General features: G+C 66.8%; 60 protein-coding genes and 1 tRNA gene (1 of these 61 cut by a window edge). 21 read left to right on the top strand and 40 right to left on the bottom strand.

What is annotated here, in order from left to right; all coding sequences use genetic code 11:
• Positions 1-101 carry the 5' portion of an FHA domain-containing protein gene (locus AC1REM_RS10195; RefSeq protein WP_492514547.1) on the bottom strand. It extends 379 nt beyond the left edge of the window, so the window shows 101 of its 480 coding nt (coding positions 1-101); its start codon is at positions 99-101; the stop codon falls past the left edge of the window.
• A 109-nt stretch (positions 102-210) separates the two neighbouring features.
• Between AC1REM_RS10195 and AC1REM_RS10190 the strand changes: the two genes are divergently transcribed.
• Together AC1REM_RS10190 and lpdA are read left to right on the top strand one after the other, a co-directional pair.
• Positions 211-885, top strand: a complete 675-nt coding sequence (locus tag AC1REM_RS10190; protein ID WP_492514546.1) for a copper resistance CopC family protein — start codon at positions 211-213, stop codon at positions 883-885.
• Positions 886-894: 9 nt separating this feature from the next.
• On the top strand, positions 895-2,292 hold the full coding sequence (lpdA, locus tag AC1REM_RS10185; RefSeq protein WP_492514545.1) for a dihydrolipoyl dehydrogenase: 1,398 nt from the start codon (positions 895-897) through the stop codon (positions 2,290-2,292).
• 61 nt (positions 2,293-2,353) lie between these two features.
• Here the strand turns inward: lpdA and AC1REM_RS10180 are convergent, their stop codons facing one another.
• The 6 genes from AC1REM_RS10180 to AC1REM_RS10155 all read right to left on the bottom strand — a co-directional run bounded on the left by AC1REM_RS10180 (position 2,354) and on the right by AC1REM_RS10155 (position 6,580).
• Positions 2,354-3,478: an FAD-dependent oxidoreductase gene (locus tag AC1REM_RS10180; protein ID WP_492514544.1), complete on the bottom strand. Its 1,125-nt coding sequence runs from the start codon at positions 3,476-3,478 to the stop codon at positions 2,354-2,356.
• Positions 3,465-4,187, bottom strand: coding sequence for a methyltransferase domain-containing protein (locus AC1REM_RS10175; RefSeq protein ID WP_492514543.1), 723 nt, complete (start codon positions 4,185-4,187; stop codon positions 3,465-3,467). Before AC1REM_RS10175 ends, AC1REM_RS10180 begins: the two co-directional genes overlap by 14 nt.
• Complete coding sequence (locus AC1REM_RS10170; protein ID WP_492514542.1) at positions 4,177-5,343, bottom strand: type III polyketide synthase; 1,167 nt, start codon at positions 5,341-5,343, stop codon at positions 4,177-4,179. The genes AC1REM_RS10175 and AC1REM_RS10170 overlap by 11 nt, the downstream gene beginning before the upstream one ends.
• Before the next feature lie 72 nt (positions 5,344-5,415).
• A complete protein-coding gene (locus AC1REM_RS10165) occupies positions 5,416-6,033 on the bottom strand; it encodes a CYTH domain-containing protein (protein ID WP_492514541.1) in 618 nt (205 codons plus the stop codon).
• Complete coding sequence (locus tag AC1REM_RS10160; RefSeq protein ID WP_204939701.1) at positions 6,023-6,238, bottom strand: response regulator; 216 nt, start codon at positions 6,236-6,238, stop codon at positions 6,023-6,025. Before AC1REM_RS10160 ends, AC1REM_RS10165 begins: the two co-directional genes overlap by 11 nt.
• A 51-nt stretch (positions 6,239-6,289) precedes the next feature.
• On the bottom strand, positions 6,290-6,580 hold the full coding sequence (locus AC1REM_RS10155) for a DUF1905 domain-containing protein (RefSeq protein ID WP_492514540.1): 291 nt from the start codon (positions 6,578-6,580) through the stop codon (positions 6,290-6,292).
• 124 nt (positions 6,581-6,704) lie between these two features.
• Here AC1REM_RS10155 and imuA' point away from each other — a divergent pair, with 124 nt between their 5' ends.
• From imuA' to AC1REM_RS10140, 3 genes are read left to right on the top strand one after another with little or no spacing between them, the layout of a single operon-like run.
• On the top strand, positions 6,705-7,445 hold the full coding sequence (gene imuA' / locus AC1REM_RS10150) for a DnaE2-dependent mutagenesis accessory factor ImuA' (protein ID WP_204939699.1): 741 nt from the start codon (positions 6,705-6,707) through the stop codon (positions 7,443-7,445).
• Entirely contained in the window at positions 7,442-8,977 is a 1,536-nt protein-coding gene (locus AC1REM_RS10145; RefSeq protein WP_492514539.1) for a DNA polymerase Y family protein, read from the top strand. Before imuA' ends, AC1REM_RS10145 begins: the two co-directional genes overlap by 4 nt.
• A complete protein-coding gene (locus AC1REM_RS10140; RefSeq protein WP_492514538.1) occupies positions 8,977-12,378 on the top strand; it encodes an error-prone DNA polymerase in 3,402 nt (1,133 codons plus the stop codon). Before AC1REM_RS10145 ends, AC1REM_RS10140 begins: the two co-directional genes overlap by 1 nt.
• Before the next feature lie 16 nt (positions 12,379-12,394).
• On the opposite strand, the gene AC1REM_RS10135 is transcribed toward AC1REM_RS10140, so the two are convergent.
• Positions 12,395-12,781: a hypothetical protein gene (locus AC1REM_RS10135; protein ID WP_492514537.1), complete on the bottom strand. Its 387-nt coding sequence runs from the start codon at positions 12,779-12,781 to the stop codon at positions 12,395-12,397.
• A gap of 92 nt (positions 12,782-12,873) precedes the next feature.
• A complete protein-coding gene (locus tag AC1REM_RS10130) occupies positions 12,874-13,059 on the bottom strand; it encodes a DUF8730 family Cys-rich protein (RefSeq protein WP_492514536.1) in 186 nt (61 codons plus the stop codon).
• Positions 13,060-13,157: 98 nt separating this feature from the next.
• Between AC1REM_RS10130 and AC1REM_RS10125 the strand changes: the two genes are divergently transcribed.
• Positions 13,158-13,439, top strand: a complete 282-nt coding sequence (locus tag AC1REM_RS10125; protein ID WP_492514535.1) for a metal-sensitive transcriptional regulator — start codon at positions 13,158-13,160, stop codon at positions 13,437-13,439.
• Here AC1REM_RS10125 and AC1REM_RS10120 read toward each other — a convergent pair.
• Positions 13,372-14,712: an MFS transporter gene (locus tag AC1REM_RS10120; RefSeq protein WP_492514534.1), complete on the bottom strand. Its 1,341-nt coding sequence runs from the start codon at positions 14,710-14,712 to the stop codon at positions 13,372-13,374. The genes AC1REM_RS10125 and AC1REM_RS10120 overlap by 68 nt on opposite strands.
• Positions 14,713-14,797: 85 nt before the next feature.
• Here AC1REM_RS10120 and AC1REM_RS10115 point away from each other — a divergent pair, with 85 nt between their 5' ends.
• A complete protein-coding gene (locus tag AC1REM_RS10115) occupies positions 14,798-15,640 on the top strand; it encodes a LysR substrate-binding domain-containing protein (protein ID WP_204939693.1) in 843 nt (280 codons plus the stop codon).
• Here the strand turns inward: AC1REM_RS10115 and AC1REM_RS10110 are convergent, their stop codons facing one another.
• The 4 genes from AC1REM_RS10110 to AC1REM_RS10095 all read right to left on the bottom strand — a co-directional run bounded on the left by AC1REM_RS10110 (position 15,641) and on the right by AC1REM_RS10095 (position 18,783).
• A complete protein-coding gene (locus AC1REM_RS10110; protein WP_492514533.1) occupies positions 15,641-16,090 on the bottom strand; it encodes an SgcJ/EcaC family oxidoreductase in 450 nt (149 codons plus the stop codon). It lies immediately after the preceding gene.
• 42 nt (positions 16,091-16,132) lie between these two features.
• Positions 16,133-16,792, bottom strand: a complete 660-nt coding sequence (locus AC1REM_RS10105) for an NADPH-dependent F420 reductase (protein ID WP_492514532.1) — start codon at positions 16,790-16,792, stop codon at positions 16,133-16,135.
• Positions 16,789-17,844 carry an LLM class flavin-dependent oxidoreductase gene (locus AC1REM_RS10100; RefSeq protein ID WP_492514531.1) on the bottom strand — a complete coding sequence of 352 codons (1,056 nt, stop codon included), beginning with the start codon at positions 17,842-17,844 and terminating at the stop codon, positions 16,789-16,791. Before AC1REM_RS10100 ends, AC1REM_RS10105 begins: the two co-directional genes overlap by 4 nt.
• A 96-nt stretch (positions 17,845-17,940) precedes the next feature.
• Entirely contained in the window at positions 17,941-18,783 is an 843-nt protein-coding gene (locus AC1REM_RS10095) for a hypothetical protein (protein ID WP_492514530.1), read from the bottom strand.
• A 184-nt stretch (positions 18,784-18,967) separates the two neighbouring features.
• Here AC1REM_RS10095 and AC1REM_RS10090 point away from each other — a divergent pair, with 184 nt between their 5' ends.
• Entirely contained in the window at positions 18,968-19,255 is a 288-nt protein-coding gene (locus AC1REM_RS10090) for a helix-turn-helix domain-containing protein (RefSeq protein ID WP_492514529.1), read from the top strand.
• 27 nt (positions 19,256-19,282) lie between these two features.
• Here the strand turns inward: AC1REM_RS10090 and AC1REM_RS10085 are convergent, their stop codons facing one another.
• Positions 19,283-19,831, bottom strand: a complete 549-nt coding sequence (locus AC1REM_RS10085; protein ID WP_492514528.1) for a hypothetical protein — start codon at positions 19,829-19,831, stop codon at positions 19,283-19,285.
• A 65-nt stretch (positions 19,832-19,896) separates the two neighbouring features.
• Here AC1REM_RS10085 and AC1REM_RS10080 point away from each other — a divergent pair, with 65 nt between their 5' ends.
• Positions 19,897-21,360, top strand: a complete 1,464-nt coding sequence (locus tag AC1REM_RS10080) for a SulP family inorganic anion transporter (protein WP_492514527.1) — start codon at positions 19,897-19,899, stop codon at positions 21,358-21,360.
• A gap of 12 nt (positions 21,361-21,372) precedes the next feature.
• Here the strand turns inward: AC1REM_RS10080 and AC1REM_RS10075 are convergent, their stop codons facing one another.
• The gene (locus tag AC1REM_RS10075; protein ID WP_492514526.1) at positions 21,373-22,848 is read right to left on the bottom strand and encodes a LuxR C-terminal-related transcriptional regulator; all 1,476 of its coding nucleotides are present in this window, start codon (positions 22,846-22,848) and stop codon (positions 21,373-21,375) included.
• A gap of 127 nt (positions 22,849-22,975) precedes the next feature.
• Here AC1REM_RS10075 and AC1REM_RS10070 point away from each other — a divergent pair, with 127 nt between their 5' ends.
• The 7 genes from AC1REM_RS10070 to AC1REM_RS10040 all read left to right on the top strand — a co-directional run bounded on the left by AC1REM_RS10070 (position 22,976) and on the right by AC1REM_RS10040 (position 28,386).
• Entirely contained in the window at positions 22,976-24,652 is a 1,677-nt protein-coding gene (locus AC1REM_RS10070) for a SulP family inorganic anion transporter (protein ID WP_492514525.1), read from the top strand.
• 1 nt (position 24,653) lies between these two features.
• On the top strand, positions 24,654-25,331 hold the full coding sequence (locus AC1REM_RS10065) for a GAP family protein (RefSeq protein WP_492514524.1): 678 nt from the start codon (positions 24,654-24,656) through the stop codon (positions 25,329-25,331).
• 55 nt (positions 25,332-25,386) lie between these two features.
• Positions 25,387-25,761, top strand: a complete 375-nt coding sequence (locus tag AC1REM_RS10060; RefSeq protein ID WP_492514523.1) for a PLDc N-terminal domain-containing protein — start codon at positions 25,387-25,389, stop codon at positions 25,759-25,761.
• Positions 25,758-26,198, top strand: coding sequence for a DUF6325 family protein (locus AC1REM_RS10055; RefSeq protein WP_492514522.1), 441 nt, complete (start codon positions 25,758-25,760; stop codon positions 26,196-26,198). The genes AC1REM_RS10060 and AC1REM_RS10055 overlap by 4 nt, the downstream gene beginning before the upstream one ends.
• Positions 26,199-26,217: 19 nt before the next feature.
• Positions 26,218-26,520, top strand: a complete 303-nt coding sequence (locus AC1REM_RS10050) for an SHOCT domain-containing protein (RefSeq protein ID WP_492514521.1) — start codon at positions 26,218-26,220, stop codon at positions 26,518-26,520.
• A 50-nt stretch (positions 26,521-26,570) separates the two neighbouring features.
• Positions 26,571-27,512 (top strand): DUF1214 domain-containing protein, encoded by a 942-nt coding sequence (locus AC1REM_RS10045; protein ID WP_492514520.1) that lies wholly within the window; start codon positions 26,571-26,573, stop codon positions 27,510-27,512.
• Positions 27,513-27,591: 79 nt separating this feature from the next.
• On the top strand, positions 27,592-28,386 hold the full coding sequence (locus AC1REM_RS10040) for a tyrosine-protein phosphatase (RefSeq protein WP_492514519.1): 795 nt from the start codon (positions 27,592-27,594) through the stop codon (positions 28,384-28,386).
• A gap of 51 nt (positions 28,387-28,437) precedes the next feature.
• Here the strand turns inward: AC1REM_RS10040 and AC1REM_RS10035 are convergent, their stop codons facing one another.
• Positions 28,438-29,265, bottom strand: a complete 828-nt coding sequence (locus tag AC1REM_RS10035; protein ID WP_492514518.1) for a GIY-YIG nuclease family protein — start codon at positions 29,263-29,265, stop codon at positions 28,438-28,440.
• A 153-nt stretch (positions 29,266-29,418) separates the two neighbouring features.
• Positions 29,419-29,495: transfer RNA gene (locus tag AC1REM_RS10030), tRNA-Pro, on the bottom strand.
• 120 nt (positions 29,496-29,615) lie between these two features.
• Here AC1REM_RS10030 and AC1REM_RS10025 point away from each other — a divergent pair.
• Genes AC1REM_RS10025 through AC1REM_RS10010 form a run of 4 tightly spaced genes read left to right on the top strand, consistent with a single transcriptional unit; the run spans position 29,616 to position 31,726 of the window.
• Complete coding sequence (locus AC1REM_RS10025; RefSeq protein ID WP_492514517.1) at positions 29,616-30,221, top strand: GNAT family N-acetyltransferase; 606 nt, start codon at positions 29,616-29,618, stop codon at positions 30,219-30,221.
• Entirely contained in the window at positions 30,218-30,673 is a 456-nt protein-coding gene (locus AC1REM_RS10020; RefSeq protein WP_492514516.1) for a hypothetical protein, read from the top strand. Before AC1REM_RS10025 ends, AC1REM_RS10020 begins: the two co-directional genes overlap by 4 nt.
• Positions 30,674-30,677: 4 nt before the next feature.
• The gene (locus AC1REM_RS10015) at positions 30,678-31,334 is read left to right on the top strand and encodes a lysoplasmalogenase family protein (RefSeq protein ID WP_492514515.1); all 657 of its coding nucleotides are present in this window, start codon (positions 30,678-30,680) and stop codon (positions 31,332-31,334) included.
• Positions 31,331-31,726 (top strand): RNA-binding S4 domain-containing protein, encoded by a 396-nt coding sequence (locus AC1REM_RS10010; RefSeq protein WP_492514514.1) that lies wholly within the window; start codon positions 31,331-31,333, stop codon positions 31,724-31,726. The genes AC1REM_RS10015 and AC1REM_RS10010 overlap by 4 nt, the downstream gene beginning before the upstream one ends.
• Positions 31,727-31,762: 36 nt before the next feature.
• On the opposite strand, the gene AC1REM_RS10005 is transcribed toward AC1REM_RS10010, so the two are convergent.
• The 22 genes from AC1REM_RS10005 to AC1REM_RS09900 all read right to left on the bottom strand — a co-directional run bounded on the left by AC1REM_RS10005 (position 31,763) and on the right by AC1REM_RS09900 (position 54,405).
• Positions 31,763-32,686 (bottom strand): NUDIX domain-containing protein, encoded by a 924-nt coding sequence (locus AC1REM_RS10005; protein WP_492514513.1) that lies wholly within the window; start codon positions 32,684-32,686, stop codon positions 31,763-31,765.
• 99 nt (positions 32,687-32,785) lie between these two features.
• Positions 32,786-34,306 (bottom strand): ribosome biogenesis GTPase Der, encoded by a 1,521-nt coding sequence (der, locus tag AC1REM_RS10000; RefSeq protein WP_492514512.1) that lies wholly within the window; start codon positions 34,304-34,306, stop codon positions 32,786-32,788.
• Positions 34,299-34,982, bottom strand: coding sequence for a (d)CMP kinase (cmk, locus tag AC1REM_RS09995; RefSeq protein ID WP_492514511.1), 684 nt, complete (start codon positions 34,980-34,982; stop codon positions 34,299-34,301). The genes der and cmk overlap by 8 nt, the downstream gene beginning before the upstream one ends.
• Positions 34,975-36,087 carry a prephenate dehydrogenase gene (locus AC1REM_RS09990; RefSeq protein ID WP_492514510.1) on the bottom strand — a complete coding sequence of 371 codons (1,113 nt, stop codon included), beginning with the start codon at positions 36,085-36,087 and terminating at the stop codon, positions 34,975-34,977. Before AC1REM_RS09990 ends, cmk begins: the two co-directional genes overlap by 8 nt.
• Entirely contained in the window at positions 36,084-36,890 is an 807-nt protein-coding gene (locus AC1REM_RS09985; protein ID WP_492514509.1) for a pseudouridine synthase, read from the bottom strand. Before AC1REM_RS09985 ends, AC1REM_RS09990 begins: the two co-directional genes overlap by 4 nt.
• Positions 36,887-37,516, bottom strand: a complete 630-nt coding sequence (gene scpB, locus AC1REM_RS09980) for an SMC-Scp complex subunit ScpB (RefSeq protein WP_492514508.1) — start codon at positions 37,514-37,516, stop codon at positions 36,887-36,889. The genes AC1REM_RS09985 and scpB overlap by 4 nt, the downstream gene beginning before the upstream one ends.
• A complete protein-coding gene (locus tag AC1REM_RS09975) occupies positions 37,506-38,357 on the bottom strand; it encodes a segregation and condensation protein A (protein WP_492514507.1) in 852 nt (283 codons plus the stop codon). Before AC1REM_RS09975 ends, scpB begins: the two co-directional genes overlap by 11 nt.
• Positions 38,341-39,210: a ParA family protein gene (locus AC1REM_RS09970; protein WP_204940212.1), complete on the bottom strand. Its 870-nt coding sequence runs from the start codon at positions 39,208-39,210 to the stop codon at positions 38,341-38,343. The genes AC1REM_RS09975 and AC1REM_RS09970 overlap by 17 nt, the downstream gene beginning before the upstream one ends.
• Positions 39,211-39,286: 76 nt before the next feature.
• Positions 39,287-40,615 (bottom strand): ABC transporter permease, encoded by a 1,329-nt coding sequence (locus tag AC1REM_RS09965; protein WP_492514506.1) that lies wholly within the window; start codon positions 40,613-40,615, stop codon positions 39,287-39,289.
• Between the two features lie 32 nt (positions 40,616-40,647).
• The gene (locus AC1REM_RS09960) at positions 40,648-41,397 is read right to left on the bottom strand and encodes an ABC transporter ATP-binding protein (RefSeq protein WP_492514505.1); all 750 of its coding nucleotides are present in this window, start codon (positions 41,395-41,397) and stop codon (positions 40,648-40,650) included.
• The gene (locus tag AC1REM_RS09955; protein ID WP_492514504.1) at positions 41,394-42,971 is read right to left on the bottom strand and encodes an efflux RND transporter periplasmic adaptor subunit; all 1,578 of its coding nucleotides are present in this window, start codon (positions 42,969-42,971) and stop codon (positions 41,394-41,396) included. The genes AC1REM_RS09960 and AC1REM_RS09955 overlap by 4 nt, the downstream gene beginning before the upstream one ends.
• Before the next feature lie 89 nt (positions 42,972-43,060).
• A complete protein-coding gene (locus AC1REM_RS09950; protein ID WP_492514503.1) occupies positions 43,061-44,056 on the bottom strand; it encodes a hypothetical protein in 996 nt (331 codons plus the stop codon).
• Between the two features lie 203 nt (positions 44,057-44,259).
• Positions 44,260-45,270 (bottom strand): hypothetical protein, encoded by a 1,011-nt coding sequence (locus AC1REM_RS09945; protein WP_492514502.1) that lies wholly within the window; start codon positions 45,268-45,270, stop codon positions 44,260-44,262.
• A 250-nt stretch (positions 45,271-45,520) separates the two neighbouring features.
• Complete coding sequence (gene xerD, locus AC1REM_RS09940; protein ID WP_492514501.1) at positions 45,521-46,423, bottom strand: site-specific tyrosine recombinase XerD; 903 nt, start codon at positions 46,421-46,423, stop codon at positions 45,521-45,523.
• 1 nt (position 46,424) lies between these two features.
• Entirely contained in the window at positions 46,425-47,003 is a 579-nt protein-coding gene (locus AC1REM_RS09935; RefSeq protein ID WP_492514500.1) for an NUDIX domain-containing protein, read from the bottom strand.
• A gap of 1 nt (position 47,004) precedes the next feature.
• A complete protein-coding gene (gene pyrG / locus AC1REM_RS09930) occupies positions 47,005-48,699 on the bottom strand; it encodes a CTP synthase (RefSeq protein ID WP_492514499.1) in 1,695 nt (564 codons plus the stop codon).
• Between the two features lie 127 nt (positions 48,700-48,826).
• The gene (recN, locus tag AC1REM_RS09925) at positions 48,827-50,512 is read right to left on the bottom strand and encodes a DNA repair protein RecN (protein WP_492515466.1); all 1,686 of its coding nucleotides are present in this window, start codon (positions 50,510-50,512) and stop codon (positions 48,827-48,829) included.
• Complete coding sequence (locus AC1REM_RS09920) at positions 50,509-51,414, bottom strand: NAD kinase (protein WP_492514498.1); 906 nt, start codon at positions 51,412-51,414, stop codon at positions 50,509-50,511. Before AC1REM_RS09920 ends, recN begins: the two co-directional genes overlap by 4 nt.
• On the bottom strand, positions 51,411-52,211 hold the full coding sequence (locus tag AC1REM_RS09915) for a TlyA family RNA methyltransferase (protein WP_492514497.1): 801 nt from the start codon (positions 52,209-52,211) through the stop codon (positions 51,411-51,413). Before AC1REM_RS09915 ends, AC1REM_RS09920 begins: the two co-directional genes overlap by 4 nt.
• Positions 52,208-52,429, bottom strand: coding sequence for a hypothetical protein (locus AC1REM_RS09910; protein ID WP_492514496.1), 222 nt, complete (start codon positions 52,427-52,429; stop codon positions 52,208-52,210). The genes AC1REM_RS09915 and AC1REM_RS09910 overlap by 4 nt, the downstream gene beginning before the upstream one ends.
• A gap of 120 nt (positions 52,430-52,549) precedes the next feature.
• Complete coding sequence (locus AC1REM_RS09905; protein WP_492514495.1) at positions 52,550-53,581, bottom strand: HAD-IIA family hydrolase; 1,032 nt, start codon at positions 53,579-53,581, stop codon at positions 52,550-52,552.
• A complete protein-coding gene (locus tag AC1REM_RS09900; RefSeq protein WP_492514494.1) occupies positions 53,581-54,405 on the bottom strand; it encodes a hypothetical protein in 825 nt (274 codons plus the stop codon). Before AC1REM_RS09900 ends, AC1REM_RS09905 begins: the two co-directional genes overlap by 1 nt.
• Positions 54,406-54,438: 33 nt before the next feature.
• Between AC1REM_RS09900 and AC1REM_RS09895 the strand changes: the two genes are divergently transcribed.
• Positions 54,439-55,353: a hypothetical protein gene (locus AC1REM_RS09895; RefSeq protein ID WP_492514493.1), complete on the top strand. Its 915-nt coding sequence runs from the start codon at positions 54,439-54,441 to the stop codon at positions 55,351-55,353.
• Positions 55,354-55,501 lie beyond the last annotated feature (148 nt).

Below are 55,501 nucleotides of genomic sequence, written 5' to 3'. Positions count from 1 at the left end.
GACAGATCCGAGTCGTGCCCGAAGGTCTGTGTGGTGTCGTGCTTCGCCTCGCTATCACGGTGGATAGCGGATGGCTGGTCGCGGTTCTCGCTGTGTGTCACGGTGGCCCTCCTCTTCCGTCCAGACTAACGGATGCAACGCACCCGAGGGGAGCCGAATCCTCAGGCATGACGACGTCATTCGCAGAGGTCCGCGATCTAAGGTCGAGGGATGCAGCTTGCCTCGGTGCCGGATCGCGCCTCCCGCCTTCTTCGTCCGCTCGTTCTCCTTCTCGGGGCGTTCGGCGTGGCCGCAGTGCTCGCGACCGCAGTCGCGGCACCGGCCTTCGCCCATGCCGATCTGATCGACTCCTCGCCCGCGGCGGATTCAACAGTCAGCGCCCTTCCGGACGAGATCGTGCTGACATTCAGCGCAGACCTGATCGCCGAGCCCGGCGCGACCGAAGTGGTGGTCGTCGACGGCTCCGGCGTATCGGTCATTGACGGCGAACCCACCGTGGTCGGGCCGATCATGACACAGAGACTCTCGCCTTCCGCATCCGCCGGCGTGTACACCGTGACCTGGAAGGTGGTCTACGCCGACGGCCACCCGGGCTCGTCGAGCTACTCCTTCACCGTCGCAGCAGGATCCGAAGAGGAACAGGAGGCGCCCTCCCCTGCGCCCACGAGCGCACCGTCGACCGCGCAGCCCGACGCATCCGCATCGGCACGTCCCACCGCAGAGCCGTCGACCGCAGGGACCGCCGGCATGTCCCCCGCGCCCGCCTGGGTCTGGGTCCTCTCCATCGCCGGGATCCTGGCCTCGACGACTGCAGCGATCTGGCTCGCCGTCCGCTACCGCCACAATGGCGCCTCCCCCACCTCTGACTCCGACTCCGCGCGATAGGCTTAGAACATGCCTCATTACGATGTCGTCATTCTTGGTGCGGGCCCTGGCGGCTACGTCGCCGCCGTCCGCAGCGCACAGCTCGGTCTCTCCACCGCCATCATTGAAGAGAAGTACTGGGGCGGTGTGTGCCTCAACGTAGGCTGCATCCCTTCCAAGGCTCTCCTGAAGAACGCCGAGCTCGCCCACACGCTGAAGCACAAGGCCGACTTCTTCGGCATCTCCGGCGAGATCTCGATGGACTTCGGCAAGGCCTGGGACCGCTCGCGCGAGGTGGCCGACGGCCGCGTCAAGGGCATCCACTTCCTGATGAAGAAGAACAAGGTCACCGAGTACCAGGGCCGCGGCGCCTTCACGGGCCCCAAGGCGATCACGGTCACCAAGGCCGACGGCTCGACCGAAGAGGTCACCTTCACCAACGTCATCATCGCCACCGGCTCGAAGGTGCGCCTGCTTCCCGGTGTCTCACTGAGCGAGAACGTCGTCACCTACGAAGAGCAGATCCTCAGCCGCGAACTGCCCGAGTCGATCGTCATCGTGGGCGCCGGCGCAATCGGCATGGAGTTCGCGTACGTTCTGACGAACTACGGCGTCAAGGTCACGATCATCGAGTTCCTCGACCGTGCCCTTCCGAACGAAGATGCGGATGTCTCCAAGGAGATCACGAAGCAGTACAAGAACTACGGCGTCGACATCCTCACCTCCACCAAGGTCGAGACGATTGTCGACAACGGCTCCTCGGTCACCGTCACCTACACGGGCAAGGACGGCAACCAGGGATCGATCGAAGCCGGCAAGGTTCTCATGTCGGTCGGCTTCGCCCCGAACATCGAGGGCTTCGGTCTCGAGAACACGGGCGTGAAGCTCACCGAGCGCGGCGCGATCGACATCGACGACCACATGCGCACGAACGTCGAGGGCATCTACGCGATCGGCGACGTCACCGCGAAGCTGCAGCTCGCACACGTTGCAGAAGCACAGGGCGTTGTCGCCGCCGAGACCATCGGTGGCGCCGAGACGCAGACCCTGGGCGACTACCGGATGATGCCCCGCGCCACCTTCTGCTCGCCGCAGGTCGCCTCGTTCGGCCTCACCGAGCAGCAGGCCCGTGACGAGGGTCGCGAGATCAAGGTCGTCTCGTTCCCGTTCATGGCGAACGGCAAGGCGCACGGTCTCGGCGAGCCGGTCGGCTTCGTCAAGATGATCGCCGATGCGGAGCACCTCGAGCTTCTCGGCGCGCACATGATCGGCCCGGACGTCTCGGAGCTTCTGCCCGAGCTGACGCTGGCGCAGAAGTGGGACCTCACGGCTCTGGAACTGGCCCGCAACGTGCACACGCACCCGACGCTGTCGGAGGCCCTGCAGGAAGGCTTCCACGGCCTCGCAGGTCACATGATCAACTTCTGATCGAATTCCGTTCGGGCCCGGCGCGCATCGCGTGCCGGGCCCGAACTGTTTCTCGCCCCTGCTACACGCGGCGCATGGTGATCGCGGCCGCGGTGTGCTCGCGCAGCACCCTGCTGCCGAGGGCGCGAACGAGCAGATCTCGGAAAGGCAGCGCCAGCGCGTTCGCCGGATGCCCCATCGCCATGTAGAACGCGGATCGACGCTGCGCGCGACGTGCCGCGCGCAGCGCCCTGCTCTCCCACAGATCGAGAAGCGGCGAGAGCTGCGTCCCCCCGAGCGCACCGCCCTGCCGGATCGCCGCGGCCAGTCGCTGTGCGTGAACCCAGCCGAGGTTCATCCCCTGTCCGCCGATCGGACTGGTCTCGTGGGCGGCGTCCCCCAGCAGAATCATCCGGCCACGTATGAAGCGCGCGGCGCAGTGCTGCTGGGCGCGGAACTCCGACAGCTCCGCGTCATCGGGAATCACCGGCGCCTCCCCCGTGCGCACCGCAATCACGCGCCGCAGATCCGGCACCGACCGTATGGGCTCTTCGGGGGCCTGGAAGAGCACCCAGCGCCGACGACCATCCGGCAGGGGAAAGGACTCGACGAGACCCGAAGGTTCCAGAAACAGGCGCGCCTGTGCGTCCGTCCCCGGATCGTCGACGTCGAGCATGACGTAGTCGGCGCGTCCCGGGCGCCGCCGCCATGCGACCCCCGCGTCGCCCCGCCGCTCGCTGCGCACCCCGTCAGCGGCGATGACGAGAGAGGCCGTGACCTCCTGCGCATCGACGGCAAGGCGCATCTGCGCGCCGTCCGGTCTCACGGCGCGCACCCGACGTCCGCGCTGCACACCCTCCGTGAACTCCTCGAAACGCGCGCTCAGAAGCCCATCCACGCGCTGCTGCGGGAGGGTGTGCACAGGATGCTCCGGCGGGAAATCGATCCGTGCCAGTATCCTTCCCGCGCTGAGAACCTCGCCGCCGTCCAGGCACAGTGCCTGCTTCCGCATGCGTTCGGCGATGCCCGCCGCCGCGAGCGCCGCGAGCCCCGGCGGATGCACGCCGATGGCCCGCCCGCGTTCGGAACGGTGCGGACGCTGCTCGAAGACGACGACGTCCCTGCCGTCCTGCGCGAGCAGACAGGCGAGCAGCATGCCCACGGGACCCGCTCCGATGATCGCCACCTCGTGGTCAGGCCCGCGCACCGGGTGCCTCCGCGCGTGCTTCGACGCGTGCGGGCATCCGCGCGCGCACCTCCCAGCCCGCGGGGGCACGGGCGTTCAGCTCGGCCACCGTGTACGAGCGGCGGATGCTGGTGAGCCCGTCGTCGCGGATGTAGGAGCCCGCGAGCACCGTCGTGCGAAAGGGCCAGGTGGCCGCGGCGAACAACGTGTACGCGCCCCGACCTCGGGCGATGTCATGATGCACGACGACACCCCCCGGGGCGAGCAGTCGGCGACTCTCCTCCAGGAATGGCAGCAGCGCCGCATCCGCGACGTGATGCAGCACGTGGTTCGAGTACACGATGTCGAAGCGCTCGCCGGCCTCCGCCAGCTCCTCCAGACTGCCTGTCCGGTAGTGCACCTCGCCGGATGCGTCCTTGGCCTGCGCCCAGCGCACCGCCCGCTCATCGGCGTCGAGCGCCCAGACCTGCGCGGCGAACCCGTCGCGGCGCAGTCGCCGAGCCAGAGCCCGCGCCTGGTCGCCACCTCCCGCCCCGATGTCGAGCAGCCGCACCGGTCCGCGGCGAGCGCGAGGGCGGATGTCACGGCGGTAGAGACCTCGCCAGGGTGAGACGACGGCGTTCACGAGCGCGAACCGCTCATAGGTGCGATCGAGCATGGGCGCGGAGGCATCCGGTGCATCCATCAGTTCGCGCGCCTCACTCGCGCGGACCGAGAGGTCAGGCAGCATCCGCACCGTCGGCTCGCACGGTGAACAGGGCGCTCTCGGCGGTCAGCCCGGGACCGAAGGCCATGGCGGCGACGCGGTCTCCGCTGCGCGCGTCGGAACCTCGAAGAATGCGCTGCAGCACGAACAGGACCGTGGCGCTGGACATGTTTCCGCACTCGCGAAGTGTCGTCCTGGCGGGCTCCAACTGCGCGTCGCTGAGGTGCAGTCCGCTCTGCACATGATCGAGGATGCTCCGCCCTCCCGGGTGGATCGCCCAGTGGGTGACCGCACTGCCGATCTCCGACCGATCGAAGGCACCGGCGGTCTCTGCGTCGCCTTCGAAGAGCGGGCGCAGTGCCGCGTCGAGATTCGCCCCGATCAGCTGCGGCACTCGGGTGGAAAGGATCATCTCGAACCCCTCGTCGCCGATCGTCCAGGCCATGTCCTGCTCCCCTTCGGTCACCAGAGCGGTATGGAAGCGATCGAGCACGAAGCCCGGGACATCCGCGATGTCGGTACGTGCCGTGACGATCCCGGCGGCCGCGCCGTCGGCGAACAGCGAGGAGGCGACGATCAGGTCGGGGTTCTCCGAGGAACGCAGATGCAGTGTGCACAGTTCCACGCTGACCACCAGGACGACCGCCTGCGGGTCACCCGCGCAGAACTGGGCGGCCGCACGCAGCGCCGGCATCGAGGCATAGCAGCCCATGAATCCCAGGTGGTAGCGCTGCACGCTCTCCGAAAGGCCCAGTGCACGCACGATGGCATACTCCGGGCCCGGCGCGTGGAATCCCGTGCAGGAGACCGTGATGACGTGCGTCACATCGGCCGGACCGATCGCGGGGTCTGCGTCGAGTGCGCGACGCGCGACCTCGACGAACATCGTCTCGGCCTCACGCACATAGAGCTCGTTGCGCACCTGTGTCCCCGGCGAGAGCAGCAGCCCGCTGTCCCGGTCGTAGAAGACCGGATCATCCACGCCGTGTGCGGAATCGAGTTCACGGAGCACCGTGTACCGCGTATCGATGCCCGAGGCGTCAAACGACGCGGTGATGATCCGCTGCGCCAACCGGCCCATCCCCGGTTGTGCGGCGAAGACGTCGCGCACCTCCGGCTGATGAAGAGTCGTGTCGGGCAGCAGCGTCTGCAGGGAACGGAGCACGGCAGGTCGCGTCATGGGCCCACTCAAGCACTCCGCGGGCACGCCGGAAAGGGGCTTGCGCGCAGAGCCCTCAGATGCGAAGCATGCTCAGAAGCCGAGAGCGCGCGCCAGCTTGGATCCGGATGACGCGTCGCGTCCACCCGCAGAGCGCACGGCGTCCTCGACGGCGGCGAAGAAAGCCGCGCGTGCGGCCTCATCGGCGGGGGCCGCCGGCCCCAGCTCCATCTCCCACTCCCGCCAGGTGCGCTGGATGCCGGAGCGCGCATCGGTCGCGCGTACGCGGTCGTCGACGAACTCTGCGATCACGCCGTCTTCACCCATCAGGAAGTAGGCCATGCGGTCGTTCTCGATACGAGCGAGCGGAGTGAGGGGCTCGGTCGTCCACTGCGCCAGCACCGTGGCGATGGTCTCAGGAAGCTCCTCGTCGTCGCCCAGAGGCCAGCCGAGCTCCAGGCGGCTGTCACCCTGTCGCGGCCCCTTGATGTGCCAGCCGGCATCCGGACCACCCGTACGGCGGCGCACGGCAACGCCGACACGGGCGAGCGCGGCATCTGCCGTGTCGAGGTACTGCGCGTCGAGCTGGCGGAGTTCACCGTCCGTCACCTGTACAACACCGGGGATGCCGCTCCACTCGGGTAGCGGCGTCTGCACGTCGACGTCGTACTTGCGCTCGACCTCGACCGTTCGCTGCGGTTCAGTCGTCATTGGGGGTGATGTCGTCACTGGACTCAGCGAACCAGAATCCCACTTCGGTGGGGCCATCGCCCTGACCGGTGTTGGTCGCCTCTGTGCCGCGACGATAGATGACCTGCGTGGCGCCATAGGGAACGATCATGCTGTCCCGATCGGTGTTGTCCAGCGGCAGGATCTGCCCGTCCAGCGGGCCGCCATGAAGTCTCGCAAGTGCCATGTGCTCACCATAGCGCCGCCTGCGCGTTTCGAGGAGAGGTCGGGGCGCAAGTCAGAGATCGAGGATGTCGAGATCGATCGTGATCTGATCGCCTTCGGTGATGCCGCGCTCGTCTCGGATCTGCTTCTTCAACGGCAGCACGAAGACGCCGTCGCTGAAGAAGATCGAGGTGTTCCAGATGGTGGCGCCGATACGGGCGCGTACGCGCAGGGAGTTGAAGCCGCGCGGCGGCGCGGGAAGCTCGCGCAACGGCACGGAAAGCTCTTCGGGCATGGTCGCGAAGTACCAGGAATCCAGACGCTTGTTCCAGCGGATGACGGTGCTGTCGAACTCGATCTGCATGGGCACAGCGTATCCAGAGGCTCCGACATCGACGGCTTTCCGGGCCCGGCATCCAATGTCCGATCTGCGAATTAGCATCACGACACGACTTGATTTATTCGAACATATTTTCGAGGATGGTGTGATGAGACTCGGCAGCCTTTCTGCGCAAGACAGCGCGGCACCTGGCGACGTGGCACGCGAAGAAGCACGTGCCGCCGATGTCCTTCGGCTGCGTCGCGAGATCGGCCGCATGCAACGACGACGCAGCGACAGCCCGGTCGTGCCGATCCCCTCCGCACTGCGCGGACTGCTCCCCGGTGAAGGGCTGCAGACCGGGAGCGCATACTCCCTCTCCCCCTCACCGAGTCTGGTCTGCGCCCTGCTGAGCACGGCGTCCCAGCGAGGCTCCTGGTGCGCCGTCATCGGCATGCCGACGCTCGGTCTCGAAGCCGCCGCCGGGTTCGGCATCGACCTGGAGCGGCTGATCCTCGTCCCCGACCCCGGCGAGCGCTGGTTGGCCGTCACCTCGGCCCTCGCAGAGGTCGTACCCCTGATCGCCGTGCACCCCGGTTCTCGTATTCTCGGCGCTGAGGCCGCCCGGTTGCAGGCGCGGTTGCGTGAACGCGGCAGCACGCTCCTGGTCACCGGACCCTGGCCGCAGAGCGAAGGACGGCTGCGCATCCACGACCCGCAGTGGCAGGGGATCGGCGAAGGATGGGGCCTCCTCTCCGAACGGGTCGTGACCGTGACGGCGCAAAGCAGACAAGACCCGCATCCGCACAGTGTCCGCGTCCGCCTTCCCGGCCCCCTCGGCACGATCGAAGCTCTGCCGCAGACAGATGCCGTCGTCACTCCGATCTCCCGGTGGGCGGCCATCGCATGAACGCCCCGCTGCGCGTGCTCGTGCTGTGGTTCCCCGACTGGCCATTGCGCGCGGTTCTCGGCTCCCCCGCGCCACATCCGCCGACCGCGCTTCTGCGCGCAGGCATCGTCACCGCGTGCACCGCCTCTGCGCGTGAACACGGGGTGCGGACAGGACAGCGTCGTCGCGCCGCGCAAGGCGCCTTCCCCGCGCTGACCCTGCTCCCGCACGACCCGGTGCACGATGAGCGCGCGTTCCTTCCCGTCCTGAAGACGCTCGAGCGCCTCTCCCCCGGAGTCTCTCTGCTGCGACCAGGGCTCGCTGCGCTGCGTGCGCGTGGGATCGCCCGCTATCACGGCGGCGAACTCGAAGCAGGCATCGCGCTCAGGGAGCAGCTGGCCGAGAACGGCTATCCGGAGGTGCGCATCGGCATCGCCGACGGTCCCTTCACCGCAGAGCTGGCTGCTCGCAGCTCCGGCCCCGTCACGGTCATCCCTCCGGGGAAGGCACCGGAGTTCCTGGCGCCGATGCCCCTGCAGGTACTGCGCGATGAAGATCTCACGAGTCTGCTCATCCGGCTGGGCGTGCACACACTCGGCGAGTTCGCTGCACTGCCGGGCCACGAGGTGCGTGCACGGCTGGGCGATCGCGGCGCACGGCTGCATGCGCTGTCGGGCGGATCCGACTCCCGCGCGCTCACCCCGGTCGAGATCGATCCCGAGCTCGCCCGAGAGATCGAGTTCGACGAACCTCTCGGGCGCGCAGATCAGATCGCCTTCGCGGTGCGGCAGACGGCCGATGCTGTGACGGTCGCGCTCGGACTCGCGTCTCTCGTCTGCACCGAGGTGCGCATCGATCTGACCGACGCCGACGACCGGGTGCACTCCCGCACCTGGCTGCATCCCACCTGCTTCGATCCTGGTGATCTCGTCGACCGGGTGCGTTGGCAGCTCGAGGCGCTGGCGGCGGAGTCCACGACGGAGACCCCTGACGACGCCCACGCGTTCGGGGGCATCCTTGTCGTGCGCATCACCCCCACCGCCGTCGACGATGCGGCGCATCACCAGCCCGGGCTCTTCGGCTCCGGTACCGACGAACGCCTTCACCATGCCGTCTCCCGCGTGCAGACGATGCTGGGCCATCACGGGGTGCTGACCGCTGAGGTCTCCGGTGGGCGCTGGCTGGCCGACCGTCAGCAGCTGACGCCCTGGGGTGAGCGCGCTGTTCTCGAACGCGACCCTACCCGCCCCTGGCCGGGGAGCCTTCCCGATCCCCTTCCCGCAGAGGTCTTTCGTCCGCCACGCGCGGTGACCGTGCTCACCGCGCAGGGCACGACTGTGCAGGTCACTGAGCGAAACGATCTCACCGAACCTCCGGCGCAGATCGAGGGGGCGATCGTGCAGGGATGGGCCGGCCCCTGGCCGCTGCACGAGCGTGGATGGGAAGGCTCGGGGCGCGCCGGCCATCGCCTGCAGATCGTGGATGCCGAAGGGCGTGCGTGGCTGGTTTTCTGCTCCGGCGAGCGCTGGTGGGCAGAGGGGAGGTACAGCTGATGGGATGGCATAACCCGCCGCAGAGCTGGTCCGAACTGGAACGCATACTGAGCGCCACGCCAGACTCCCCGGGTGACACGAGCGCGGAGCCGCGCAGCCCACGGGAACCCCCTGCCCCCATCAGCCGCGCTCGACCGAAGCCGGTACCCGAGAGTGTGCAGCGACCAGACGACGCCGTGCCCTATGCCGAGTTGCACGCGCATTCCTCGTACTCGTTCCTGGATGGTGCGTCCTCACCGGAGGAGCTGCTGAGCGAGGCAGAGCGTCTCGGCCTCACCGCCCTCGCCCTCACCGATCATGACGGCTTCTATGGGGCCGCGCGTTTCGCGGAGGCGGCAGAGCTCAGCGGCGTCCAGGTGCAGACCGTGTTCGGTGCCGAGCTGTCTCTGGGATTGCATGCTCCCCAGCAGGGCATCCCCGATCCTGAGGGAACGCACCTGCTGGTGCTGGCCCGAGGATCAGAGGGGTATCACCGTCTCGCCGGAGCGATCACTCGCGCCCAGCTGCGAGGAGCAGAGAAGGGCCGCCCGGTCTACGATCTCGACGACTTGGCCGCGGCAGCCGACGGACAGTGGACCATCCTCACCGGATGCCGCAAGGGCAGCGTGCGACAGGGATTGCAGCAGGGCGATGCCGCGACCCCGCTGCGACGCCTGGTCGACGTCTTCGGCGCCGACCAGATCGCCGTCGAGCTGATGGATCACGGCGATCCGCTCGACACCCGACACAACGACACCCTGGCGGGCCTCGCCCGGGAGCTGCGTCTGCCTGTCGTCGCGACGAACAACGTGCACTACGCCTCTCCGGCGCAGACCCGTCTCGCCGAGGCGGTCGCCGCGGTGCGGGCACGGCGCAGCATGGATGACCTCGACGGCTGGCTTCCGGTGCACGGCACCGCGCATCTGCGTTCCGGGCAGGAGATGACGTCCCGTTTCGCCCGGTACCCGGGGGCGGTTGCACAGACTCTGCGCATCGCAGCCGATTGCGCGTTCTCTCTGCGCAAGGTTCGCCCGGCTCTCCCGCAGGTCGAGCTGCCGGAGGGGCAGACACCCATGGGGCATCTGCGCGCGCTGGTATGGCAGGCGGTGCCCACGGTGTATCCCCGGCTCGACGATGAGGGTCGGGCACGCATCGAGAAGGAGCTGAGCGTCATCGAGGAGAAGGACTTTCCCGGGTACTTCCTGATCGTGCACGACATCGTCGCCGAGGCGCGGCGGCGGGGCATCCTGTGCCAGGGACGAGGTTCTGCGGCGGCGAGCGCGGTCTGCTATCTGCTCGGGATCACCGCGATCGATCCGATCCGCTACCGGCTTCCGTTCGAGCGTTTCCTTGCGACGACCCGTGAGGAGGAGCCCGATATCGATGTGGACTTCGACTCCCGCCGCCGCGAGGAGATCATCCAGTGGGTCTATGGGCGCTATGGGCGGGAGCGTGCAGCACAGGTGGCGAATGTGATCCAGTACCGACCGAAGAACGCGGTACGCGACATGGCCCGCGCGCTCGGGTATGCGCCCGGGCAGCAGGATGCGTGGTCTCGACAGGTCGACGGTTGGAGCGCAGGACTGGAGGCCGCCGACGACAATGACATCCCTGCCGATGTCCTCCGCTATGCGAGCGATCTCCTGAAGGCGCCGCGCCACCTCGGCATCCACTCCGGGGGGATGGTGCTGACCGCTCGACCGGTCGGTGAGGTGGTGCCGGTGGAGCATGCGCGAATGGAGAATCGCACCGTCATCCAGTGGGACAAAGACGACGCTGCCTGGATGGGGCTGGTCAAGTTCGACCTGCTCGGACTCGGGATGCTCGCGGCCTTGCAGCACTGCTTCGACCTGATCGCCGAGAGCACGGGTGAGCGGTGGACGCTGGAGTCCATCCCCAAAGAAGAACCCGCCGTCTTCGACATGCTCTGCCGCGCCGATTCCATCGGAGTCTTCCAGGTCGAGTCCCGCGCGCAGATGGGACTTCTCCCCCGCCTTCAGCCGCGGTCGTTCTACGACCTGGTGATCCAGATCGCCCTCATCCGCCCCGGCCCCATCCAGGGCGGCGCCGTGCATCCTTTCGTCCGCCGCAAGCTGGGAGCCGAGAAGGTGGTCTACGCGCATCCGAAACTGGAGCCGATTCTGGAGCGCACCCTGGGCATCCCGATCTTCCAGGAGCAGCTGATCCAGATGGCGACCACCCTGGGCGACTGCACCGCCGATGAGGCCGATCTTCTGCGTCGTGCGATGGGGTCAAAGCGCGGTCAGGAGAAGATCGAGCGCATCCGCACGAAGCTGTACGAGGGGATGCGCCGACACGGGCTGGACGAGGCGACCTCCGATCGCATCTACGCGCAGATCCAGGCGTTCTCGAACTTCGGCTTCGCCGAGTCGCACTCCCTCTCGTTCGCTCTGCTGGTCTATGCGAGCTCCTGGCTCAAGCTGCACTACCCGGCGGCATTCCTCGCAGCTCTTCTGAGAGCGCAGCCGATGGGCTTCTACTCCCCCGCCTCGCTGACGGCGGATGCCCGGCGACATGGGGTGCGCGTGCTGCGACCCGATCTGCATGCATCCGGAGCGACGGAGACGCTGGAGGCGACTGCGGACGCTTCGGGCCCGACCGGTCTTACCTTCTGCACCGAACCGGACCAGCCGTCCGTCCCTCTGTTCGACCGCGACCTGCCCGACGACTCGCCGGAGCATCGCCGCGATGGCGGGCATGCGGTGCGGATGGGCCTCAGCGGAGTACGCGGGATCGGCACGAAGCTCGCGGAACGCATCGTCGCCGAACGAGAAGCGCACGGCGTCTTCCGCGACCTGCACGACCTTGTGCGACGCACGGATGCCACCGCCGCGCAGGTGGAAGCGTTGGCAACCGCAGGGGCCTTCGACTCACTGGGGCTGCAACGACGCGAGGCGCTCTGGCTGGCTGGCGCTGCCGCGCAGGATCGCGCCCAGTATCTGCCGGACACCACGATCTCGGTGCAGCCGCCGCTGTTTCCGGATCAGTCGGGCTATGAACGACTCGCTTCCGACCTCTGGGCGACGGGGCTCTCCACCGACGACCATCCGCTGTCGCATTTCCGGGCAGCGTTGCAGGAACGCGGGGTGGTGAGCGCCGACCTGCTCCGAACGCACGAAGTGGGGCGACGCGTCGAGGTCGCGGGCCTCGTGACACACAGGCAGCGCCCGGCGACGGCCGCGGGGATCACCTTCCTCAATCTGGAAGACGAGCACGGCCTGGTGAACGTGGTCTGCTCCGCGGGGGTGTGGAATCGCTATCGCAGAGTCGCGCGGGATTCTCCGGCGCTCATCGTGCGCGGAATCCTCGAGCGTTCTCCCGAGGGGGTGATCAATGTCCTCGCCGATGCTTTTGAAGATCTCCGCACCGGACTCAGCCACCAGTCCCGTGATTTCCGCTGACCACGGCAACGTAGACCTACCAGAAGCGCTCTTCGGGCTCTGGTGGCGGACGATCCGCGCCGCCCCAGCGGTCGGCTTCGGCCTTGGCGGCATCCGCGGCTGCATCCGCGCCGCGCAGCGCCGCCTTGGCTCCCAGCGCGCCGGGCGTGAAGGGATCGATCAGAAGCTGGGTCTCCCCCGCGCTCCCCGAGAATCGGATACTGCACTGCAGCACGCGTCCCGTCCAGATGATCGCGTCGGCGGGGCGATGCTCGTCCCAGCGGTGCTCCACTCCCGTGTCGAGATCGACGATCGTGTGGATGCGCACACCCGCAGCGCCATCCGCGGCGCCGCTCTCGCTCACTTCGACGCGGTGCCCGAGGGGAATGCTGACGGTGCCGTTCAGCAGGATGCTCCTGTCCATGCTCCCACCATACGAGTCCGGCACCCGACGGCACAGGTGCGCAGTCACCGAGTGCGGAAACTCTGTGGCGCGCCGATGGCGGATTCGAGTGCTCAGCAGCCGAAGAGGCGCGCGAAGAAGCCCGGCTTGGCGTTCTTCGCCGCGGCGATCTGCGCGGCGGAATGAGTGCCGTTGCACCATTCACTCGCGGGCACCGAGGCCTTCACGGACTGCACATGCTGACCACAGCCTGCCCAGGTGGTCTTCTTGCAGGTGCGGCATGTGGTGGGACGGCACATTGTGTCGCTCTCTTTCCTCAGATACTCCAGGGGGTATGCGCAACTATACCCCAAGGGGTATCCTGGTCAGGACTCCACCCCATCGACAGGAGACGACGATGACCACCCCCACCACGTCCTTCGCGCACGACGCCGAAGCCAAGCGCAAGGTGCTCAACCGTCTGCGCCGCGCTCACGGTCAGCTCAACGCCGTGATCGAGGCCGTCGACAACGACCAGAGCTGCCGCGACATCGTCCAACAGCTCTCTGCCGTCTCCAAGGCGCTCGACCGGGCCGGCTTCCTCGTGATCTCCAGCGCCCTCAAGGAATGCCTCACCGATCCCGACACCGACGAGCTCGCGACCGACGAACTCGAGAAGCTCTTCCTCTCGCTGGCCTGAGGCGCCGTCCGTTCCTGAGACACCGGAACCACACTCCGAAAGAGACGACGACGAGCACGAGTCCCGTGATCAAGAACGTGACCTCACCACCGAGAGCCACGACCGCCCATCCCGTGAGCATCGCTCCCACGAGCTGCCCGCTCGTCGCGGCCATCAGGTACAGCGAGACGACCCGACCGCGAATCGCCCCATTCGTCGACAGCTGGGCAAGCGATTCGTTGCCGATCATGAACATGATGCGTGTGACGAAGGCCGCCACGAGAGCAATGGCGAAGACGCCGGGCGCGGGCGCGAACCCTGTCACCGCCCAGATCATCCCCGACACACCCAGGAGAAGCGCGTTGTCTTGCAACCGCAGTCGACGACGCCGCGCCGACACGAGACTGCCCACGAACGCCCCGATCGCCGCGATCGCCTGAAAACCGCTGTACCCGGCAGCCCCCAGATCGAACCGCTCGCGTGCAGCCCATGCCATCAGCACCGAGCCGGTGAGCCCGAACAGCGCAAGGGTGAAGATCAACAGGATGCACGCCGTGATCTCCGGCTTGCTGCGCACGTAGCGAAACGCTTCCGCGACCTGCCCTCGCCGCGCGGGGACCTTCGCCACCCCGAACAGGGAGTCACGGCGAACCGTCAGCAGAACAGCGATCCCCGCCAGCAGGAAAAGCGTCGCAACGATCAGCGTGCCGCCGACATCGATCCACAGGATCAGGATGCCCGTGAGCGCAGCCCCCGCGATCCCTGCGAGCTGACCGACCGCAGCATTCAAGCTCAGAGCATTCGAGAGACGCCACGTGCCTACGACCTCGACGACGAGAACCGCGCGGCTGGGTCCCTCGAATGCGGCGCTCAACCCGATGAGCAGGGAGCTGAGCAGAATGAGGCCGACCGTCTGCTGACCGAACAGCGTCGCAAGCGCCAGCACGGCGACGGCGACCACCATGAGGGACTGTGTCGCGAGCACGGTCATGCGGGCATTCAGTCGATCTCCCAGAAGCCCGCCCCATGCACTGAGTGTCACGACCGGCACGAGCTGTGCGGCGACGACCAGGCTGACCAGGGCAACGTTGCCCGTGAGCTCGATCATGAGCCAGTCGCTCGTCAGTCGAGCCAGCCACGCACCGCTTGAGGCTCCGATGAAGCTGAGGATGTACCTGCGGTAGTTGCTCCCACCGAGCGCGATGAAAGTATCGCGGAGCGCGGGACGATGAGCGAGGTTCGGAAGAGGTTCGGTCACGGGATGCGGCACGGCGTCTATGCCTGGATGAGACATGAACGCAAATCTACGGTGACCACAGTAATTTGGCGACGAGATAGAAGTGATATCAGTCATTGGAAAGACCAATAGGCTGTCTCCTATGTACGAGACCGAGTTGCTGCGCTGCTTCGTCGCTGTGGCCGAAACGAAGAGCTTCTCTGCCGCGGGTCGCCAGCTCGATGTCAGCCAGCCCACGGTGAGTCAGCGCATACGGCGACTCGAAGCGCAGATCGGTCGGGTGCTGTTCTCTCGGGACACGAGACATGTCTCGCTCACCGACAGCGGCGAGGCACTGCTTGGCTTCGCACGACGCGCGCTGGCCGCGATCGACGATGCGCACGCGCACTTCGCGGGACCGGCGGAGCGCACCCGCGTGCGCTTCGGAACAGCGGATGATCTCGCACTGACGCACCTCCCCGAGATTCTTCGGGACTTTCGGCGCAAGAACCCGCACGTCGATGTCGAGATCACCGTGGGTCAATCCGCGGCGATCTTTCGACGCCTCAAGGCCGGAAACCTCGACCTGGTCTATGTACGGCGAGAGCCGGGCATTGCGGAAGGAAGGGTCGTCCGTCGCGAGCAGCTGGTGTGGGCGGCCCATCCCGCGCTCGTCTTTCATGCAGATGAACCCGTGCCGCTGGTCACCTACCCTCGTCCCAGTCCGTCACGAGCAGCCGCCATCGAAGCGCTCGAAGCACCGAAACGGCAGTGGAAGCCGACCTGTACCGCACGTGACATCACGGGGATCCTCGCCGGTGTCCGAGCGGGACTCGGCGTCGCCGTGTTCCCGGAGACGCTCATGCCCGCCGATCTCGTGCGGGTCGACAGCCAGTTCAACCTGCCGCCCCTCGGCGCGCTCGATTTCGCGCTCCTCGACAATCCCGCTGCCCCGCGCCGCCCGATCGAGGCGTTGAGCGCCGCAATCGTCAGCAGCATCTCGTAGCTAGTCCAGCGACCGGTAGTAGATGCTCGAGCGCCCCTCTGGTGCATTGATATGCGTCTGTGTGTTCGGCACGACGTCCGTGTTCTGCGCGGCGACGGTGATCCACGATTCCGCGCGTCGTTCGAGCACGAAGGTGAAGATTCCCTCGCGCTCCCCCGCCGGCGTTCCATCGGGGGCGACCTGTCCCACGAGGAGCCAGCGCGCCTGCACGACAGCGCCGGCATCTCCGAGCATCCGCAGTCGGGGCTTGCCCATCGTGATGGTGGACCCCGGGAAGATCGTGGTGAAGCCGAATTCGTGCGACACTCGAATGCTCTCGCGGTCGTGCCACCAGAGGCCGACGACGTTCACGAACTCCGCGTCCTCTGCGAAGAGCAGCGAGAGCGCATCCGCATCCGCACTGTTCCACGCATCCTGCCAACGGGCGACGACTTCTTCGGGTGCCTTCATGACCGCCTCCTCATGGGTTGACCGGTGTGCTCAGCCTAGATCTCAGACGGAGGCGACGCCGAGCACCTCGGCGAGCTCTTTTCCGGCGAGATTCGCCCCGAATCCCGGATGCCCCGGCTGTAGACCGCGACTCGCCGCCAGCGGGCCGATCACGAGCGCATCGAAACCGAAGGCATCCACGAGCGAGACGACCGCGGCGACGGCATCCGCGTCGTCTCCGGAGACGGCGATCGCCTTGCGGCTCGGATCTCCGGAGGGACGCGGCCCGTCGTGCAGGTCGTGGTACCCCATGTGATTGAACGCCTTCACCACACGCGCGTTCGCGAGGAATGACTGCACGATCTCGCTCGTCGTCGTTCGCGGGTCGTCAAGGTCATGGCGAATGCCGTCCGTCTCCCACCAGTATTTCATGGCATCGAGCACCAGCTTCCCGTCGAAAAGCTCGGCGGGAAGTCGGGTGAGCTTGCCGAGCGGAAGGGCGAGGATCACGACATCCGCGTCTCGTACGACATCCGCAGCCGCCATCGCCACCGCACCCGGCGTCAGCACCTCGACGGTGAGCGCGATCTTCGCGGGGCTTCCGGAGCCGGCGATCAGCACCCGAAATCCTGCGGCGAGCGCGAGCTTCGCGAGCACCGTGCCTACCTGTCCTGCGCCGAGAATCCCGATGGTCGGGGCAGACGCGGCGCTCTCGCCGCTCACGACGCGCCGCCGCCTTCCGCGAGAAGCTCTCGCACCATTGGGATCACCTTCGTGCCGTAGAGCTCGACCGAGCGCAGTCGAGCGCTCGCTGGGATCGCGCCACCGCTGTAGATCATGTCGAAGCGTCCGACGTCGAGGGCGCGGATCGCGCTGGCGATCTTTCGTGCGACCGTCTCTGGCGATCCGATGTAGAGCGAGCCGTGCTCCGCTTCCGACTCGAACTCGCGTCGACTCATGGGCGGCCAGCCGCGCTCGGCGCCGATGCGGTCGCGCATCGCCTTGTAGTCGTCGTAGACGGTCTCTTTGGCGAGCTCATCGGTGTCGGCGATGAAGCCGGGCGAGTGAAGTCCCACCGGGTACGCCGTCGTCTCGAGCTGCGCAGTCGCACGGCGGTAGAGGTCGACGTAGGGCGCGAAACGATCGGGGGATCCTCCGATGACGGCCAGCATGAGACGGAACCCGTACTGTGCCGTGCGGATGACCGACTGCGGCGAACCACCGACTCCCACCCAGGTCTTCAGGCGCCCGGACTCGGTCTTCGGGAACACATCGGCGTCGTGAAGAGGGGCACGTGTCGTGCCCTGCCAGGTGACGGGCCTCTCATCGAGGAGCTTGTGGAAGAGGTCGATCTTCTCTTCGAAGAGCACCTCATAGTCGGCCAGGTCGTAACCGAAGAGAGGGAAGGACTCCGTGAAGGAGCCGCGACCGAGGATGACCTCCGCGCGTCCGTTCGAGAGCGCATCGACGGTCGCGAAGCGCTGGAACACGCGGACGGGATCATCGGACGAGAGCACGGTGACACCCGAGGCGAGCCTGATGTTCTTCGTCACGGTCGCGATACCGGCGAGCACCGTCTCGGGCGTCGAGATCGCGAACTCGGGACGATGGTGCTCCCCCACCGCGATGGCGTCGATGCCGACCTCATCGGCGAGAACAGCTTCTTCGACCGTTGCCCGGATCGCCTGCGCGTAGGACACGAGTTCGCCGTTCGCGTCACGCGGCAGATCGCCGAAGGTGTCGATGCCGAATTCGATGCTCTGGATGTCGCTCATCTGCGCCTGTCCTCCCGAACCACGCTCACTTAGTTGATACATCAATTATGCATCAGGATCGGTGTCAGAGCGCCGCCATCAGCACAGCGGGGCGCTCTACCGCGTCGCCCCCACGGTCCGCTGCGCGAGTCTGTCGAGCGTGTGCTGGATCTTGTCGACGCCGATGTTCCCACAGCCGACCAGTGTGAGACGGCTCAGCGACTCGAGGTCATTGATCACCTCGATGTTGCTGATCTTCGTGCAGTACTGCAGGTCGAGGCGTTCGAGACGAGGCAGCATCCGCAACCCGGAGATGTCACTGAGATTCCTGAGGTTCTTCACCTGCAGCGTGGTGAGGTCGGAGAGCGCCCCGATGCCGTCGAGGGTCGTCAGCTTCGTTCCGCCGTGCAGACCGAGGCTGCGCAGCGGACGCGCCGCGAGCACCCCGAAGATCTCCTCGTTGGTCGGCACGAGTTGCAGGTGGAGGTCGACAAGCGGAAGGGTGAGGGCCTGCCGCAGGGTGCGAAGGGACCGGTCCGGTCGAAAGGACAGGCTCTCGAGCAGCGGAAACTGCTCCTCGTCGAACCGCAGCTCGCCGACGACGGTCAGTGCGCGCAGGTTCGGGAGTGCGATGCGCGGCCAGTGCAGCGTCTTGCCATCGTCGATCAACACTCGGATCTCGCTCAGACGAGAGGGAAGATCCCCCTCCTTGAGCTGCGTGATGGCCGTACTCACAGCACTCGATCCACTGATCGTGAGCGACTGGAGTGCCGGCATCGCGCTCAGGATTTCGGGCAGCTCCAGAAACGGGTCCGCGTGCGGTGCCCAGAGCTGCGCGGTGGTGATCGTGGCCAGGTGCGCGAGATCTCTCGGCTGGTCGACGACGACAACCTCACGTGCCCGGCTGATACCGCGAAACTCCGACTCGTTTCGCTGGCGCAGCAGCACGGTTCCTGTCATGGCCCCATACAAGCGCAGGCGGCCGCGGCGGTCAAACGCCCGGCACGAGAGGGCACACAGCGGCGGCCGGGCCGGATGCGGCCGCCCCCCGTCTCTCCGCTTCGCGCATGCGCGCCGGGGTTCGACCGGTTTTGTCCGGTCGATCGCGCGGCCGACGGAGCGTGGGCCTGCCTACACTCGGGGCATGCTGCGCCGCACACAGGATTTCCGAGGTCTCACGCAGCGCCGCCGCCTGCGGCTGCTGCAGTCGATTCAGCGCGTGCCGGGGCGTCGCGCGGGTGAGATCGCATCAGAATGCGGCATCCCGCTGAACACGGCGCGCGATCATCTGCGTGTGCTGGAGAACGACTGGCTGATCCGCAGCGAGACGGCGCACGTGAGCACACGGGGCCGGCCGCCGATCATCTTCTTCCCGGTGCGCGAGGTGACCACGAGTGAGGCCGCGCTACACGAGGCATCCGCGGTCGAGTGACTCCCCCCGCCGTCTGCCGGTGTCGGCTCAGAGACGCGCCGTGGTGAGTGGTTCGATGTCGACACGGTCGGCGGGCGCGCTGTGCGCGTTCGCGCGCTCTCGGAGGAGGGGCAGTGCCTCCGTCAGGCTCCCGCCGAGCAGGTGCAGTGCGTTGAGCCCCCGGGATTCCCACACCGGGAACTCACCGTCCGCACCTCGCCCCGACGTATCCCAGAGCAGCGCGTCGCCATTCTCACTCCACCCGAAGACGCGCAACGAGCTCGGGGTGTCCCAGGTACCGTCGGGTTCGACCATCCAGTCGAACTCCTCGATCTGCCCGTCCCGGTAGCTTTCGAGGAAGCGTGCTGTCAGGTTGTCGGCCCGCTGGCGCCCATCCGCGTATCCGGGAAGCACGGGTGGATAGATGAGCCAGAGCCCGAACGTCCGCGCCCATCCACACTCGCGGACGAACACCTGATACGAGGGCGGAAAGCCGAGGCCATCAGGAAAGCGGAACGACTCCAGCGCCGCGAAATCGATGTGGGCGGTTGAGGGGCCGTCGTCGCCGATCGTCAGACGGAGGTGCGCGTCGGTCATGGCTTCAGAGTAGCCGCCGTGAGCGTGACTGATTCCTGCGCGCCGGGCTCCCGTAGGGTGGATCGGTGCGTGCATCCCCGACGACCCTGCAAGCTCTACGGAGTCCCCGGCTTCTCCTGACAGAAGTGCTTGCCGGCATCGTCACGACCCTCGCCCTCATCCCCGAGGTGATCTCGTTCTCGGTCATCGCGGGCGTCGATCCGAAGGTGAGTCTGATCGCCTCGGTTGTGCTGGCGATCTCGATGTCGATCCTCGGCGGTCGCCCGGCGATGATCACCGCCGCGGCCGGTGCCGTCGCTCTCGTCGTCGCACCGCTCGTGCGCGAGCATGGTGTGGAGTACCTGCTGCCGACCGTGATTCTCGCGGGGATCGTGCAGATCCTCTTCGGGGTGACCGGGTTGGCGCGCCTGCTGCGGTTCATTCCGCGCTCGGTCATGCTCGGCTTCGTCAATGCTCTGGGCATCCTGATCTTCGCCGCACAGATCCCGCATCTGCTTGACGTGCCGTGGCTCGTCTATCCGCTCTTCGCGCTGACGATCCTGATCGTGCTGGGCCTTCCGCGTCTGACGACCGCGGTTCCGGCGCCCCTCGTGGCGATCGTCGCGGTGACGGCGATCACGCTCATCGCGCATCTGAGCGTACCGTCGGTGGGAGACCAGGGTGCGGTCGCCGGCGGTCTTCCCGGGATCACTCCCCTGCTCGTGCCGCTGAATCTCGAGACGCTCGGGATCATCGGACCGACCGCCCTCAGCGTCGCCTTCGTCGGGCTGCTGGAGACCCTCCTGACGGCAAAGCTCGTCGACGACATCACCGACACGAAGTCACACAAAGGACGCGAGTCGTGGGCGCTGGGCGTATCGAACATCTTCGCGGGCCTTTGGGGCGGCATCGCCGGCTGCGCCATGATCGGCCAGACCGTCGTCAACGTGAAGCTCGGACGTGCGCGCACCCGCATCTCGACGTTCGTCGCGGGCGCCTTCCTGCTTCTTCTCGTGACCGTGCTGAGCGATGTGATGGAGCAGATCCCGATGATCGCGCTCGCCGCGGTGATGATGGTGGTCGCGATCAAGACAATCAACCTGCACAGCGTGCGTCCATCGACCCTGAAGCGGATGCCCCTGTCGGAGACGGCCGTGATGGTCGTGACGATCGTCGTGGTCGTGACGACGAGCAACCTCGCGATCGGCGTCGGAGTCGGCGTGGTCCTCGCGATGGTGCTGTTCGCGCGGCGCGTCGCGCATGTCGTCACGGTGTCACGTGCGGTGGATGAGGATGCGGCCTCGTACACCGTGCGCGGGCCGCTGTTCTTCGGCAGCAGCAACGATCTCGTCGAGCAGTTCTCCTATGCCGACGACCCCGCCTCGGTGACGATCGACCTCTCTGCCGCGCAGATCTGGGACGCCTCCACCGTTGCCGCTCTCGACTCCGTGCAGGCGAAGTATGCGGAGCACGGGATCGAGGTACAGGTCACCGGATTGGATGAGCGGTCGACGCAGTTTCACGGGCGCTTGACCGGAAAGCTGGAGTAGAGCGCGCAGATCTCACCGTGCGTCAGCGTGGCGTACAGCGGCGCGCCGTGTCGTCACGCCCAGCTTGCGATAGATCGAGCGGATGTGCGTCTTCACCGTCGGGTAGGCGATGTGCAGCTCCGTCGCGATCTCCTCGGCCGTTCGGTCTGTGCGCAGCTGCGCAAGAACCTCTCGCTCCCGCGAGGTCAGGACACCGGAGACACTCTGCGCAACCTGGTCTCGGCGAGCGAAGATCACGCGCAGCAACTGGTCGTGTCGCGAGCCGCCGGTTGCGTGCGCCGTGAGAAGGTCGCCGACCAGGGCTCCGGGGATCAGGAAGGGAGCGAGGATCTGATCTTCCGCGGCCTCCTCGAGCGCGCGATCCAGTTGCTCATGCGCGTGGGGGCCATTTCCGGACGCGGCGCTCAGCGCGGCAGAGGTCACCAGCGCACTGATCCGCGCATATCGAGGAAGCTCCGTCGCCGTCGCCAGACGAAGCGCCTGTCCCGCGAGGTCGAACTCTTCCAGACGTTCGTAGAGCGCGGCGAGAAGGGCGTGGGCAACTGGTGCGCCGGGGCGCGCCAAGGCACCGGCACCGACCTTTCGAGCCACGTCGTCGTGCCCCTCCACGTGCGCGAGCCAGGCTGCCACGACCGCGCGAAGAGTCCCCCAGTGAACCCCGTGCTTGTCTTCCGTGCTGACTCCCCGCAGCAGCTGCGCGGCATCGCGATACTGCTCATCACGCTGCAGCGCGATCAGACTCATGACGAGATAGAGCCGCGCCTGCGCTTCGAAGTTGGTCCCCGGACTCCCGACGGCGACGGCCGGTCGCAGATGAGCGATCGCCCCTTCGAAGTCGCCTCGCCAGAACGCGATCGCCCCCCTGTTGGACTGCGGCAGCCCTCCTTCGAACTGGTCCCAGTCCGTCGCCGGCGCGGCCACGGGGAGCGTCCGCAGAATCCGCTCGGCCTCCGCAAAGGCACCGGCATGAGTCAGGGCGAACGCGAGATTCGACTGCGCAAGGCGGAGCACCTCGTCGCGTGACTGCAGGCGCGCCTCTTCGCTGGCCGAGCGGAGGAGCGAGATCGCACGGGAGAGATTCCGCCGCAGCCGCACCTCAGCCCAGCCCAGCAGGAAGAGCGCAGATGGGTAGTCCTCTTCCGGGCCGCATCGAGTCAGGGCCTCGTGCGCTTCATCGGCGATGGCGGACTTCGTCGACGAATCGGGAGCCAGGAGCAGGTTGGTGAAGCAGACGACGAAGTCATCGGCTGCTAGACGCAGGCCCTGCCCTCGAAGGAAGGCGGCTCCGTGCGGGTCGCCCGCGAGATCTCGGCAGCAGGCGCGGATCAGAAGCAGATGCGGATCGTGCTGGTCGGGGAAGGCGACGCACAGCTGTTCGAGTTCACTGGTTCTGGACTCCAGAATGAGTCGCAACCAGTTCTGACGGAGAAGCCGCGCCGCGCTCTCTGTCTCACCCGATGCGAGCTCCCGACGGGCGGCCTCGATCATGGTTCACAGAATAGCCCTCTCGCGGGATCGTCCAGCGAGCTGAACGCGGAAAGCCGGGCTCATCGTTCTCATCCGAGAAGGATGAGGGCGACGCTGCCGCCGCTCCCCGCGCGCGAGCATGGCTTCGATGAGAACGATGCTCCCCGGCGTGACCCGCCGCAACGTCGGCCGCGAGCTGCTCGCAGGCGTGACGCTGATCGCGATCGCGATCCCCCTGAACATCGGCTATGCGCAGATCGCGGGACTTCCCGCGACCGCGGGACTGTATGCGCTGGTTGTGCCGACGCTGGTGTGGGCGCTGCTGGCGTCGTCCCGCCAGCTCGTCGTGACGGCGGATGCGGCGGCGGCATCGCTCGTGGCGTCATCGATCGGCGGGCTCGCCATCGCAGGTTCTCAGAACTACGCCACGATGGCGCTGGCGCAGGCCATCATCTGCGGCGTCGTCTTCCTGCTCATGTCGGTGTTCCGGCTCGGATTCCTCGCGAACTTCCTGTCGAAGCCGATCCTGGTCGGATTCGTCGGCGGGCTCTCCGTGGACATCGCCGTCTCACAGGTCGCCAAGATGCTCGGCATCCACATCGACTCGGGTGCCGAGTTCGGCGAGAAGCTCACCGAGCTTCTGAGTGGCCTCCACGCAGCGAACCCCTGGTCGCTGCTGATCTCGGCGGCGGCGGTCACGATCCTCATGTTCGGACGCAGGCTGGCGCCTGTCGTCCCGTGGGCGCTCGTCGTCATGGTCGCCGCGACCGTGGCGGTATCGCTCACGCACGCGAACGACGCGGGAGTGCAGGTCCTGGGTGAGATTCCCGCAGGCCCTCCGGCCCTGGCATGGCCGGTCCTGGCCTGGGAGCAGTGGTTCGCGCTCGTTCCGTCGGCGCTGGCGTTGGCGATGGTGGCATCCGCAGAAGGGCTCCTGGTCGCGCGTTCCTATGCCGAAAGGCACCGCTACCCGACGCGACCTGATCGTGACCTGCTCGCGCTGGGCGCCGCGAGCATCGCAGCTGGTGCGAGTGGATCCTTCGCACTGGGGGCATCCACGAGCCGCACCGCAGCGATGGATCAGGCGGGCTCCCGCACGCAACTGCCCTCGATCGTGCTCGCGATCGGCACGCTGGTCCTCCTGCTCTTCGGAACCCAGCTGCTGACCGGAATCCCCTCGCCCGCGATCGGCGCGATCATCGCCGTCGCGATCGTGCCATTGTTCGGATTCTCGGAGTTCCGAGCACTGTGGCGGGTGTCCCGATTCGAATTCTGCGTCGGTGCGGCCTGCTTCGCCGTCACGCTGCTGATCGGCGCGATCGCCGGCATTCTCGTGGCATTCGTTCTCGCTCTGATCAACCTCGCTCGTCATGCCGCGAACCCCGCAATCGACGTGCTCGCCGAAGACGGCGACCCGTCCGATTCCCTCCTGGACGAGGCGCCGATGGGGCATCTCACGGCTCCGGGTCTGATCGTCGTGCGGATGGCCGCACCGCTGTTCTTCGCGAACGGTTCGGTCTTCACGCAGGCCGTGAAGACAGCGATCACGTCGGCGGGAGGCGCAGGGACCGTGCGCAACCTCGTGATCGACATGGAAGCCGTCACAGATGTCGATGTCACCGGCGCGGAGGCCTTCGAGCAGCTGCGGGCGTGGTTGAGCGCCGTGAACATCGCACTCGCCTTCTGCCGGGTTCGCGCGGAAGCTCGACCTCGGCTTGAACGATTCGCTGTCGTACACCCCGATGACAGCGTCTACTCCACGAATCGTGCTGCCGTGTCCGCGTTGTCACCAGCGGAAGACCTCCACAAACCAGGGAAAGCGTGAAATGCTCCTTACTGTCATCGGCGAGATTCTGCCGCTCACCCTCGCACTGGCCATCAGCCCCCTGGCGATCATCTCGGTGATCCTGATGCTCTTGTCGCCGAATCCCGGTCGCACTGGCCTCGGCTTTCTCATCGGGTGGACACTGGGCATCGCGATTCCTCTCGCCCTCTTCGTGTTCGTCGCAGGGGCGCTCCCGCCGCGCGATACGTCCGGCGGCCCCGATCCGGTGCGGGCTGTTGTGCAGTTCACGCTCGCAGCACTGCTTCTGTTGCTGGCGTTTGCCCAGTGGCGCAAGAGGCCGAAAGCTGGCGAGACTCCGACACTGCCCAAATGGATGTCGGCAATCGACTCGTTCACGCTCCCCCGCGCGCTCGGTCTCGGTCTCGTGCTCTCTGGCCCCCGCCCTAAGAACCTTCTCGTCGCCGCGAGCGCAGGCGTGACCATCGGCGGTGCTGGCATGTCTCTCTCAGCGGAGAGCCTCGCCGCAGCCGTGTTCGTCGCGTGCGCGGTATCAACCGTGCTGATACCGATCATCGCGTTCTTCATCGCCAGCGAACGGCTCCGCGAGCCGCTCGAAACTCTGCGCCGCTGGCTTGTTCGCGAGAACACGGTCATCACGGTCGTGCTGCTCGTCGCTATCGGCGTGCTCATGTTCGGAAAGGGTCTCGGCTCCCTCTGAGCTGGGGTCTGTCGCGGCGAACTCATCATCTCCCACTGAAAGTAAGGAAACACACATGCAGTTCTGGGATGTTCTCATCTGGATGCTCTGGGCGGTCGTCTTCATCGGCTATCTCTTCGCCCTTTTCGCGATCATCAGCGATCTGTTCCGCGATCACACACTCAACGGCTGGTGGAAGGCGCTCTGGATTGTCTTTCTGCTCTTCCTACCGCTTGTCACCGCTCTCGTCTATCTCATCGCCCGTGGAACGGGGATGGCCGCTCGAAGCGCCCAGGCCGCTCACGACGCAGAGGAGGCGACGTCCTCCTACATCCGGCAGGTTGCGGGCAGGAGCCCCAGCGACGAGATCGCTGCGGCCGCGGCACTCCTGGAGGCCGGATCGATCGACGAAGCCGAGTTCTCACGTCTGAAGGCGAAGGCGCTCGCATGACAGAGGCAGTCCGCGACGAGGGTTTTGGGCCTGTCGACCTCTACCTGGTCGGCCTTCCCGGAGAACTGCCGGACCCCGCGTCCATGTCAGAGCTGGTGGCCCTCGTCGACGAGGGGACATTCCGTCTGCTCGATCTCGTGCTGGTTTCCCGTGAGGAGGACGGAAGAACGACCTTCTTGGAGGCCGCCGAGCTCACCGGATTCGATCTCGATCAGCTCGGTGCGACCGGCATCGTCGGACATGACGACATCGTCGACCTCGCCGCCGTCATGCCGCATGGTACGTCAGCCCTTGTCATCGCCGTCGAGCTCCTGCATCACCGCGAACTCGCCCGACGAGCCGCGCTGTCAGGCGCCACGCTGCTCGACTTTGAACGGATCCCTGCCCCGGTCGTGAACGCGCTCGCCGCTTCCCTGTCCCCCGATTCGGAGTACTGACATGCCATACTTCCCGAGAATGGGCCGCCCCGGCCTGATCGGCCTCGCCGCACGCACCGCCGTCGTGGCCGGAACCGCGACCGCCGTGAGCGGTGGCATCATGGCTCATCGCCAGCGCAAGGCGCTCGCCGAATCCGAAGCCGCGCAGTATGAGGCGGCGCAACGACAGATGGCCGCGCCGACAGAGATCGCGCGCTCCGCGTCGGCTTCCGAGGCTCCCGCCGACCTCGCGTCCGCGCTGCAGAGCCTCGGCGACCTCCACACACAGGGGCTCCTGGACGACACCGAGTTCGCCGCCGCGAAAAGGCGACTTCTCGGCTGACGCTCCGGTGCGACCGTCGACGCCACACCACCTTCGAAAGGAACCTCGAAATGACTGCTATCCCCGTCAATGTTCAGAACTTCACCCGCGCAGAGTCGGATCTCATGTTCTCTCGTCTCTGCGCAGGTGTCGGTGTCGGCGCGTGGAACCACACGTACGAGCTCAAGCCGCTCGATGACCAGCCGATCATCCGACAGAATCGCGACACGCTCTACAGCAGCGCGATCGTCGATGTCCGCGACGGTGTGACGATCACGCTGCCGGATGTCGGCGACCGGTACATCTCGGTCTGGGTGATCAACCAAGACCACTACGGTCCGGTGATCCTGCGGACCCCCGGTGCCCACACGCTCAGCCGCGACACGGTGGGGACCGACTACGCCGCGCTGATCGTGCGCATCCTCGTTGACCCGCAGGATCCCGCGGATGTCGCCCAGGTGAACCGTCTGCAGGACTCCCTCGTTCTTGAAGGGGGCGGCACCGGTGCGTATCCGCTGCCCGAGTACGACGAGCGCTCCCAGAACGAGACCCGCGACGCGATCCTGACGCTTGCTCGTGGCGTGGCGAAGTACGACCATTCCTTCGGCACGGTGTCCGAGGTCGATCCGATCATGCACCTGATGGGAACCGCGTCCGGGTGGGGCGGGCTCCCGGAGTACGAGGCGACCTACATCAGTCTCGATGAGAATCTGCCCGCGGCCGAGTACGCGCTCCGCCTCGCAGACGTGCCTGTCGATGCGTTCTGGTCGGTGTCGCTGTACAACGCCGCTGGCTACTTCGAGGAGAACGCCCTGGGGGTGAACAGCATCAACAGCCTGACGGCGAGCACGGAGCCCGACGGAGCAGTGACCATCCGATTCGGGGTGCACCTCGACGGCGTCGCGAACGCGCTGCCCATCATGCCGGGGTGGAACTACGTGCTGCGCCTTTACCGACCGCGTGCTGAAGTGCTCGACGGCACGTGGACGCCGCCGCGTCCAGAGGCGCTCTGACGTGCCGTCAGGCCATACTCGAATCAGTTCTCCCCCTCCGGCCGCGGCAATTCAGGCCTCAAGACGAAACGGACACAGCATGGATCGCACCGAGACCCGACGAAAGCCGATCGCCAGTGCCCCCAACCTGCGCGATCTCGGAGGACTGCCGACGGCTGAGGGTCTCACCAACCCCGGTGTCGTCTTTCGCTCAGCGACGCTCTCCTCCCTGGCGGATGCCGATGTGCCGCAGTTCTCCGCACTCGGCATCCGCACGGTCTATGACCTGCGCACGTCCGCGGAGGCGCAGGCCGCGCCGGACAGGCTTCCTGAAGGGACACGGCTGGTCGCCCTTGATGTGCTCTCGGACAGCTCACTGAGCGTTGCCGCGAGCCTGGGCGAACTCTCCACCAACCCGCGGGCGTTCGCGGCAGCGCTCGGCGGAGGGAAAGCAGAGCAGCTTTTCGAAGACACCTACCGCGACCTGGTACGCCTGCCCTCGGCACTTCACAGCTACCGGAGCTTCTACCTGGATCTGACGGACGAGACACGAGAAGGCGCGGCGCTCTTCCACTGCACGACGGGCAAGGACCGCACGGGATGGGCAGCCGCATCCCTGCTCCTGCTCCTGGGTGTGGACGAGAGCGATGTGTACGCGGACTACCTGCAGACGAACACCGATCTGCTGCCCGCGCTGGAACCGCTGCTGCGCCAGATCGAGGAGCAGGGCGTCGACCGCGAACTCCTGATGCCGGTCGTCGGAGTCCGCGAGAGCTACCTCGCCGCGGCGCTCGATCAGATGCGCTCGCAATTCGGCACGATCGAGGACTACGCGACGAAGGGGCTCGGGCTGACTTCCACGGATCTGGGACGCCTGCGCGCACTGTTCTTCTGAGCGTTCCCGTATTTCTCGGGTCATGCCGGATCGTGCAGCGAGGTCGCGGACCTAGTTCTTGTTGTGGCCGAGGGATCTGGAGAGCAACACGCTCTTCCAGTACGTCTCGCGGTCGATCACATGCTGGTCGTCGGTTCGCATCGACCAGAACTCCAACAGGGCGAACCGCATGTGATTGCGGAAGTACTCCTCTCCCGTGGCAGCCAGGTGCGCTTGGAGCCCGACGTTGCCGCCGTGGAGAGTGAGAGCGTAGTTCGACCAGCGTTGCCAGATCCCGGTGTCGCCATACGCAGATCCCACGTAAGGTTCGCCGGTTTCGGCGTCATGGATGACATAGACGCCCTTCATGTGCTCCAGGGCGATCCGCCAGTCTGGTCGGCCTTGCCTCACGATCGCCTGGATCTCAGCGAGCGAGTGATTGATGCGGTCGTGCCCAGGGAACGGATCCCCACCGAAGGGCTCCTCCGCGATCATCGCCACAGTCATGTCATTGAGGCACGCCTCCATGTTTCGGCGGCGGTTGCGGCCGGTGAGGGCAACCCGCACATAGAGCCTCTTCATGTACGGGCCCATGAGGTCCTCGCGAAGAGCTACGTCGTAGGAATGCTGCCGCGGCTCGGGACGACGGCCCACTACTTCCCAGATGCCACCGAACAGCCACAATGTCGGGTCATGTTTGTCCTGTGCAAGCGCGAAGATGAATCGCCGGTTGAAGTCGTCATTGACATTGCGCCACGTGTTCCAGCGCTGCCACAGCTCAGGATCGTTGCCGAGAGCGTCGACCGGATGGGACTCACCATTGAACACCGCGAAATGAAGCTTGCACGTGAGCGGGTCGAAGTCCGGCGGCAGCAGCGTTGCAAGCGAGATCGGGCGCATGGTCAAACGCTACTCGTGGAGGCGAGGAGGTGTGGTTTCTGCCGCGATTCAGCCGGCAACGTCACGACGGAACTTGTGCGTCAACGCGACACCGCGGTGGAACTGAAAGAGGCTCGGAACCTCGCGACTTCCGCGTGATTCCGAGCCTCCCGATGGTCGGGCTGACAGGATTTGAACCTGCGACCCCTTGACCCCCAGTCAAGTGCGCTACCAAGCTGCGCCACAGCCCGCCACCTGAGCGTTTCCGTTCAGGCAACTCCCCCATCCTAGCCGCACTCTGAGCCGCGCGCGAACTGAGCACCCCGGGCGCGTCTGTTGCCGATGTCGGATGCTGCGCGTAGCGTTCCGGCATGGTCACGATCACGACAAGACCTGCGACGACCGAGCGCTGGGCTGACGTGCAGCATGCCCTCACGGGTGGCGGCGACGGTGCCTCCTGCCAGTGCGCGTGGCTGACGCTGCGCGCCAAGGACTGGAACAACACCACCAAGGAGGAGCGCACGGCGCTGCTGCGCGACGAGATCGCCGCAGGCCCGCCTCCGGGTCTCATCGCCTACGTCGACGGCGAGGCGGCAGGGTGGGTGCGTGTCGGGCCGCGCACGAGCCAGGCGCGCCTCGCGCACACCCGTGCGATCGCGACGGCCACCATCGAGCCTCTCGACGATGACGCCGTCTGGGCCATCACCTGCTTCGTCGTGCGCCGCGAACACCGCGGTCAGGGCATCACCGCAAAGCTCATGCACGATGCCGTCGCCTTTGCGCGAGACGCGGGTGCTCGGCTGATCGAGGGCTACCCCGTCGACACCACCACCGGCAAGCACGCGTCGAACAACCTGTTCCACGGCACCCTGAGCACCTTCCGCGCGGCTGGTTTCGAGCAGCGCGCCGCGCTCAAGCCGGGCCGCCCGCTCGTCGCTCTCGAACTCACCCCGACTGCCGCTAACGTGGCGGTATGAGCGACGCTTCTCCTGTCATCGACGACCCCCAGCTCGGCACGTTCACACGCGCGACATCCGAGCTCACCGACGGCACCGTCCTCACTCACGACTGGTACGCGCAGACCTACGCGACAGACACCGGCGAGATCGAGCTCATGCTCGAAGGAACCGAACCGGATGCCGCGCGAGGGCTCATCCCCCAGCTCGGCGCGACAATCGACAGGCTCGACGAACTGGTCCGTGCGGCAACGGATGCCATCGTCACCAGATTCAGCACGAGCGAGCCCCCGGCACACGAACTCGACGAAGCCGCCGACGACCTCACTCTAGAAGCGATCGAAGCCACCACAGAAGGCATCATCGTGCTGCACTTCGTCGACACCTGCGGCGAGCACTTCCCCGAGGGATACTGGCCCGCCGCGCACCTCGACGACACGGGTGCGGTCATCAACGTCACCGTGGAGTCCTGAACGGATGCCACAACGCACCCCGCTCGCCTGGTCGTTCCTCCCCTTTATCGTCGCGTCCGTCTTCCACGTGGTCGCGCTCGGCCTGGAGAGCCCGCTTGCCGGGCCCAGCAAGCTCGTGCTCATGCCCCTCCTCGCCGTCCCGGTGATCCTCAGCCTGCGGCGATTGCGCACGCTCGCCGCCACGCTCCTGCTGCTCGCGCTGCTCTTCTCGTGGCTTGGAGACGGTGCGGGCGCCTTCTTCCCCGGCGGTCCTACGCTGCCCCTGATGCTGCTGTTCTTCGGCCTCGCTCACATCGCCTACATAGTGCTCTTCGCTCGCCACCTCACCCGCCGAAAGGTGCCGTGGTGGGCGCTGGTCTACGCCGTGTGGTGGATCGGCATGATCGCCTTCCTCGGCCCGCACACCGGTTCGCTCTTCTTCGGCGTCGCCGGCTATGGCATCGTACTCGCGGGCACCGCCGTCTTCGCCGCGCGCTGCACTCCGGTCATCGCGACAGGCGGCGCCTTCTTCCTCGCCAGCGACACGATCCTCGCCTTCCGACTCTTCCTTCCCGGTATGCCCGACTGGACAAGCCCCGCCGTCATGCTCACCTACACGCTCGGTCAGGGCTTGATCATCGCCGGCGCACTGCTCGTTCTTCGTCGGACGGAGCAGCGATGACGGATGCCACTGCGCGCACGTCTGCGCGCATCGACAGCTGGCTCTGGGCCGTCCGCATCTACAAGACGCGCTCCGCGGCGACGACCGCCTGCCGCGCGGGTCACGTCCGTCTCAACGGAGAGAAGGTCAAAGCAGCGCAGTCGGTGAAGATCGGGGACGAGCTGCGGATCCGCATCGCAGGGTTCGACCGACACCTGGTCGTCCGACAGATCCTGGTGAAGCGCGTCGGCGCGCCGCTGGCCGCCACAGCCTACGACGACCGCACGCCGCCGCGCGAACCGCAGGCGGCCCTGGGCGTCCGCGACCGCGGCGCCGGCCGCCCCACCAAGCGCGAGCGTCGCGACATCGACAAGCTCCGTGGCCGCGACAGCGATCCCGGCCCCTTCGACTGAGCCGGTACACGCCGGCAAAGCGCGCGAGCGCTGCGCTCAGTCGTCCAGCTGCGCGAGCAACCACCCAGCAGAAACGACCTGTGCTCCCGCGTCCGCAGCGCGCGCAGCAAGACCCCGGTCACTCGTCACAACGACGACCTCGCGGCCGGTGCCGACCAGCGCACGCGCCTCGTCGACGATCGCGTCATCGCCTTCACCCGCAGCGGCCACAACACGCAGCGATGCGTCACCCGACGGCTGGTCCGACGCGATCGCACGCGCTTGACCTTCGACGACGAGAAGCGTCTCCGGGTACCACCGCACGTCCTCGCCGCTTCCGCCCCAGGTCGCCCCGAAGCCGCGATCGTCCAGCGCGTCGCTGATCTTGTCACGCAGACGTTCTGCCGCTCCCGCGCGGTCTTTCCACCATCCGTCCGGCACGGATCCCACGACGTTGGCCGCATCGATCACAAGCGCGGGGCGCACATCCAGCAGCGCGCGAAGCGAAGGCCAGCTCGCCGCGAACCCCGGGTGCAACGGCAGCGCATCCACTGCCTCCACCGGCACCCACTCCAGCGCCACACTCTCCGGATCGCTGATCACCGGATCGAAGGGCGTGCGCACATCAGCGACGACCGTCGCGTACGACCAGTACCCGAGATCGAGAACACTCTCCAACCGAGGAACGACCGCACCGTCCGGCACCCCGGCTTCCTCCTGCGATTCGCGAAGCGCGCCGTCCAGCGCGCTCTCGCCCTCATGGCGCGCGCCGCCGGGCAGCGCCCAGGTGCCGCCGAAGTGGCTCCAGCTCACGCGGTGCTGCAGCAGCACTCCCCGCGCCGGATCGACCGCCAGAAGCCCGGCTGCGCCGTACCGCCCCCAGTACCGCTCGCCCGTCGGCGCGATCACCCACGCGTCACCGCTGTCGCGCGGACCATCCGGGCGCCGCGGTTCACCAGGAGCAGGGGGAAGAATCGTCACCCCTTCAGCTTTTCACACCCCACGCCGACGCAGGACGCAGGGAGAAACGAGAAGAGAGCCGCGGCAGACGCCACGGCTCTCTTCTTCACGCATCGGATGCTAGCGCTGACGCTTCTCACGCACACGCATGTTGATGACGATGGGCGTTCCTTCGAACTCGTAGATCTCGCGCAGGCGACGCTGAATGAAGCGACGGTAGCCCGGGTCGAGGAATCCGGTCGTGAACAGCACGAATGTCGGCGGGCGGGTCGAGGCCTGCGTGCCGAACAGGATGCGCGGCTGCTTGCCACCACGCAGCGGGTGCGGGTGCGCGGCGACGAGCTCGGTGAGGAACGCGTTGAACTTGCCCGTCGGGATACGACGGTCCCAGTTCTCCAGCGCCGTCTCGAGCGCCGGAACCAGCTTGTCGAGGTGGCGGCCGGTCTTCGCCGAGATGTTCACGCGCGGAGCCCACGCGACGTGCGCGAGGTCCTGCTCGATCTCACGCTCCAGGTACTTGCGGCGATCGATGTTCTCGTACTCCGGGGTGTTCAGCATGTCCCACTTGTTGTACGCGATCACGAGCGCACGGCCAGACTCCAGCACGAGGTCGATGATGTTGAGGTCCTGCACGCTGATCGGCTGGGTCACGTCGATCACGACGACCGCGACTTCCGACTTCTCCAGCGCGGCCGACGTACGTAGCGAGGCGTAGAAGTCGGCACCCTGCTGCAGGTGCACGCGGCGACGGATGCCGGCGGTGTCGACGAAGCGCCACATCTTGCCGCCGAGCTCGACGATCTCGTCGACCGGGTCGCGGGTCGTGCCGGCGAGGTCGTTGACGACCACGCGCTCTTCGCCTGCGGCCTTATTCAGCAGCGAGGACTTGCCGACGTTCGGGCGTCCGAGGATCGCCACGCGACGCGGGCCGCCGATCTCCTGCTTCGCGACGGCCGAGACCTCGGGCAGCTTCTTCAGGATCTCGTCCAGCAGGTCCGCGACGCCGCGGCCGTGGATGGCCGAGATGGGGTGGGGCTCGCCGAGCCCGAGGTTCCAGAGCGCTGCGGCTTCCGGCTCGTGGCGCGGGTCATCGACCTTGTTGGCGACGAGGAAGACGGGCTTGCCACTCTTGCGCAGCAGGCGAACGACGTGCTCGTCGGTCGAAGTGGCACCGACCATCGCGTCGACCACGAACAGCACGACATCCGAGAGATCGATCGCGACCTCGGCCTGCGCCGCAACGGATCGGTCGATGCCCTTGGCGTCGGGCTCCCATCCACCGGTGTCGACGAGCGAGAAACGGCGGTCGTTCCACTCCGCCTTGTACGTGACGCGGTCGCGCGTGACACCGGGGGTGTCTTCCACGACGGCCTCACGGCGACCGAGGATGCGGTTCACGAGCGCGGACTTGCCGACGTTCGGGCGTCCCACGATCGCGACCACCGGCAGCGCCGGGTAGTACTGAATGCCGTCTTCGCCCTCGACGAGGCCGGCGAGCAGCTCGGCGTCCTCGTCGTCCAGGTCGTAGTCGGACAGGCCGGCGCGCAGGGTCTCTGCGCGGGCGTCGATGAGTTCGGGGTCGAGCTCATCCAGCTTCTCTGCGAGGTTGTCGTCCCCGCCGTGGTACTCGTCGTCAGCCATGATTCGCTCCTTGGCGTTGTGCGATCACCGTGAGGACGGCGTCGATGGTCTGGGCGAAGTCGAGGTCGGTCGAATCGACCACCTCGACTCCGGGGGCCGCGGTGAGGAAGTCCACCACGGTGCTGTCGGAGGCATCGCGCTTGTGCAGCGCGGCGGCCACGGCGGCCGCGTTCTCTCCGACGAGTTCATTGGCGCGGCGCGCGGCGCGCACCTCGGGCGCAGCCGTCAGCAGAATGCGCACGGGCGCATCCGGTGCGACGACGGTGGTGATGTCGCGACCTTCGACCACGACGGCGGGCTGAGAGGCCCTGGCGACCATGTCGCGGAACAGCTCGTTGACCGCGGCACGCACCTCGGGCACGCGCGCGACGCCGCTGACGGCGGACGAGACACGAGGGTCGCGGATCTCTTCGGTGACGTCATGCTCTCCGACGCGCACGGTGCGGTCGTCGGGGTCGAGACCGAGGCGGAGGTCGAAATCGGATGCTGCGGCGCGCACAGCATCCGCATCCGCGGTGTCCGCGCCGGTGTTGAGCACGTGCCAGGCGAGCGCGCGATACGCCGCACCCGTGTCGAGGTAGCCGTAGCCGAGCTGGCGCGCCACCGCCTTGGACACGCTGGACTTGCCGCTGCCCGCGGGGCCGTCGATCGCGACGATGAAGGGGGTGTCAGTCATTGGTCATGCTCGCAATCCGCCATCCGCGTTCTTCGAGTCCGTCGATCGCACCGCGCAGGGCTGCGGGCTCGACGCTGATCTCGGCCAGGCCGAACTGCGCACCCGGTGAGTGCTCCAGGCGCAGGTCTTCGACGTTGACGCCGAGTTCGCCGAGCTCTCCGAAGAGACGCCCCAGTTGACCGGCGGTGTCGTCCACCATCACGACGAGCTGCTCGAAGCGGCGGTTCTGGCCGTGCTTGCCCGGCAGACGCTCCACGCCCTCGTTGCCGAGACGGATCGCGTCCGCGATTGTGCGACGTGCGCCCGGTGCATCCGGAGCCCGCAGGGCGTCAGAGACGCGGGTGAGATCTGCGGCCAGCGCATCGAGGACGGCAACGACGGGAGCGGCGTTGGCGCCGAGGATCTGCACCCACAGTGCGGGATCGGATGCGGCGATGCGCGTCGTGTCGCGCACGCCCTGCCCGGCAAGGCCCAGCGACCCCTCCTTGGCGTCGACGAAGCGCGCAGCCAGAAGGCTCGCGACGACCTGCGGCACGTGCGAGGTCAGCGCGACCGAACGGTCGTGTTCTTCGGGCGTCATCTCGAGCGGCATCGCGCCCACATCGAGAGCGAGATCCTCTACGAGCGCGAGGTCTGCGGCTCGGGTCTCGCCGTCCCGGCAGACCACCCAGGGTCGCCCGATGAAGATGTCGGCACGCGCCGAGATGGCTCCGCCGCGCTCACGTCCGGCGAGCGGGTGCGAGCCGATGTAGCGGGTGAGGTCGACCCCACGGGCGCGAAGCGCGTTCAGCGGCTCGAGCTTGACGCTCGCGACATCCGTCACGACGGCGTCCGGGAAACGACGAAGCTCCGCCTCGATGACGTCTGCCGTGACATCCGGCGGCACGGCTACGACGACGAGTGCGGGGCGGTCGTCCTCGCGCGCGGCACGGCCGGCACCGTAGTCGATGGCGAGACGCAGCTGCGCGGGAGACGTGTCCGAGAGGACGACATCCACACCCTTCGCGGAGAGGGCATGGCCGATGCTCGCGCCGAGAAGCCCCGCGCCGACGATGCGCACGGTCCCCGAAAGACGCGCAGCAATCGCGCTGTCCGTATCTGTCACTGTGTCTCCTGCGGCTCCTCCGGCAGCGCCTCCGCGGGAGTACCGGCATCCTGGCGCGCAAGAGTCAGCAGCGCACCACGTTCGATTTTACTCAGTTCTCGTGAGCGGCCCGCCGGGAGGGTTCCCAGGTGCAGCGGACCGAACTGGCGGCGCACGAGCTCCGTCACCGGGTGTCCCACCGCGGCGAGCATCCGACGGACGATCCGGTTGCGTCCCGAGTGCAGCGTGAGCTCCACGAGGCTCGATCCGTCACGGCCCGCCTTCGACACGTCCAGCAGGCGCGCCTTGTCCGCGGCGATCGGCCCGTCCTCGAGCTCGATTCCGGCGGTGAGTTTCGCGATCGTCTGCGGCGTCACGACGCCCTCGACCTTCGCGATGTACACCTTCGTCACCCCGAACGAGGGGTGAGCGAGCACATGGGCGAGGTCACCGTCGTTCGTGAGGATGAGCAGCCCGCTCGTCTCCGCATCCAGGCGACCAACGTTATACAGGCGTTCCGGCCAGTCCTTCGTGAAACGGCGAAGATCCGGACGACCATTCTCGTCCTTCATCGTGCTGACGACACCGGTCGGCTTGTTGAGCATGACGTAGCGCTTGGAGACATCCAGCTGGATGGCGACGCCATCGACGTCAACCAGATCGTTCTCCGGGTCGATCCGTCGCCCCAGCTCCGTCACGACGGTCCCATTGACGCGGATGCGCCCTTCGACGATGTAGTTCTCGATCACGCGCCGCGAGGCGACTCCCGCATTGGCGAGCACCTTCTGCAGGCGAACGCCCTCGGTCGACTCTTGCGACGTCATGATGTGGTCCTTTCGGTGAAGCCATCCGCCCCGTCATCGAGCAGGGGCGAGATCGGCGGCAGCTCGTCAAGCGAGTTGATGCCGAGATTCTGCAGCAGCGCATCGGTGGTGCCGTAGTTGATCGCGCCGGTCTCCGAGTCCGCGAAGAGCTCGGTGATGAGCCCTCGCGCCACGAGCGTGCGCACGACCGAGTCGACATTGACCGCACGGATCGACGCCACCTGGCTGCGCGTCACCGGCTGCTTGTACGCGATCACGGCAAGGGTCTCCAACGCGGCCTGCGAGAGTCGGGTGGGCGCCTGCCCACCCACGTAGTCCGCCACGAGGTCGTCATAGTCCTCGCGCACGTAGAGACGCCAGCCGCCGCCCACCTCGCGCAGCTCGAAGCCACGTCGGGGGCCCGCACCCCGGCCGTCGTAGTCATCCACGAGGGCACGAAGGGCCTGACGGACGTCCGCGACCGGAGCACTCACGGCCGCCGCCAACGAGACCACGCTGTGCGGCTCGTCGATGATGAGCAGGATCGCCTCCAGTCGCTCGGTGAGCGGAAGGGCGGATGCCGGCGACGGCACCTCCTCCAAGGTCACCACCGTGTCATCCGTCGTCGTTGCAGTGTTATCGGTCATAGTCGGCTCCCAGAGTGGCCAGCTGATCATCCGACCAGTTGTCAGACGACCAGCGCAGGGTCAGCTCCCCCAACGGTTCGAGCTGCTCGAAAGAGAGGGCGGCGTGGCGGTAAAGCTCCAGCACAGAGAGGAATCGGGCCACGACGATGCCTGGCTCGCTGATACCCGCGACAAGCTCACGGAACGTCAGGGCATCGGCGCTGCGGAGCAGGGTGACGACGATCGCCGCCTGCTCCCGGATGCTCACGAGCGGCGCGTGCAGATGATCGAGTCCGACATGCGGAATCGCCTTCGGTGTGAAGGCCAGCAGCGCGAGCGCGGCGAAGTCATTGACGTTGAGACTCCACACCAGCTCGGGCACCTGCTGACGGTACTTCTCATCGAGGCGCACGGCGCGGGCATGACGACGGTCTTCATACTGCAGACTGCGCGAGAACCAGGCGGAGACCTCCTTGAAGGCCCGGTACTGCAGGAGCCGCGCGAACAGCAGATCTCGTGCTTCGAGGAGCGCGACAGCCTCCGCATCCACGAGCTCTCCCTGCGGGAGAAGACCCGCGACCTTCATGTCGAGAAGAGTCGCCGCGACGACGAGGAACTCGGATGCCTCGTCAAGCTCCTCGTCCGGCCCGAGCTCACGCAGGTAGGCGATGAACTCATCCGTGACGCGACTCAACGACACTTCGGTGATGTCCATCTCGTGCTTCGAGATGAGATTCAACAGAAGGTCGAAAGGGCCGTCGAAGTTGGAGAGCGAGACGCGGAAACCCGCCTCGACGGGAACAGCGGGCTCGTCAGAAGGTACGTTGTCGGGCGCGAGGCGCTCGTCAGGCGACGGCGCCACGGGCGACCAGCTCCCGCGCAAGTCGCAGGTAGGCCTGCGCTGCGGCGTGCTCCGGCGCGAACTCGGTGATCGGAACACCGGCCACTGACGCATCCGGGAACTTCACCGTGCGACCGATGACCGTCTCCAGGACATCCTCGCCGAACGCTTCCACGACACGCTCCAGCACCTCGCGCGAGTGCAGCGTGCGCGGGTCGTACATCGTGGCGACGAGTCCGTCGAGCTGGATCGAGGGGTTCAGGCGATCGCGCACCTTGTCGATCGTCTCGATCAGGAGCGCCACACCGCGCAGCGCGAAGAACTCGCACTCCAGCGGAATCAGAACGCCATGCGCAGCCGTCAGCGCGTTCACGGTCAGAAGGCCGAGCGAGGGCTGGCAGTCGATGAGGATGACGTCGTACTCCCCCGCGACCTGGCGCAGCACACGCGAGAGGATCGTCTCGCGGGCCACCTCGTTGACCAGGTGCACCTCGGCAGCCGAGAGGTCGATGTTGGCGGGAAGGACGTCCAGCCCTTCGACCGCCGACGGCACGATGACCTCGTGAACGTCCCGTTTGGTGTCCAGGAGCAGATCGTAGATCGTCGGCACGTCGTGCGTCGGGATGCCGAGGCCGGCCGACAGCGCACCCTGCGGGTCGAAGTCCACAGCCAGCACCTTGCGACCGTACTCGGCGAGCGCTGCCGCCAGGTTGATCGAGGTCGTGGTCTTCCCGACGCCGCCCTTCTGGTTGCACAGCGCGATGATGCGGGCGGGGCCATGGGAGGCCAGAGGTGCCGGGGTCGGGAAGCCCTGGTAGGGACGACCGGTCGGTCCGATCGGAATGTCGCCCTTTGCCGCCTGCTTCGCCACCAGTGCTCCTGTCTGTTCGTGCTTGCTCGATTGTAGCGGCAGGGCCCTGCTCCGCAGGATCGGCGCGCGGTCAGCCGGCCTACGCGCCTCGCAGCGCGGCGACCGGCTCGATGCGCGCAGCACGACGAGCGGGATACCACCCCGAGCCCCAGCCGACGACTGCACCGAGGAAAGCACCGGCGATGGCGACCCACGGATCCGTTACCGGCGTCCACCCCTGCACGAGCGCCACGGCGATGACCGCAAGGACGCCAAGCGCCGATCCGATCAACCCGCCGATGAACCCGATCACGATCGACTCGACCATGAACTGCGCACCGATCTGCCTGCGCGTCGCGCCGAGCGCGCGTCTCAGGCCGATCTCGCCGGTGCGTTCCATGACGGACAGCAAAGTGACGTTGGCGATGCCGAGTCCTCCCGCCAGCAATGCGATCACTCCGAGAATCAGGAACACCACGTTCACGTCCGACTGCACGGTCTTGCTGAGGTCGGACGCTGCGCTCGGAGCCTTCGCCTCGAGCGTGTCCGGAGCATCCGGAGCCAACGCGACCACGGCCTGGTCCGCGACCTGGGGTCCCGCACCCACCATGATCCGGATGCTGAGCTCGGTCGGCGCGGGCAGGGCGAAGTCGGCACGGGCTGCGCCCGAGGGGATCACGACGGCATCCCCCATCTCGCCTCGTCTGTCCAGGTCGTCGATGATGCCGATGACCGCATAGGCGACTCCTCCGATGAAGATCGATGGCTGTGAGTCGACGCGATTGATCCCCATCTTCTCGGCCGCCCGAGAACCCAGTACCGCCACCCGATCTCCGCGGGCGTCATGCCCCGAATCGAAGTAGCGCCCGGTGACGACCGCCCCTTCCTCGGTGTCGAGCATCTCCGCCGACGTCGCATAGAGGCGAGGCGACACGATGGGAGGCGCAGCAGGATCATTCACCGGCACGGCGGTGATCACCTCGGAATCCCCGAGCTTCACCTCGCTGATCAACGTGGCGCTCTCGACGCCGGCCAACCGCTCCACGCGCTGCGGGCTGTCCCACGGTAGCGACCCCGCCGACACGACGGTGCCCTTCGACCCAGAGCGGGCTTCCATCGGGGCGACGACGACACGTGTCGAGGCCACACCGTCGAACTGCCGCGCGATCTGCATCGCCGCCGTCTGCGCGAAGCCCAGGGTCGCCACCAATGAGGCGATGCCCAGCACCGTCCCGAGGATCGTCATCACCAGACGCGCAGGGCGCGAACCGATGTCGCTGGTCGCCTCGGCGAACAGATCCTGGAACGTGAATCGGTCCGCATGCGCGATGGAAGGCACCAGGCGCGCAACCGCGGACTGCTCATCCGAGGCCGTCGTATCGCCCGCTTCGTCCGATGCCTTCGCTCGTTTCCCGAACGGCCAGCGCATCCGGCGCCACCGCGATGACTCTTGTCTGCCGTTCACAGCTCTGTCAGCCGTCCGTCGGCGATGCGGATCGTCCGGCGGGCACGCTGCGCGACCACAGGGTCGTGCGTGATCACGATCAGGGTGAGCCCGTCAGCGTTGAGCTCTTCAAACAGCCCCATCACCTCCGCCGACGTACGCTCGTCGAGATTCCCTGTGGGTTCGTCGGCCAGGAGCAGACGCGGCCCGCTCACCACCGCGCGAGCGACGGCCACCCGCTGGCGTTCACCGCCGGATAGTGACTGCGGAGAGAAATCCACCCGGTGCGACAGACCGACGCGAGCCAACGCCTCCCGCGCGCGCGGCTCCCGCTCTGCCCGCGGCACACCGCTGTAGAGCATCGGCATCAGCACGTTCTCGAGCACCGTGCGACGCGACATCAGATGGAAGGACTGAAAGACGAATCCGATGAACCTCGCCCGCACTGCTGCGCGCTCGTCCTCGGTCAGATCGCCGGTCAACGCCCCGTCCAGTCGATACTCGCCGACGCTGGGGCGATCGAGCAGCCCGAGCAGATTCAGCATCGTCGACTTTCCCGAGCCACTCGGACCCACGATCGAAATGTAGTCTCCCGGCGCCACGGAGAGGTTCGCAGCCTTCAGCGCCTGTACCTCAGGAGGCCCGGGGAACGAGCGTGTGACATCGCGGAGCTCAACCAGAGGAACAGACTCGTCACGAGTGAGCGCTGACGGTTCGCTCGCGGAGCCCGGATCGACAAGCAGCCGGTCGAATTCGGGACTGCTCATCGCCCGACCACCACGAGGTCGCCCTTCTCGAGTTCGCCTTCCAGCGCCTCCACCTCGACGGCTCCCTTCGCGGCCAGTCCGGTCTTGACGACAACGATGCGGGTCTTCGCCTTCTCACCCTCGCGGGGATCCGACTCCACCACCTCCACGCGAGATTCCCCTCCGGGGCCCGCAGTGAGAGCCGCCACCGGCACCGAAAGCACATCGCCGTCCGTCGCGCCGACAGGCAACTGCACCCGCACGTTCGTTCCCCGCAGCTGCGTCGCCTGCTCCGGCGTCAACGGGTCGGGAGTGAGCAGCACCGTCCACCGTGCTTTGCTGTCGGCGCCGGGCTTCAGCTCTGCGATCACGGCGCGATGCTGCGCCCCATCCGGCAGCGTGAAGCTTGCCTCTCCGCCGACCTTGAGCAGACGCGCATCTGCCTCCGCGGCAGCGCCGGTCAGACGCACGGTTGCGCCTGACACCGTCATGACAGGGCCCTGAATCGTCGATCCGCGCTTGACGTTGACCGCGTCCACCCGCCGGGGAAGCTCGGTCAAGAAGAGCACCTCGCCCGCCGGGAGGAACGGCAACGCCTTCTGGCGCGCGGCGTCCAGAGTAGATTGCGCCGACTCAACGGATGCCCACGCCGAGTTCACCGCAGCCTGCTCCGCCGAGACATCCGCCGGTGCCAGCAACTGGTCGCGCTCAAGTTTCGCCGTCTGCAGGTCCCACTCTGCCTGCTGCACGGGCAGGGCCCCTTCCTTTCCTTCCTTGGCGTCTCGCAGAGCCTGCTCGGCGGTGGCCACACGCACGTCGGCCTGCCAACGCTCCAGATCAGTGGGCCCCGTGTGGGCACGCTCCAGCGAACGCTCTGCTTCGGCAGCCGCGTTCTGCGCGCCTCTCAGGCCCTCCTCTGCCCCCCGCACCGCGTCGGCGACGCCTTCATCACCTGTCGGAGCTGGATAGCCGATGGCCGCGTAGAGCTGGCCGACTGCCTCGGCCGTCGCGGCGTCGAAGCTGCTCGACGCGACATCCCCCGGATTGAGTCCCACCGCGGCGAGCGCCTGCTTGAGTTGCAGAACGTCCGGCCCAGACACGCCGATCCGCATCGTTCGGTACGCCGGCAGCTCTCCCGGCAGCACGATGACCGGTCGCCCCGCGACCGCAAGAGCGACCGAGAGCGCGCTGAACGTCGCGCCGACCTCGGGCACTGCACCCGTGACAACAGTGCCCCCTCCGCCGCTGGTGTCGACCGACACCTCGACAGCATCCGCGTACCCGACGTCTGCACGGAGCGTCACATCGTTGCTGAGGGGGCCGAACTCCACCGGAACCGTCACCAGCCCGGGCTTGGGAGCCTCGCTCGCCTCGGCGGGTGCGATCAGGAATCGACCGACGAGCAGTCCGGCCACGAGACTCACGACCGCACACAGCGCCACGATCCAGAGAGTGCGATTGCCTCGAAGGATCCGCCCCCAGCCGCTTACCCGGGAAGCCGAGCTCGCGTCACCTTCGCTCGCCTCCTCCAGCTCCCGCTCGATAGCGTCCGTGTCTGCGTCCGTCATGTCGTCGCGGGTCGTCTCGTTCGTCAAGGATCTCTCGTCACTCGTCATAGTCTGTTTCTCATCGTTGCTGAGAGGTGATTCTCAGCTCGTCACGTGGGTCTGCCCTGGGCGTCGCGTCAACCCGCCTGCGCCTGCTCTGCGACCGTCTTGAACTCTTCGAGCTCGACCTTGTTCGCCGCGATGAACGCCTCTTCGAGCGCGAACTGCACCTTGTGCGTCTCGTCTCGATACGAGGTCTTCGTGCGGCACGCCAGATCTTGGGTGGCGAGCTCGACCTCGCGTTCACCCAGCGCCTTCATCTCGGGGTGCGCGTACGGGTCCGCTTTGGAGACGTTGGTAACCGGATCCGGTGTGACGTTTGCGAGGGCGAGCCCGAATATGCGTCCCACTTCTTCTTCGACCCAGGCGGTCGCGTCGGACGGTCGTGAGAATCGAGACTCACCGCCCTCATCCATGCACGTCATCCATCGTGCGTCGAGTGCGACGATGTCCGGGTGCTCCTCAAGATCCGCGGTCAGTGACTGCATCTTGTCCAGCAGATCAGCGTAGGTGCGATTGGTCCACGGGTCGTCGCCGTTCACCTCGTGCGTCGCCGCGCCCAGGCATCCCTTCTTCGTCCAGTCCGGTTCGACGTACTCCTCGCCGTCCATGCCCCCCGGCAGCGGACCGTTCAACGCGTCGTAGAAAGCCACCCACTCGGGCTTCGAGAGAGCGTCGACGTACGCCTGATTCGGGTCATAGTTGGGGTTTCCGGCAGCCTCATCCGTGAGGGGATTGTTGACGATCCCGTACCCGTATCGCTCCACCCACTTCTTGTCATCCGGCTCCCACGCGAACTCACCCGACGTTGCGACGGGCGGCGAGGGCTGCCACGGCTGATACTCGAACCCCGCTTGTGCCATACACGCGACCACCAGTTCGTCGATCTGGCGTTGGCTTTCTTCCGCCCGCTTCTGCTGTTCCTCTGGCGAGAGATCTGTCCCGCGAGCAGCGGCGAAGTACTGCGCCAGCGGCATATCCGCCTCGGTCAGATCTTCTCCGCCTGCGCCAGCACCCTGGCCCGTGCACCCTGTCAGCATGACGGCGATCGCCGCACCCGCCAGGACAGTCATCGATCGGTTCTTACGCATTGGCACTACCTCCCACACACTTGCTCGGCTGACTCACGTTGTCCTGCCTTCGACGGTCGGACACGCGGTCCGCGCCCTGTAAGGACGTAAAGTCTTGGTCAGGCATATGTTTTCAGGGTTTACTAAATGGGCGCAACACAAACTGCGCACGCGGGGCGGGTGTTACGCGACTGCCGACGTGCCCGTTACTTGCTCTGCTCAGCGGCAGCCTTGAAGGCCTCGAGAGCCGCCTTGTTCTCGGCGATGAACTTCTCTTCGAGGTCGAACTGCAGCTTGAGCGTGCGCTCGCGGTAGTCCACCTTCGTACGGCATTCCAGGTCGACGACCGCCAGCTTGAGCTCACGCTCTCCGAGCGCCTTCATCTCCGGGCTCTTCGAAGGGTCTTCGATCGTCGCGGGATCGATGTTCTCGGTTCCGTCGCCGTAGGCCGCTTCGTACAGCTTGCCCTGTTCGTCGGAGATCGACATGGAGGCATCCATCTGCGCGGTGAAACCAGGCTCGCCGGCCTCGCTCATGCATGCGGCCCACTCCGTGTCGATCTTCTTGTACTCGGGCGACTCGGTGGAGTTCGTCCACAGCTCGCTCATCTTGTCGCGGAGATCCGCGAACTCGTCGTCGCTCCAGACGTCGGCGCCCATGACCTCGTGCTGAGCCGCGCCCATGCAGCCCGCCTCTTCCCAGTTGTATTCGAAGCTGCCATCTTCGGCGATCTCGGACTCATCCGGCTGGGGGCCGTAGAGCGTCTCGTAGTATGCGGTCTGCTCGGTCTCAGACAGCGAGGAGACGTAGTCCTGGTTCGGGTCCACCGGCATCTCGGATTCGGGCATGGAGTCCCCGAACGGGTTGTGGACGATGCCGTAGCCGTACTGCTCGACCCACTTCTTGTCGTCAGGCTCCCATTCGACGTCGGACGCGGAGACATAGGAACTTGACGACGTCGACGGCGTGTACTCGAAGCCCTCATCCGACATGCACTTCGCGACGTACTCTTCGACCTTGCGGTTCTGATCCTGCATCTTCTTTTCCTGCTCCTCAGGCGACAGGTCGCCACCCCACGCGGCAGAAAGGTACGTCGAAAGGGGCGAGTCCTCGTAGCTCAACCCCTTGTCTGCGGATGCGCCGCCGGCACATCCCGTCAGGGTGAGGGCAAGCGCCGCCGCGCCCGCGAGGGCGACGAGAGGACCGGTAGAACGCATGTCATATCTCCTTGGTTGCGAGGCCCCAGACTTGGGTCCCGAAAATCATAAACAGTGCTCACAAATCCGCGCGTCCCCCGGCAGGAGGACAAAGAGACATTCCCGGCTGAGGCATAGCTTGTGTTGCACAGGATGCTTCCGGGACGCGAAATCGCAATATCTCACACACTAACCGAGCCGACGAACCGACGCAGGGGTGTCATCAGATCCTGTGGAGGGAACCGGTGAAGATCATCCCCCAGGATGATCTTCACCGGGCGCGTGGATGGGACGTGAGGTACGCATCCCGCAGAGCGTCGACGGTCACATGCGTATAGATCTGCGTCGTCGCGACGGATGCGTGTCCCAGCAGTTCCTGCACGACGCGCACGTCGGCGCCCCCCTGCAGAAGATGAGTGGCAAAAGAGTGCCGGAGAGTGTGCGGTGAGACATCCGCCGAGATCTGCGCCTTCTCCGCCGCATCCCGCAGGATCAGCCATGCGCTCTGCCGCGACAACGGCGCGCCCCGGACTCCGAGAAACAGCTTCGCCGATGCGCGCCCTCTCGCGGCGAGCTCCGGACGCACTCTCGTCAGATACGCATTCACGGCTGCCCGCGCATAGGAGCCGACCGGCACGATCCGCTCCTTCGCCCCCTTCCCTCGCAACCGCAGGATCTCGCCGTGGGCGAGGTCGTCGACATCGAGGCTGACGGCCTCGGAGACGCGCGCGCCGGTCGCGTAGAGCAGCTCAAGGAGCGCGCGGTCACGAATGCCGGCGGCCTCGTCGGGCGACGGGGCCGCGAGGAGCCGCTCGACCTGGTCGATCGTGAGAGCCTTCGGGAGCGCCCGGCCGAGCTTCGGCGGACGCAAGCGGGCGCTCGGATCATCGACATCGATTCCCTCGCGCACGAGGAAACGGTGCCAGCCGCGAACCGACGACTGCAGCCGGGCGATGCTGGATGCGGCGGGCATGGGTATCGCCGACGAGCGCTCCGCGATGAACGCGCTGATCGCTGCCGCATCGATCTGCGACGTGTCATCGACATCACGTGCCGAAAGCCACGCCACGTAGGCGTCGAGATCACGGTGATACGCCGCCAGCGTGTGTGCGGCGAGGCCGCGCTCGATCGTCACATGTCGCAGGTAGCGTTCGAGCGCGCGATCGAGGAGCATGTCACTCCCTCGTACGCCGCCGCTCGGCAGCGAGCACGCCGAGCGCGAGGATCGCATTGCGCATCCGCCCCGCCATCACCGCATCCGCAGCCTCGGCGAGCGGAACCCAGGCGAGGCGAATGTCTGCCTCTTCGTCCTCACGTGCATGCACCTGCGGCGCAGAGGCGATCCCCGTCGCGAGGAAGATGTGGATGATCTCGTTGCTGCCTCCGGGGGTCGCGAAGGTCGAGACGAGCGGGGACCAATCCTGAGCGACAAGGTCAGCCTCTTCCGCAAGCTCGCGCTTCGCCGCCTCGACGAGAGGTTCGCCCGCGACGTCGAGGAGACCGGCCGGCAGCTCCCAGTCGCGATGGCGAATCGGATGGCGGTACTGCTGGATCAGCAGCACCCGCTCCTCATCATCGATCGCGACGACCGCCACCGCGCCGGTGTGGTCGACGTACTGGCGAACCATCTCGCCGTCGCCGTACTGCACGTGATCGACACGCACATCCCACACCCGCCCGGCGAAGACGACCTCGCTGGCGAGCACCTCCGGGGCGGAGGGCTCGTCGCGCAGGTCGCCCGCGAAGGTCGTCAACTCAGCTCTCGTCGGTGTCGTCGAAGAGCTCACTGGAACGGTGCCGCTCGATCGCCGCTCCCACCAGCCCGCGGAAGAGCGGGTGCGGTGCCGTCGGGCGCGAGCGCAGCTCCGGGTGCGCCTGCGTCGAGATGTAGAACGGGTGCACCTCGCGCGGAAGCTCCACGTACTCGACGAGGTCGAGGTCGGGGTTGAGGCCGGAGAACACGAGACCGGCTTCCGCAAGGCGGGTGCGGTAGGTGTTGTTCACCTCGTAGCGGTGACGGTGGCGTTCGAACGACTCCGTGGCACCGTAGACCTCGTTGGCCAGCGAGCCTTCTGCGAGTGCCGCCTTGTACAGGCCCAGGCGCATCGTTCCGCCGAGGTCACCGCCGTCGAGGATCTCGATCTGCTCCGCCATCGTCGAGATGACGGGTGCGGGCGTCTCGGGGTCGAACTCGGTCGAGGATGCTCCGTCGATGCCGGCGACGTTGCGCGCGTACTCGATCACCATCGCCTGCAGGCCCAGGCAGATGCCGAGCGTGGGGATGCCCTGTTCGCGAGCGAAGGTGAGCGCGCCAAGCTTGCCCTCAATGCCGCGCACACCGAAACCACCGGGCACGAGAATGCCGTCGACGTCACCCAGCGCCTTCGCGGCACCCTCCGGGGTCTCGCACGAATCCGAGGGCACCCAGCGGATCTTCACGTGCACCTCGTGGGCGAACCCTCCGGCGCGCAGCGCTTCCGTGACCGAAAGGTAGGCGTCGGGCAGATCGATGTACTTGCCGACCAGGGCGATGGTGACCTCGAGCTTGGGGTTGTGCACCGCCTGGAGAACCTTCTGCCAGCGCGACCAGTCGACCTCGGCCGCGGAGCTGATCTCGAGGGCGCGCACGATGTACTCGTCGAGACCCTGGTTGTTCAGCATCGTCGGGATGTCGTAGATGCTCGGCACGTCGACGGCGTTCACGACGGCGTCTTCGTCCACATCGCACATGAGCGCGATCTTGCGCTTGTTCGACTCGGTGACAGGACGGTCGCTGCGCAGCACGAGGGCGTCCGGCTGGATGCCGATGGAACGGAGAGCGGCGACAGAGTGCTGCGTCGGCTTCGTCTTCTGCTCCCCCGAGGCGCCCATGAACGGCACGAGCGACACATGCACGAAGAACACGTTCTTGCGGCCGAGCTCGTGGCGGATCTGACGGGCGGCTTCGATGAAGGGCTGCGACTCGATGTCACCGACCGTGCCGCCGATCTCGGTGATGATGACGTCGGGGCGCGGCTCCTCCGAGGCCTGCAGACGCATGCGGCGCTTGATCTCGTCGGTGATGTGCGGGATCACCTGGACCGTGTCGCCGAGGTACTCTCCGCGACGTTCCTTGGCGATGACCTCGGAGTAGATCTGTCCCGTCGTGACATTGGCGGCCTGGCTCAGCTCGATGTCGAGGAAGCGCTCGTAGTGGCCGATGTCGAGGTCGGTCTCTGCGCCGTCGTCGGTGACGAAGACCTCACCGTGCTGGAACGGGTTCATCGTTCCCGGATCGACGTTGAGGTACGGGTCGAGCTTCTGCATCACAACACGCACTCCGCGTGCCGTGAGCAGGTTGCCGAGGCTGGCTGCCGTGAGTCCCTTGCCCAACGAGGAAACGACACCGCCAGTCACGAAAATGTGCTTGGTGATGTCGTTGGATGGCCGCGCGCTAGAAATGTCCGTCACGGGCTTCCATGGTATCAGCAGCGGCTGGTCTCGGCACCGAGGAAACTCGGATGCATGCGCCCAGCCGCACAAACCCGCGGTGAAAGACTCTGGAAGGGAGGTTCCTCCCCCGCGTGTCGCCGCGTCGTCAGTCCTCGCGCAGCGCGAGGAGCTCGCGTGCGTGCACGAGGGCTGCATCGGAATCCGTGAGACCGGACAGCAGTCGCGCCATCTCGGCTTCGCGTTCCGCCCCGGCAAGGCTCCGCACACTCGATGCCGTCACCTGACCGTCGTTGGACTTCACGACGGAGAGGTGATTGTTCGCGAAGGCCGCGACCTGCGCCAGGTGTGTCACAGCGATCACCTGCGACGTCTGCGCGAGCTGCGCCAGGCGCCGCCCGACTTCGATCGCCGCAGCACCGCCGATTCCGGCATCGACCTCATCGAAGACGAAGGTGGGCACGGGGTCGGTGGCCGAGATGACGACCTCGATCGCGAGCATGACTCGTGAGAGCTCTCCGCCGGATGCTCCGCGCGACACGGAACGTGGCTCCGCTCCCGGGTGCGGAGCGAGCAGGATCGCGACGTCATCGCGCCCATGAGTGCTCTCGGCGCCGGGTGTCACCGCCACCTCGAGCCGTGCGTCCGGCATCGCGAGCGCATGCAGCTCTGCGGTGACGGCGGCACCCAGTCGCTCAGCGGCCTTCACACGCACGGAGGTGAGCGCGACAGCCGCCTCATCGAGCTCGACACGGATGGCATCACGCTCCGCGGTCAGGCGGTCTACCCGTTCACCGTCGTCTTCGAGCTCGGCCAGGCGCAGAGATCCCGTGTTCCAGAGCTCCAGCGCCGCATCCAAACTGCCGTGTGCGCGGATGAGCGTCGCCAGCGCAGCGCGACGCTCCTCGACGGCGGCGAGCTCGTGCGGTCCTGCCTCGTCGAGGTCCGCAAGATAGCTCGACAGCTGGGCCGCGAGATCCGCGGCCCGGTAGCCGAGATCGGCGATGCCCTCGGCGATCATCAGCAGCGTGGCATCCGCGGTCCGCTCGACCGCCCGGCGTGCTTCCGCGGCGAGAGCAGCGACGTCGGGCCCACCCTCATCGCTCGACAGGGCGCTGTGCGCGAGCGAGGCGGCGAGACGGAGCTCTTCCGCGTTCGCGAGGCGTTCGGCGCGCTCGTTCAGCTCGCTGTCTTCGTTCGGCTGCGGATCGGCCGCCTCGATCAGCGCGAGCGCCTCCCGGAGATCCGCAGCCTCTGCCTGACGGCGATCCCGGTTGTCGATCAGGTCCCGGAGCGCGGCATCGCGTTCCCGCCAGGAATCGAACAGCCGGCGATAGCGCTCCTGCGCCTGGGCGACGGGCTTTCCGCCAAAGCGGTCGAGCGCATCGCGCTGCGCTGCCGTCGACTTGAGGCGCAGCTGATCCGACTGCCCGTGCACGACGACCAGCGCCTCGGCAAGCTCGGCAAGGACGCCCGCGGGCGCCGCGCGTCCTCCGACGCTCGCCCTGCTGCGCCCCTCGGCCGTCAACGTTCGCGAGACGTAGAGTTCAGAACGCTCGTCATCCAGGGGTTCCAGCTCTCCCCCGGCCTCATCGACCGTGTCTGCCACGCGTCCCGTTGGTGGGACGAGCCACACTCCGGCGACCGAAGCCTGTGTGGCTCCGGCGCGCACCGCACCGGAGTCGGCGCGCTGGCCGAGAAGAAGGCCAAGCCCGGTGACCACCATCGTCTTGCCCGCGCCGGTCTCGCCCGTGATCGCCGTGAATCCGGGGCCGATCGGCAGAATCGCCTCCGCGATGACGCCGAGGTCGCGCAGGCGCATCTCTTCGATCACAAGGCACCCCGCCATCCCTCGACCGGAAGCTGGAACTTGCGCACCAGGCGATCCGTGAAAGCGATCGGATGCAGACGGGCCAGACGCACGGGCTGCGACGAGCGCCGGACGATCACCCGGGCGCCGGGCGGAAGATCATGTGAACGCCGACCGTCGCACCAGAGAATCCCCGTGCCGTCCGTGCGCTCCAACAGCTCGATCGCGACCGGGGCTTCCGGCCCGACCACGAGCGGGCGCGCAAACAGCGCGTGGGCCGACAGCGGGATCACCGCGATGGCCTCGACGCTCGGCCAGATCACAGGACCGCCCGCAGAGAAGTTGTATGCGGTAGAGCCGGTCGGCGTGGACACGACCATGCCATCACAGCCGTAGCTGGAAAGGGGACGTCCGTCGATCTCGACGACGACCTCGATCATGCGCTCCCGGCTCGCCTTCTCGACGGTCGCCTCATTGAGCGCCCAGGTCTCGTAGACGACGAGTCCGGCCGCATCCTTCACCCGCACCGACAGCGCCATGCGCTCTTCGACCTCGTAGTCGCGATCGATGACGCGCTTCACCGCGGCATCCATGTCATCACGCTCGATCTCCGCCAGGAATCCCACGTGCCCCATGTTGATTCCGAGCACCGGCGCTCTGCTGCCGCGCACGAGTTCTGCGGCGCGCAGAATCGTACCGTCGCCCCCGAGAACGATCGCCAGCTCGAGGTCTTCGACGCCGACCGCGTCACCGACGGCGTCGACATCGGAGAACGAGGCATCGACCTCGGCGAGCTCCGCGCGATCCTGCGGATCGAGAACCGGATGCGCCCCCGCATCACGGAGCGCGGCGATCACGCGTCGGGCGGCGGCAACCGTGTCATCACGGCGCGCATGGGCGACGACCAGGATGTTGCGCTCGTTCATCGTCCTCCTGCGAACTCGTCGATGGTGTTCAACCATTCTGTCGGATTCGTTCCGCGGCCCGGCGCGAGGTGCACGAGGAACTCCGCGTTGCCGTGCGTGCCGAGAATCGGCGACGGCAGCACCCCGAGCATCCCGAGGCCTGCATCCCAGGCGTCCCAGATGCTGCGTGCGACCGCGTCCACGCGCGTTGCGGGGTCGGTGACGAGCCCCCCGCGCACGGCGGTGCGGCCGACCTCGAATTGCGGTTTGATCAGGAGAACGACGTCGGCATCTGATGCGGCGACACCCGCAATGGCGGGATAGACGTGGCTGAGGGAGATGAACGAGAGATCTCCGACGATGAGATCGGGGGCGGTCGCTTCGCCGGTCGTCTCGCGGAGGCTGTCCGCGGTCATATGGCGGACATTGAACCCTTCGACGACCGTGACCCCCTCGTCCGTGCGGATCTCGGACGCCAGTTGATCGTGTCCGACGTCGACCGCGAGGACGCGGCGCGCACCCCGTTCGCGCAGCACCTGCGTGAACCCACCCGTCGACGCCCCCATGTCGAGCGCGAGGCGTCCCGCCACGGGAATGCCGAAACCGTCCAGCGCGGCGATGAGCTTGTGGGCGGCACGGCTCACATAGTGATCGGCGCCGGCGACGGTCAGCGTGTCGTGTTCATCTACTTTGAGCGACGGCTTGATGCTCGTCGCCCCGTTGACGCTCACGAGTCCATCGGCAATCAGGGTCGCCGCATGAGTGCGCGAACGAGCCAGTCCGCGCTCAGCGAGGGCGGCATCCAGCCGGGCGCTCACCGCGGACCCGGCCGCACGGCTGTGGACGAAGGATCGGCAGGTGTCGAGGCGCCGGCGTCTCGTGGCACGCTCTCGAGTCGTTTCGTGAGGTCATCGTGCAACGCGGAATATGCCGCGGCACGGTCTTCGAGCGGCTGCCCTTCGATCAGGCGCAGGCGGCTCCACAGGCCGTCCGTGGGAGGCGTCGCGTCGCGCTCTTCCGGGGTCTCTTCGCTCACGATCCCCACTCTACGCGGCAGTGCGGACAGCGCTGCGAGGGCACGACGAAGTTCGGGGAAGACCGTGCGGGCAGCCGCCCTGTGCAGTACGCGGTGTGGACCGCTCAAAGTATCTAACGGTTACGGGCGGAAGAAGGTGTCTGCGTACAGGCGCTCGGGGACGTCGAATCCGTAGATCGCACGCCCTGTCGACCAGATCGCCGCCGCCCCTGCGCGCAGCAGGTCGATCGGTCGGGAGCCTTCCGCCACGATCACGACATCGACGCCGTCGATTCTCACCGCGGAGTCACCGACCGACGTGATGCCGTCCTTGACCTTGGTCTGGGGATAGGGCTCGTGCAGTTCGCGCAGATCACCCAGGATGTAGGTCGGCTGCGAACCGGTGGGGGCCGCGAGCACGTGCTTCGGGCGGTCCACCCCTGTGATCACGAGTGCAGAGTCGATACCTGCACGGTTGGCGCCGAGGATGTCGGTGTCGAGACGATCCCCGATGAAGAGCGGTTTGCGCGCGGAGAAGCGGGCGATCGCCTCGCGGAAGATCGGCACCTCAGGTTTTCCCGCGACGGTCGCCAGACGGCCAACTGCCGTGTGTACGGCAGAGACGAGAGTGCCGTTTCCTGGGGCGATGCCACGAGACTGCGGGATCGTCCAGTCGGTGTTGGTCGCGACCCAGGGGATCCCGCCCTCATCCTCGGGGACCTTCAGTGCGAATGCCGCCTCCGCCAGCTGCGTCCAGCTCACATCCGGCGCGAAGCCCTGAACGACGGCGCTCGGCGCGTCTTCTGCGCTCCGCGTCACCACGTATCCGGCCTTCTCGGCTTCCACGACCAGCCCCTCGCCGCCGACCACGAGAATCGTGGAGCCGGGTGCAACCGTTTCGCCAAGCAGGCGCATGGCCGCCTGAGGGCTCGTCACCACCTCGTCCGGTGCCACCGTCAGACCGAGCTCGGTGAGATGCGCAGCCACGGAAGCATCCGTGCGTGACGCATTGTTCGTGATGTAGCCGAGGCGCAGAGAGCGCTCGACCAGCCGCAGGCTGTCGATTGCGTGCGGAATCGCGCCGGCTCCGGCGTAGACCACACCGTCGAGGTCCGCGAGGACAACATCCACCCCGGCGAGCGGGGTCGCCGGAGTCCGGGAGAAGAGACCCACTACTTCTGCTCCCCCGGTTCGTCGGATGCTTCGTCGGTCGCTCCCGGCGACGTCTCAATTGCCTCGCCTGCGGTCTCCGCGTCAGTGTCGGCGTCGACGCCGGTCAGATCGTCGTCCCCGGTCGAGAGGTCGTCGGCATCCGCGTGTCCCTCTGCGAACGCGTCGTCCTCCAACTGCATGTCTTCGATCAGGAGTTCTTCGTCGCCCCCGTAGCCGAGCGCCTCGACCGCCACTGCAGCGCGATGCGTCCAGAAGGCTGCTTCTTCGTGGCGTCCGAGGTCGTCAAGGACAGCAGCACGCGCAGCGAACAGCGCGGGGCTCCACTCGTACGCGCGGTTCGGGTCGAGTTCGGGGATCTCCAGCTCGCCGAGAGCGAGTTCACGCTCACCGCGGTCGAGTCGTGCACCGGACATCGCAATCGCGAGGGCAACACGGACGCCGACGTCCAGTGTGGATCGGTCGACGGATCGCCCTTCCTCGAGTGCGCGGTCAGGGCGCCCGATGCCGCGCTCACTATCGACCATGAGCGCGATCTGGTCGTCCTTGCCTGAGATCCGGCGATAGGTCCGCAACTCCCGCAGAGCAAGGGCGAAATCGCCCACACCATAGGCAGTGATTGCGAGCGTCTCGCGAACGATCGCAATGCGGCCCGCGCGACGCGATGCTGCCAGCGCGTGCTCGTGCGCGAGCGCGGGGTCTTCGTCGATGAGCTGCGCCGCCATCGCGAGGTGACGCGCAACGTTGTCCGCGTTCTCCTTGCTCAGGGTCTTGAGCTCGTTCCGCGCGGAAGGGTGCAGGTCGAACGCGGTGACCTCGTCAGGCACAAAGGGATCGCGAGGGCGATCGGATGCCTGTTCTTGACGACGCGGACGATTGTCTTCGCGACGTGGTCCACGGTCGCCGTCGTAGTTGCGCTGCGGCCGATCGTTGCCGTAACGCGAACCGCGGCCATCATCGGATCGAGCCGGACGTCCGCTCTGTCCATAGGGACGATCGCCGCCCTGACGCGCGGGACGTTCTCCGTCATGACGACGGGGACGGTCATCGAAGGAGCGCTTTGGGCGATCTCCGTCGTAACGCGGACGATCGCCCGCGGGACGAGCCGGACGATCGCCGTCATACCGGCGAGGCCGATCACCGTACGGCTTCTGGGATCGGTCACCGGCCGGACCAGCCGGGCGGTCACCGTCGTATCGACGAGGGCCGTCGTCAAAGGACCGACGGGGACGGTCATCGAAGGAGCGCTTGGGGCGATCGCCGTCGTAGCGCGGGCGATCACCTGCAGGACGAGCCGGACGATCGCCATCGAAACGACGGGGACGGTCATCGAAAGAGCGCTTCGGGCGGTCACCGTCATAGCGCGGACGATCGCCACCCTGACGTGCAGGACGGTCACCGTCTTGGCGGCGGGGCCGATCGTCAAAAGAGCGCTTCGGGCGATCGCCGTCGTAGCGAGGACGGTCGCCGGCTGGCCGGCCAGGACGATCGCCGTCGTAGCGACGGGGACGGTCGCCGTCCCGCGCGGGACGTTCGTTGCTCGTACGACGAGGTCGATCGTCGAACGAACGCTTCGGACGATCTGCATCGTAACGAGGGCGCTCACCGCTCCCCTGTCGCGCGGGACGCTCAGAGTCATAACGCGGCGGTCGGCTGTCACCGGAACGCTGCGTACGATCGCCATCTCGTGCGGGGCGTTCTCCGCGGCTCGATGCGGGAGAACGACGATCCCCATCGACAAAGCGGCGAGCAGGTCGCTCGCTGTTTCGCGATGAAGAGGAGTCGGTACGGTCGTTGAAACGTCGCTGTTCGCCGCGCCCATCGCGCGGCGCAGAACGACGCTCTTCCTCGTTCGACATGACTTCTTCTCTCTCCAGGGGATCTCTTGTTAACGCAAAATGGCCACCCAGCAATGGGTGGCCA

It is taken from the genome of Microbacterium sp. GW823-FHT02G05 (assembly GCF_058797175.1).
Note: the sequence above shows the minus strand (reverse complement) of the source record. Positions and strands in the feature narration are given on the sequence as shown.

What these genes read in the sequence shown, in the direction of transcription:
- AC1REM_RS10115 (WP_204939693.1), top strand. Translation starts at nt 14,798, where the DNA reads ATGTACGAGACCGAGTTGCTGCGCTGCTTCGTCGCTGTGGCCGAAACG.
- lpdA (WP_492514545.1), top strand. Translation starts at nt 895, where the DNA reads ATGCCTCATTACGATGTCGTCATTCTTGGTGCGGGCCCTGGCGGCTAC.
- cmk (WP_492514511.1), bottom strand. Translation starts at nt 34,982, where the DNA reads ATGACTGACACCCCCTTCATCGTCGCGATCGACGGCCCCGCGGGCAGC.
- AC1REM_RS09945 (WP_492514502.1), bottom strand. Translation starts at nt 45,270, where the DNA reads ATGCGTTCTACCGGTCCTCTCGTCGCCCTCGCGGGCGCGGCGGCGCTT.
- AC1REM_RS10155 (WP_492514540.1), bottom strand. Translation starts at nt 6,580, where the DNA reads ATGCAGATCGAGTTCGACAGCACCGTCATCCGCTGGAACAAGCGTCTG.
- AC1REM_RS10015 (WP_492514515.1), top strand. Translation starts at nt 30,678, where the DNA reads ATGCCACAACGCACCCCGCTCGCCTGGTCGTTCCTCCCCTTTATCGTC.
- AC1REM_RS10090 (WP_492514529.1), top strand. Translation starts at nt 18,968, where the DNA reads ATGCTGCGCCGCACACAGGATTTCCGAGGTCTCACGCAGCGCCGCCGC.
- AC1REM_RS10055 (WP_492514522.1), top strand. Translation starts at nt 25,758, where the DNA reads ATGACAGAGGCAGTCCGCGACGAGGGTTTTGGGCCTGTCGACCTCTAC.
- AC1REM_RS10130 (WP_492514536.1), bottom strand. Translation starts at nt 13,059, where the DNA reads ATGTGCCGTCCCACCACATGCCGCACCTGCAAGAAGACCACCTGGGCA.
- imuA' (WP_204939699.1), top strand. Translation starts at nt 6,705, where the DNA reads ATGAGACTCGGCAGCCTTTCTGCGCAAGACAGCGCGGCACCTGGCGAC.
- AC1REM_RS10070 (WP_492514525.1), top strand. Translation starts at nt 22,976, where the DNA reads ATGAGAACGATGCTCCCCGGCGTGACCCGCCGCAACGTCGGCCGCGAG.
- AC1REM_RS10085 (WP_492514528.1), bottom strand. Translation starts at nt 19,831, where the DNA reads ATGACCGACGCGCACCTCCGTCTGACGATCGGCGACGACGGCCCCTCA.
- AC1REM_RS10020 (WP_492514516.1), top strand. Translation starts at nt 30,218, where the DNA reads ATGAGCGACGCTTCTCCTGTCATCGACGACCCCCAGCTCGGCACGTTC.
- AC1REM_RS10135 (WP_492514537.1), bottom strand. Translation starts at nt 12,781, where the DNA reads ATGGACAGGAGCATCCTGCTGAACGGCACCGTCAGCATTCCCCTCGGG.
- scpB (WP_492514508.1), bottom strand. Translation starts at nt 37,516, where the DNA reads ATGACCGATAACACTGCAACGACGACGGATGACACGGTGGTGACCTTG.
- der (WP_492514512.1), bottom strand. Translation starts at nt 34,306, where the DNA reads ATGGCTGACGACGAGTACCACGGCGGGGACGACAACCTCGCAGAGAAG.
- AC1REM_RS10110 (WP_492514533.1), bottom strand. Translation starts at nt 16,090, where the DNA reads ATGAAGGCACCCGAAGAAGTCGTCGCCCGTTGGCAGGATGCGTGGAAC.
- AC1REM_RS10035 (WP_492514518.1), bottom strand. Translation starts at nt 29,265, where the DNA reads ATGCGCCCGATCTCGCTTGCAACGCTGCTGCCGCCGGACTTCGACCCG.
- AC1REM_RS10060 (WP_492514523.1), top strand. Translation starts at nt 25,387, where the DNA reads ATGCAGTTCTGGGATGTTCTCATCTGGATGCTCTGGGCGGTCGTCTTC.
- AC1REM_RS10125 (WP_492514535.1), top strand. Translation starts at nt 13,158, where the DNA reads ATGACCACCCCCACCACGTCCTTCGCGCACGACGCCGAAGCCAAGCGC.
- AC1REM_RS10120 (WP_492514534.1), bottom strand. Translation starts at nt 14,712, where the DNA reads ATGTCTCATCCAGGCATAGACGCCGTGCCGCATCCCGTGACCGAACCT.
- AC1REM_RS10065 (WP_492514524.1), top strand. Translation starts at nt 24,654, where the DNA reads ATGCTCCTTACTGTCATCGGCGAGATTCTGCCGCTCACCCTCGCACTG.
- AC1REM_RS10040 (WP_492514519.1), top strand. Translation starts at nt 27,592, where the DNA reads ATGGATCGCACCGAGACCCGACGAAAGCCGATCGCCAGTGCCCCCAAC.
- AC1REM_RS10160 (WP_204939701.1), bottom strand. Translation starts at nt 6,238, where the DNA reads ATGGCACTTGCGAGACTTCATGGCGGCCCGCTGGACGGGCAGATCCTG.
- AC1REM_RS10190 (WP_492514546.1), top strand. Translation starts at nt 211, where the DNA reads ATGCAGCTTGCCTCGGTGCCGGATCGCGCCTCCCGCCTTCTTCGTCCG.
- AC1REM_RS10095 (WP_492514530.1), bottom strand. Translation starts at nt 18,783, where the DNA reads ATGACAGGAACCGTGCTGCTGCGCCAGCGAAACGAGTCGGAGTTTCGC.
- AC1REM_RS10145 (WP_492514539.1), top strand. Translation starts at nt 7,442, where the DNA reads ATGAACGCCCCGCTGCGCGTGCTCGTGCTGTGGTTCCCCGACTGGCCA.
- AC1REM_RS10100 (WP_492514531.1), bottom strand. Translation starts at nt 17,844, where the DNA reads ATGAGCGACATCCAGAGCATCGAATTCGGCATCGACACCTTCGGCGAT.
- AC1REM_RS10010 (WP_492514514.1), top strand. Translation starts at nt 31,331, where the DNA reads ATGACGGATGCCACTGCGCGCACGTCTGCGCGCATCGACAGCTGGCTC.
- AC1REM_RS10050 (WP_492514521.1), top strand. Translation starts at nt 26,218, where the DNA reads ATGGGCCGCCCCGGCCTGATCGGCCTCGCCGCACGCACCGCCGTCGTG.
- AC1REM_RS09960 (WP_492514505.1), bottom strand. Translation starts at nt 41,397, where the DNA reads ATGAGCAGTCCCGAATTCGACCGGCTGCTTGTCGATCCGGGCTCCGCG.
- AC1REM_RS10140 (WP_492514538.1), top strand. Translation starts at nt 8,977, where the DNA reads ATGGGATGGCATAACCCGCCGCAGAGCTGGTCCGAACTGGAACGCATA.
- AC1REM_RS10045 (WP_492514520.1), top strand. Translation starts at nt 26,571, where the DNA reads ATGACTGCTATCCCCGTCAATGTTCAGAACTTCACCCGCGCAGAGTCG.
- AC1REM_RS09965 (WP_492514506.1), bottom strand. Translation starts at nt 40,615, where the DNA reads ATGCGCTGGCCGTTCGGGAAACGAGCGAAGGCATCGGACGAAGCGGGC.
- AC1REM_RS10170 (WP_492514542.1), bottom strand. Translation starts at nt 5,343, where the DNA reads ATGACGCGACCTGCCGTGCTCCGTTCCCTGCAGACGCTGCTGCCCGAC.
- AC1REM_RS09985 (WP_492514509.1), bottom strand. Translation starts at nt 36,890, where the DNA reads ATGACGTCGCAAGAGTCGACCGAGGGCGTTCGCCTGCAGAAGGTGCTC.
- AC1REM_RS10025 (WP_492514517.1), top strand. Translation starts at nt 29,616, where the DNA reads ATGGTCACGATCACGACAAGACCTGCGACGACCGAGCGCTGGGCTGAC.
- AC1REM_RS10175 (WP_492514543.1), bottom strand. Translation starts at nt 4,187, where the DNA reads ATGCTGCCTGACCTCTCGGTCCGCGCGAGTGAGGCGCGCGAACTGATG.
- xerD (WP_492514501.1), bottom strand. Translation starts at nt 46,423, where the DNA reads ATGCTCCTCGATCGCGCGCTCGAACGCTACCTGCGACATGTGACGATC.
- AC1REM_RS09920 (WP_492514498.1), bottom strand. Translation starts at nt 51,414, where the DNA reads ATGAACGAGCGCAACATCCTGGTCGTCGCCCATGCGCGCCGTGATGAC.
- AC1REM_RS09950 (WP_492514503.1), bottom strand. Translation starts at nt 44,056, where the DNA reads ATGACTGTCCTGGCGGGTGCGGCGATCGCCGTCATGCTGACAGGGTGC.
- AC1REM_RS10165 (WP_492514541.1), bottom strand. Translation starts at nt 6,033, where the DNA reads ATGACGACTGAACCGCAGCGAACGGTCGAGGTCGAGCGCAAGTACGAC.
- AC1REM_RS10075 (WP_492514526.1), bottom strand. Translation starts at nt 22,848, where the DNA reads ATGATCGAGGCCGCCCGTCGGGAGCTCGCATCGGGTGAGACAGAGAGC.